A 51012-nucleotide genomic window follows, 5' to 3' on the forward strand; every position below is an offset into this window, starting at 1 on the left:
CAGAACGTTTATTGAAATCAGCGTAAAAACAGTATAACAATTCATTATTTTATTTTGAATAGGAGTGAAATCATGCTGGAAGCGGTTATTTTCGATATGGATGGTACACTATTTCAAACAAACAAAATCTTAGAGTTATCGTTAGAAGAAACATTTACTATCTTGAGGTCTCTAAATGAATGGTCGAGTGAGACTCCAACTCAAAAATATCGTGAAATAATGGGTGTTCCTCTACCAGTAGTTTGGGAAACGTTATTGCCGAACCATTCAAATGAAATCAGACGAATTGTGGACGAGATCTTCCTAGAGAAACTAATTGCAAATATTAATAATGGCAATGGCGCCCTATATCCGCATGTCAAAGAAATTTTTAATTACTTGAAACATGAAGGCTATTTCATTTTTATTGCAAGTAATGGACTAAACGAATACCTTAATGCCATCGTTAACTGCTACAAATTAGATAAGTGGGTGGCAGAAACTTATAGCATCCAACAAATAGGAACTCAAAATAAGGATGACTTAATCGGTCATATTCTTAAAAAACATCACATCAGCAATGCAACTGTAGTTGGGGACAGGATTTCTGATTTCAATGCCGCAAAAAACAATGGGTTGAAGGCTATTGGTTGTCGATTTGATTTTGCCCAAGAAGGGGAGCTTGCACAAGCGGATTTTATTATTGACGGCTTACTTGAATTAAAAAATATATTTAAACATCAGGGAAACTAGAATGCTTTTGTAATTATATCGAAGAAGACGCTGAAATCCTATAACACCATATTTAAGCTGCGGTTACCCCTTGGTCACAATGATGTTTTTGGCAGGGGAGTTGATTCATGTGACAACTTGCTGCGCAAGTTCGTGAATACAGAACGTTATACGCAACCCTTAATAATGTTAAATCATGCAACCAATTAATAACAGATAATAAATATAGGTGAAAGAATACATTTACAAGGTAGCAGTTGAAAACCAGGATGAACGGAATATTAGAAGGTGTACCATATAACAATAAATTTCCACATCGTTAGTTATGCTCCTCGGTCATCAAGAGGAATACCAGAGAAGCGGATTCATAATAAAGTGCAAACTAAAGAATATTGCTATTATGCGAAAGAGAGGATCAAATGAATTATCATTTTGGTTTTTCATGGAAGGGTCTGATAATCTTTTTATTGCCAATGATACCAAATATATTTTATTTTTTAATTCCTGCGTCAGATATATCAGGAAACCATGCAAATAGCCATTTGATTTTAGATGTTTTGGAGCACGGAAGTCAGGCGATATTTTTCTTTCTTCTGATATTTGTTGTAAGAAAACAAGCATCTGAAGTGCGATGTCCGTATATAATTGGTATGGCAATTATGTTGATTTTTTATTATGGGCTATGGATATTGTATTTTACAGGCAACGCAAACTTTATTATTTTTTTGGGGATGGCCGTTCTCCCGGTAGTATATTTTATATTAGCTGAGATTTGGCTTCAAAATTATCTGGCTATTATACCAACAGTACTTTTTGGTATTGTGCATGTCATTAATACATATTTGTCTATTGCGAATTAAAGGGAGGACAACAATCCTCTTAAATTTTGATTGTGCGTTCAGCATGTATTCTATATCAAGGATTAAATCCCGAATGGTGAGGGTAGAAGTAAGCCATAGCTTAAGGCAGGGGTGTCCAACGTGAGCAGGAATCTGAATGAAGCCATTGGCAAATCTCCGGTCCGAGGAACACGAGCCTCTTATATGGCTAGCGTTCACTGGATGAAGTTACTACACAGACCAAAGTTGATACTGCTGAAGGCGTACGAGAGTAAATGAGGGGATCTTTCCTATGCGAAACGGATTTGATAGGAGCAAAAGATAGAACCAAAAGATAAAACACGTAAAGACATATTAAATATATAAAACACACAAGACATATAAGGATGTGGAATCGAAGAAGAAGGGGCAGCGTATAACAATGCATTTTTGCTTCGTCGCTGACGCACCTCGGTCTTCAAGAGGGATTTCGGACACATCCAACCAGCTAAGTGGCAAAGCCACCCGGACCTCCGGTCCTTAAGCCGTTTGGACGTCAGAAATGCGCAACGTTATACGCAATACCCTAAAATTAAGAAGAAACTAAAGAACAATAAAAGAAGAAACATAATAAAACTTAATTGAAGGTGATAATTATGAAAGAATGGGACTACAGTAAGCCTTGGTTTCATGGCTCGCCATTATTTCTAAATGAATTACTAGTCGGAAGCACAATAACCCAAGATCGAGAGTTAGCAAGAATCTTTTCGCAGAAACCATCTATTGTTTCTTTTGATGAGAATGGCGCAAGATTTCATAATGGTAAGTTATGTGGATACATTTACATAATTGATGAGGAAATTATAAGTGAGGATGTATATCCACATCCAGCAACTACCATGAAACCTGGTGAAGAATGGCTCATAAAAAGAGGATTAAAAGTACTAAAGATAGATGAAACAAAAACAAGAGCGGAAGAACAACTTTCAGAGGAAGAGGAGGTAGAATTATTGGAAAAGCTAAATAACAGATAGCCCATAGCTTAGTCACAGAAGAGGGCACTGCGTATAACAATATATTCACGCCTCGGGCCATTCGGCCCTAGGTCAGGCAGGGGAATTGGGAGCAGCCGGACAACCCTGCACTAGCTAAGTCCGTCAGACCCGGCTGTAGCCCTTAAGCCAGTGAGGGTTCGTGAATACAAGAACGTTATCTGTAAGATTGAAAAATGATTAAAACTGTAAAAAGTAAAAGTATATATTATCTAATTATAGAGTTAATTCAATTGCAACGTTCTGTTGCTAGAGGGGTAAGTGATCAAGGTGCTAATTTTGATCCTGCTTATAATTATTGTTATGGGAGTAGCAATTATAGATGGGAGATTAAAAAAGAAACTTGAAAATGATAAAAGAATTATTGAAAGATTAGATGTGTTAATTAATGAAGTGAGAGATATCCGTAAAAAATAGAGAAATAATAATCACAAAAGAAAATAAAGGTTTATTGTTAATTGTAAATCGCTGAAACCTATCAAATTCAAATCAGATGGAAAATAGGATTAAGTGGACTTGTTTACAAAATGTTAATAAGAAATATTATGATTATCAATAAATAAGTTATAATTCAACGTGTTATTTCTGCTCGAAGAAAGTCAATCCATCAGATAACATAATATTCAAGCTGTGGCTCCGATGGAGTCTTGGTCTGCGGGAAGGAATTCAGAGAGGCAATTCAGCAGACAACCGTTGGGGTTCATGAATACAGGAACGTTAGATGAAATCCCCAATCAATAAAGACTAATACTTTTGAGTGCATTTCATTTTTAAGGGGGAAACATAAATGATAGAACTTAGGAAAATAACATTTGATAATTTTTCAGAATGTCTGGACTTAAGAGTTGAGGAAGAGCAAGGCAGATTTGTAGCATCTATTATATATACTCTTGCGGAATTGTATGTTGTTATAACAAATAAAAGCAGTTTTATTCCAATGCCATATGCGATTTATTGTAATGATAAGATGGTTGGATTTATCGCAATGTCATATGTTATTTCTGAGAGTGAAGATTCTGAAAATTATTATGACATATATAGATTTATGATAGATAAACGATATCAGCGCAAAGGATATGGCAAAAAAGCAATAGAAAAGTCAATTGAGTTACTTCGAACTTTGCCGCATGGAAAGGCCTCAGAAGTCGTGATTCTTTATTCGCCCGAGAATAAGGTAGCAAGGAAACTTTATTCTTCTCTTGGTTTTGTAGAAACAGGGGAGTTAGATGAAGACGGCGATATTTTCGCAAAACTGATCATATAAAGCAAGCAGGATTTCTATGTAGTAATTCGAAAAAATAAGGTGAATCATCTAATATCATATTAACGCATCTGGTATTCGCCCTAGGTCGCTAGGAGGGATATCGAGGGAGATGTGTCAGGCGACAATCCTGCACTGACTAAGTCCGTCGGACCCGTGCTGTCGCGCTTAAGCCAGTGAGTGTTCGTGAATACAAGAACGTTATAGGAAATCAAGAGAAAGCTTAATTAAATTATAAAGATTAGATAAATCATTAGTTAAGGACGGTGATTTCAATGAGTAGCTTGTTACTAACCTCTTGTGGTTTTTATACTGAAGATATTAAAAATCAATTTCTGGATTTTATTGATGGAGATATTTCTCAATTAAAAGTCTCAATTATTACAACAGCATCCCCTAGAAAAGAAACTAATAGATATGCACAAAGAGCAATGCAAGAGTTTAAGGACATGGGATTTCAGCATATCAATTTTGTAGATATTGAATTTGATGACCCGCAAATACTCTTACATAGAGATGTTATATATATTAATGGTGGGAATCCATTTACACTATTGTATTACGCTAAGAAAAGTGGTGCTGATGAAATTATCAAAACACTGGCCGCACAGAATGTAATTATAGTTGGAGTAAGTGCAGGAACGTTATTACTGGGGCCGAATATTAACATTGTCGATTTCTTTACTCCACAGATGAACACAATGAATTTAACGGATTTTAAGGCATTAGGTGTAACAGACAAGCTTATTTTTCCTCACTATGATCGAGAGGACATATTTAAAGATAGTACTAATAAAACAATTGAAGAGAGAATAGTAGAATTTGAATGCAATGAGAAATGTAAGGTGACAAGGCTTAAAGATGAAGAATATATCTCAATATTAATGAACCAAGCACATTGAAAGTGATAAATTCATTGAATGTAGCTCGAAGAAGCCCCTAAAATCTTGCCAACACCGTATTATCGCTGCGGGGCTACGCCCCTTGGTCTGCCAGAGGGTTCCGAGGAAGTAGCGTGGCAGCAGACACAACTCCTGCGAGGCTAAGTCTTCGACCCAATCTCTCGGGTTCGTGAATACAACAACGGTAGATAAAATAACGAAGAAGTTTATATTGGGAGTTGATTCATTGAAGTATTCAACTGTAGTTCTTGACTTGGACGGAACATTATTAAATTCAAAAAAAGAAGTATCTAAGAGAAATGTAGATGCGGTCTTATCTTGTTATCAGAAAGGAATCAGAATAATATTTGCAACAGCTCGACCGCCCAGGGCGGTTAATTGGTTGCTTCCACAAGGATTAGTAGATATCGGGGCTTTTGTATATTACAACGGAGCTCAAGTGATATGTAAGGAAACCAAGATAGAAATTAATGAATCAATCCCTGCTAATGTAACTACAGAAATTCTTGATTACTGTTTGAAGTGTGACCCTCAAATTGAACTGACTATGGAAGTGAAGGATGAGTGGTTTAGTTTAAGAGAGCTTGATTATATTAGCTCAATGAACACACAATCAAACCCCATAGTAAAACCCTTAAAAGAATTAAAGCAATATGATGCCACGAAGATACTTCTGACTGGCAATAATCACAATTCTGGATTGTTTGAAAAATTCGAGGGTAGAGTGAATATACTAATTACGGATAATAATAAATTAGTACAAATCATGCCTCTTCTGGCATCTAAGGAAATGGCAATTACTAAACTCTGTGAATTATATAATGTAGAATTGGATTCCGTTATTGTATTTGGTGATGATCATAATGATGTAGGCCTCTTTAAGATGGCGGGATATTCTATTGCTATGGGGAATGCGATTAGGGAATTGAAGGAAATTGCTGATGAAATAACCGTTAATAATGATGAAAACGGTGTTGCTGTAAGTTTAGAAAGATTTTGTGGGTAACTCAAGGTTACTTTATCTAACAGTACATTCATACACCGTCTCACTTGGTCCTCGGTCGCCAAGAAGGATATCGGAGAAGTTAATTAAGGCGACCCATTCAATCAGCTAAGTCTATTAACCCGTTCCCTACGGTAAGCTGCTTGAACGTCAGGAATACAACAACGTTTAGCCGAAAGAAGTTCTTATTTTAGGAGGGGTCTATATGATATTAGAAAAAGTTATAAATAGAATTGCAATACAAAGTGAATATAAAGATTTGGTTGATAAGTATGTGGATCATATTCTTAACGAATTCAAAGATAAGATTCATAGCATTTATATGTGTGGCTCGATTCCCAAAGGAACGGCTCAACCTTTTAAGTCAGATGCAGACTTTACTATTGTATGTGCAAATCCCCAAGATATTGATTACGAAAGATTGTCAAATATCAAAGACAGGCTGTTGGAAGAATATCCATTCGTCACTAAGATGGATACGATCATTTGCTCGATTGATGATGTATTAAGTAGACCGAATGATTGGGGTTTTTGGATTAAGATTATTTGTGTTTGCATACATGGGGAGGACATTGGTGAAAAAGTACCCCCGATCATAATTTCTCCAGAATTCATTTTAGACTTAAATACAGATACTAAGGAGGAAGTAGATCGTGTACATCGATCACTTTCTAATGTTAGTGATCACTCAATGAAAACTAGATATATTAAAGGTTACTCTAAGAGATTAATTCGTGCATTATATTCTTTGGTTTTAGAAGATACAGGGGTATGGGAAGATGAAATCATTAAGATGAAGAATGCCATATTAAACTATTGTGAGATTGACTCCGCTTTAGTTGAGTATCTATATGCTTGTTACTTGGATAGTAGCAATGTACTTGTTGAAGAGTTTTTGAGAATTGCAGATGAATTATATCGCTATTTTGAGAATGCTTTAAATACAATGGCTGCTTCCAGAAATTGATCGTAATCACCTTGAGAAGCGAGTGACCACATTCAGCCCCTTAGCCCGTCGGGACATCGCCAATACAAAACGTTATCTGAAACTTGCAAGATTGAAAGGAGAAAATATGATACTTGGGTTGTATGAAGCACATTTACCAGTAAGTAACTTACATCAATCTATCGAATTTTATTCTAAATTAGGATTAGAGCTGGCCTGGAGAGATGATGATACAGCGTTCTTCTGGATTGAAAAAGAAAAGAGTTGGGTCGGTCTATGGCAAGGCAAAGAGCATAAAACTTCTTATCATCCATCATTAAGGCATATAGCATTTCGAGTTAGTTATGAAGATCTTAGAGACAGTGTGAAATGGCTTCAAACTATTGAAATAGAGCCTGTCCCATTTGGAAAAAGAGATTCAATAAATCCATTTGTAAGGCCTAATCAGGGAAATGCTTCAGTCTACTTCAATGATCCAGATGGAAATAGTTTAGAATTAATGTGTTTTGTAAGTGTCCCTGAAAACTTAAAGAATATATCCAATAAATTATCAATCGAAGAATGGGAAGACCTTTTGAAGAGATAAAAACTAAAGAATGTATTTGGGGATTTAAAAGAGGTATCAGCATCAGATAACATAATATTCAGGCTGCGGCTCCTTCGGAGCCTTGGTCTACCGAATGAAAGCGTTCCATAAAAAATATTAAACTAAGTTGAACGTATGAATACAGAAACGTTAGGCGAAATAATGCTAGTGGAAGGAGATTTAAATGCATATTAGAGGAGTAATTCTTGAGGGGTACTCAAATGCCGGGAAGACTTCAGTATTAAAAGCAATTAAACGATATCAATCACAAGAAGAATCCTCAGAACGGAGCGTAGTTATCCTTGGAGAACATTATACTCAAATTTTGAATAATAAACATGGAGAATATGTAAGTCTAACCCGAGAAGGACATATTGAGTTACTTAAAGAGCGGGTTGAAATGCTAAAGAAACTTAACGAATGGGCAATTCAACTTGGTCCTGCATCTAGAGGATCTAGGGGACTATTTTATGTTCTGGAGAGGTTTCACTTAAATCATAGAGCTGCATTTGTAGATTCGGATTTGGATGAGATAAATAAAATAGAAGAACAGCTTGAGTCTTTAGGTGCCAGGTGTATTTTGCTTACAATCTCGCCCGAAGTTGTAGAAGAAAGAATTAAAAGTAGACAACCAGAAGAATGGATCTATAAAACAGAAGAAGAAGTAAGATCGTCGGTAAGTGAATTATTAAGAATCCAAAATGTATTAAGACATCAAGCTCAAATCTCAAGAGTGCCAACAATAGAAATCAATACAGATGATAAGAATTGGGATGAGTATGTAAGGGTAATCATGGAGGGCAACGACATTGCCTAACCAGATGTTCAAGCATTGTCGCTAGTGCTCCTTGGTCGGGTAGAAACTATAAACAGAAGAATGTATCCAGCCAGTCGTCGTGAACACAAAATGTTAGATGAAATCAGTTAAAATCAAAATCAATATGAGGTGCGTAATGGATCGTAAGATTATTCAAACCGCAAAAGAGATAGCAATAAGAATTATTCGCGAAGCAGGTCTAATCTCTAAAGAGAAGTTTGATAACTTTGTTGAACTGAGATCTAAAGATGAATTTGGGGATGTGGTTACTGAAGTAGATCATATCTGTGAAGAAATCATCATCAAACAAATACAAGGCGTATTTCCAAATCATCAGATACACAGTGAAGAGGCAGGGCTTATCGGAACTAAGCACGATTGGTTATGGTTAATTGATCCTTTAGACGGAACTAATAATTTTGCGATTGGTTTACCTGTTTTTACGATATCAATTACCTTAATGTACAAAAGAGAGCCTGTGCTTGGAGTGGTCTATGAACCTCTAACAGAACGTTTATTTGTATCTGTTATTGGTGAAGGGACAAGCTGCAATAATCGACAAATACAAATTAAGAGTAACCCGAATATTTTCAAAGGAAATATAGGTTGGATTCAAGGTCACAGAGTACAAAACGACCCACAAGCAGTAAAACTAAGACAATACATTGATATTAGATTTAAACGAATGTTAAGATTGTGGGCTCCAACGCTTCAATGGTGTATGTTGGCCAAAGGAGATATTGATGGAATTGTTCTGTACAATTCTGAAGGTGATGACTTGTATTCAGGTATCTTAATGGTTAAGGAAGCAGGGGGGCTTGTTATAGATTTTGAAGGAAATAAGTTTAATGGAATGAAAGAAGAACCTTATTTAATTGCATGTCACCCAGACCACAAAGAAGAACTATTGAAAATTGTAAGAGAAGGATTGAGCTAACACCTAGAAGCAACTGACTTCGGCTAACATTATATCCACGTTTGGGAGCCTGACAGTTCCTCGATCGGCGAGAAGCAATCGGCAGGGAAGAGAATTCAGCGGACACATCCGTACGACTAACCGCATCGCGCCCGCTCCAATTGGTCGCTTAAGTTGGTGGGAGGGTCGTGGATACAGTAACGTTATGCGCCATTAAAGGAGATAATTTATGAAAGGTAAGATACTCTTATTAGTTTTTATTACAATAGTGTTTTCATCTTGCCAAAATAGTAGTCAATCGACTACCTTGAACAGCGAAACTAAATCAAAAATGAATTCTGAACTGCCTCCTGATGAAGAGAGTACAGGTAATGGAACAGAACCGAAAGAAATAACTGAAGGTCGATCAGATGCTTCTAACAATGAAGTGTTATCCATGAGCATTGGGAACTATGAATTGAAAGGAGAATTTTATGATGAAATGCTTCGAAATCCTATAGATCATGATTATGAAGTGGAATTTAATGAGGCTCAAAATTCAAAAGAGATTATTACAACAATGGGATGGGGGGCGTTGGAAAGTAAATATACAGAGATTTGGGATAAAGAGTTGAATCAAATATATAAAAAGCTTCGTTCTAAGTTGGATAGAGAACCAAGAGAAGCACTAATCGAATCGCAGAAAGAATGGTTACAGTATCACTTAAAGGAAACAAAATTTGTAGAGAAGGCATTTATTAATAATGGTTACCTTGGATCAAAAGGATCGGTAAGCCTAGGCACGGTTATACGGGAGAGAATTAGGGAAAGAACAATGCAATTATTTGAATATCGATATTTGTTAGATGGTGAAGTTGAGTTTTTATACCAAAGTAAAAAATAAAGTTGGAATGTTTATTATAGGTTCTAGGTGATGCTTCGAAGAGAGTAACGGCGCATAATAATGTATTCAAGCTGTAGGGATACCACCCTTTGGTTGTAAGATGTATAATCATGGAAGAACACTTAGAAAATACGACTCAGCTTAAGATAAGAGCTATCTAAGGCTGGGTATTTTCGTGAACGTGCAGGACGTTATACGACAGAATCAAAAACAATAGAAAAGAGGGTCATATAGCCCTCTAAATACTAGAATTCTGCAATACACTAAATAGTTGTAGGGCATCTTTGCAACCTTGTATGTAGATACTTCTTTCTAGGATGGATTGGAGTGAGATTTGTGCGTCTTCGTAAAGAAAAACTGTATGTTGAAGTTTATCGGGCAAAGCATCACGAAGTGTTTTAAAATATTCATCTGTCTCCACAGAAAGCTGAGTGTACTCCCTATGACACTCCAGAAGATAGAATTATGGAGGGAAAAAGATGAACATAATCAAATGTAATATACGAGAACTCATGGCAGAACATCGAATAGATGATATAACAGAATTGATGGCAAAATCGGGCTTAAGCCGGAATTCGATCAATAAACTCTATAGGGAAACAAATATAGAAACAACAAAGCTGGAAACCTTATTCAAGCTATGCGATACATTTAATTGTAAATTATCTGATTTGATTGAATACGTACCAGGAGCAAAATAAATAGTGAAGGTCGATTTGAGAAACGATTCCGTCCTATAACATAATATTCATGCATTGCTCCTTCGGAGCCTGGGACTGCGGATGGATTTCGAGAAAATTTTCAACGGACACCCCCCTTTGGGGTTCATGATTACAGAAACGGTATCCAATACTCTCAATCAAAACAACAAGCATAGGAGCAATATTATGACAATCATTTTCAAAGAAATAAAAGACATTGATACACAGGCAATTCAAGAACTGTTTCATTCGGTGGACTGGAAATCAGGAGATTTCCCAGAAGATCTTAGACAAGCAATAAACAACTCGCATACGGTTATTACTGCATGGGATGATAACAAATTAGTTGGTTTAATAAATGCATTGTCTGACGGCGTGATGACAGTATATTTTCATTACATGTTAGTACACAAAGAATATCAATCATTAGGAATTGGAAAGAGAATGATGGAACAAATGCTTAGTCGATATTCTAATATCAAGACAAAAGTGCTTATATCTTATGATAGTGCAGAAAAATTCTATGGATTATTTGGATTTAAGCCAGAAGAAGGAACTAAAGCCATGTTTATTTCAGATATGGTATAGCATTGAAGTAAAGATTCCGATCAGATGAGAATTGATTATAGATGAATTTGTTTTTGAGAAGGTCCTATATAAAGCTTCAATTCGGATATGAAGGGATACCAGATGATAAGTTATAAACCATTTCAAAATTTATTGATTGACAGGGAGATTAAGAAGCAGGATTTATTAAAAATCACGGGGATCTCATCGGCAACGATGGCAAAACTTAATACGAATGAGTATGTATCGTTAGAAGTAATCGATAAATTATGTACGGCATTGGGATGTCAGCCTGGAAATCTATTGGAGCATATAGCAGATCAATGATGGGATGATAACATCTGCTGTTAACCAAAATTGAGATTCCGTCGTATGACATAAAGCAACGGCTCCTAACGGAGCCTTGGTCTGCTAAATGGATTTCGAAGTTGATATTTTGGCAGACACCTCCGAGAGTTTGTTGAACTGCATAAAAAAAGGAAGGTGATTAGAAATCACTGCAATAAATTAAAGAGGAGAAGCTAATTATGTCTAGACCTTTAAGAATTCATATTATAGGTTCAACTGGTAGCGGAAAAACATACCTTGGTCAAGTTTTGTCAGAGAAGTTAAATATAAAAATTCACGAACTAGATACAGTCATGTGGAGCAGTAAAGTGAAGTTTTCAGGAAAGAATTCTCCAGACGTGAGAGATAAATTACTACATAAAATAATTGATAATGATAGTTGGATTGTAGAGGGAGTATATTATAAATGGCTTTCTGATAGCTTTTCAAGAGCAGATGTAATTTATTACCTAGACACTAATGTATTGATTCGACATTTTAGAATTATCATGAGATTTGTTAAACAAAGAATAGGCGCAGAAAGATCTATATACAAGCAAACATTAAGAGGACTAATTGAAATGCTTATTTGGAATCATAAATTTAATAGTACAAATCGGAAAGAAATCTGTAGTTTCTTGTCCCCTTATAAAGACAAAGTGATAATCATAAAAACCAACAGGCAAATGATAAGTTTACTCAATGAAGGCAGTGAAATCACATAACTCCGTATTTACACATCGGGATATACGTCCCTCTGTCAGCAGAAGTTTTGGTAGAGGACCAGGAGGTAATATAACAATTAAACGGTGGACATTGATCCTTGGGCCCAATAAGCAGTACACCCAGCCTACGCTGGGTCTTATATACAGAAAAGTATGTGAAATCGACGAAACTATTTAATGAGGGTGAACGATGAAGATAATAAGAGATAGGGAAGAACTTGAAGGAACTGGTTATATTGAAGTTTTACCCGGGAAGTACCTTGGGCAATGTTGGAATGAGGACTCAATTTACTTTGATGAGGAAGTATTCGGCTTTGTAGAGAAAACAATAGAAAATATATTTTCTGGATATGATCATTATGCATTTAACGAAATACATCGAAAAACGTGGGAGGTGATCCTTGAGGATTTGAAAACGCTTGCTAATCTCCTTGATGAAAAAGTAACAATGGAATTAATAAATGAACATGTATATTTCTTCTTTGGCAGTTCTAAAGATGAGTTTCAACAAGATTTTCTCAATAGTGTTCAGAGACTTCGTGAATTAATCATAGAGTTTGTTGTATGGATTAAAAAGCAATTAACCACTCATGATTATGTTTCAGTTCTAGGCATTTAGCTATTCCATTCGAGGGAGAGTGGTTATTTAAACCAACATAGGAGGAATTAGAATGAAATTTATTGTTTCTGCAAGTGTAATCGTTATCAATGAACATAATGAGATTTTACTCATGAAAGGTCGAAGAGGTTGGGAAATGCCTCAAGGTTGTGTTGAAGAAGGAGAGACTATTAGGCAGGCAGCAGTTCGAGAAGTGAAAGAGGAAACAGGGATTGACATTGAATTAATTAAATTTTGTGGTTTGTATCAGAACATAACGCGCGGTGTATGCAACAATATATTTACTGGAAAACCGATTGGTGGAGCTTTAACTACCAGTGATGAAAGTGAAGAAGTGGGCTACTTTACTTTAGAAGAAGCTGGGCAAATGATAACATGGGGGAATTTCTATGAAAGAATTCATAATGCATTAGATGAGAAAAGCCATCCTTTTTTGATTGAATTTTCAGAATAAGGTCACTCATTATGGTAGACTCCACCTTAAAGCCGCTCCTATCTTGGTTGGTGATGTTCTAGTCAAACACCATTCTACCTAAGATAGGGGCGATTTTTATATAATTGTACCTTTGTAACTCAGGTTTAATTGCGGTAGTTTCTAATCAAAATACAGATATGAGAGTAGTCTAATATAAGGAGCAGCCCGAGAATACAGGTTGCTTCTTTTTTTGCTTTTACACTTCGCAAATGGAACATTGTGGGTTATATTGGATATGATTTGGTTCTATAGTAGAGAAATGGAGAGGTGGTCAACCTTGGATGAAAATGTACGCTTTCCGATAGGACACTTTGAGCCAAGTCTTAAATTCTCTAATGAGGACCGAATCCACATCATTCGTCAAATTCCCGGAATTACGAAAACCTTAAGAGAGATTACACAACATCTCAATGATGATCAACTTTGTATTCCTTATCGTGATGGCGGTTGGACGATTACACAGATTGTGCACCACCTTGCGGACAATGACATGAACGCTTATATCAGATTTAAGAGAGCGTTAACTGAAGAGGAACCGATGGCAAGCTCATATCGAGAGGATTTATGGGCATCATTACTTGATTACAGGAATACGCCCATCGAAGATTCAATTTTGCTGATGGAGATACTGCACAAGCGATTTCTCACTCTGCTGCTTGGTTTACATCCCGATCAGTTTAGACGAACACTCCGAACAGAAGTGTTAGGTGCAATTACATTGGATATCGCGATTCAAAGATTTGTATGGCACGGGCAGCATCATATTGCTCAAATTAAATCTTGTATAACATCGCAAGGGTGGTAGGGTTTTATACATTTCAAGTGTGGAGGTAACATAATGGGGAAAGGAAGAATTCTAGGCATAGCATATAATGTAATTCCAGTGAAAGATTTGGAATTGTCAGCTGCCTGGTTTGTAAAGCATTTTGGATTTAACATTCGCCACCAACGCGAAGGATATTTGAGTTTATTTCGGGGTGATCGCCCAATTTTGGACTTGATTCAAAGCGACAATGAAACACGAGCGACATTTGAAGTGCATCAGAAAAAGAGATGGGTCATTACATTTTTCACTGATGACATTGGTTCTTTACATGACTACTTAACATCAGAGAATGTGAAAGTAGGGGCTGTTAGTGATGAGGGACAGTATGGGAAGTTTTTTGTGTTAGAAGATCTGGACGGTAACTTGTTTGATGTGTGGGAACACCGTGATTGTGAATTGAATTTCTGAGGAGCCTTGGTTTGCTGCTATCATTTACTGAGCATTTGTATGTAAACGGATTCAGAACTAGATGAGTGACTGCGTTTTAAATATAAAGTCAATTATAAGAAAACTAGATTAGGGAGATACAAATGTTGATTGAAGACGAAAAAGTATACCCTGATTGCGCAGTTGAAATTAGAATAGTTGACGTTGGCGGTTTAACAAAGCCAGAGCTTATTCAGAAACTGGACCAACACTCTATTTTATTAAATAAATATGGAGAACAGTTGTTAAATGATGAGAGATTTGTAGTTTCCGGTACAAAGCAAAGCTTGCAAACGGTTGAGTTGACCGTCAGACAACTTGGATTTTCAGATGGTGCTACGACTTTTCAGCTCTTTCGAAGAGCAAATGATCTTGGGTTAGAATGTTGTCCGGTTGAGTTAGGACCTTATCTAAGAATGCAATATTTGGATCAGCCCGAGATATGTTCTACCAATATTTCAGAGGGTAACAAAGCTCCGTCCGGCTCCATTACCATAGCATCTGCAGCCCTTACGGAGGATAATGAATTTCCAAAAGGTTTTTATCTCAGACGATTAAACGACAAGTTATGGTTACGAGGATATCTTGCCGACCATTTGCATATTTGGAGTCCTCATGATCGCTTTATCTTCTGTAGGGCTCGGCTTTCTATTGTATGAGGATCAGGAAGATGTTTTGAAAGCAAAGGAGTGAAGGACCAATGGATATCAAAAACAAAAGCGGAGATGTGCTTGGAAAAATTCAAATTGAATCCTTACGCAATGATAATGCGATTGACCGGATAGTCATTGACTTAAAGCCTGGTGAAGGGAAGGCGATATACACCGCAGATGTTACAGAGAACCAATTCACGCAACAGACCAATTATGCAGCTATTCCATGGGAAGACGGTTTGGAACAATTGCAGAAACATTATTCTCCATGGCAGCCGAAATTTCCGATTGATTCTGATATAGATGCCATTCATGTATTTTATGGATTTGATAATTTTACTCCGCAAGAAATCGATGAAATGATTGAAGAAAGTAACAGGTCAGGTAGAAATGTAGTGATACGAGACCTGAAGCCCAATAAGAAGGTTGTGGGCATCAGCATAACGTATAAAGAATACGGTGGTTATAAACTTAATATTTTCGGGACAACAAAGAGCCGGATCGCATTGTCTGATCATGATGGTACTAAGGTTAAACAGGTAGCCATACGTGGCGTCCAAGCATTTTATATTTTCAATAACGAAACTTCCCAATTGATATGGATCGAAGAGGATATGCATGGGAAGGCGTTGCAATACGAGATCAATGGTAGAAACATGTCAGAAGATCTTGTGATGAAGATTGCGAAGTCAATGAACGGATAAATGATGATGTTAATCTGAGTGAGGTGCAACGATGAGTTACAAAGCTATTCTCATAGACCAATTAAACGCCTGTTATCATGACAAGAGCTGGTTTATTCCACTTCATGATATTTTGACAGACCTCAATGCGGCGGAAGCCTCTTATGTAAAGAATGAGGGAGAGCATTCCATTTGGGCGATCGTCAATCATCTTATTTTCTGGAATGAGAAGTGGCTTGAGAGATATATTGCCGAACAGGTCAACGGGCAGAATTCAGTGAATAATGAGGATACATTCGAGATAGATACGTCTAACCTGAATGATGTGGAGTGGCGCAAGACATTACATAGACTGAAAACCGTGTTTAGTGATTGGAACAGGGCACTCGAAGATAGTGAAGAACATAAATTGACCCGTGAAATCCCTACCTATTTCAACGCGCCATGGTGGGGAATTGTATCAAATCTATGTATTCATAACGCCTATCATATTGGCCAGATCATGCTGCTCAAAAAATCAATGAAACACACGTAGTACACGCTGTATTACATTTATGAAATTATACTTAAGCAAAGGAAGATGACTATCATGGAAAAAGGCAAAATTATATTTTTGAACGGTGTAACCAGCTCTGGTAAAACTTCAATTGTAGAGGCGATGCAATCATACGATGATCCGTTTTTCTATGTTGTGGCTAATGATTTATTTGAAAATACGATTGGTGATAAACATCTTCAGACGGATTACTGGAAGTATCTGAGTGAAGCGATAGTAATGATGTATCATACGGCAAAAGTATTTTCAGACCATGGAAAGCATGTTCTGATTGATGGCATTCTTGTGGAAAGACCGGAGCTCGCGCCGCATTATGAACAAGTCAAACAGATTTTTGAAGGGTATCCACTGGATATCGTTGAACTGCACTGTCCTCTCGATATCTGTCGTCAGCGTAAAATTGAGCGTGGTGATCGCAGAGAAGAGCAATCGGATGAGCAACATCAAATTATGGCTAAACACATCAACTATAGCTATTCGATTGATACAAGTATGAACACACCGGAAGAATGTGCAGAGAAGATTATTGCAGCGCTGTTCAAGAACCATCATGAACCATTGAAAAATATGTAAAAATTATATTACGAAGCTGTAGCGGAATCGATATCTAGTAATAACTTTGTCTGCTTTAGTCTGGAGGATTAAATGAGGATTTCAATGGAGTTACAAACAAGAAAAAGTATAGTTCATGATTTAAAGTCAATGGGGATAAGGGAGGGCATGACGATAATCGTTCATTCCTCCTTCAAAGCAATAGGTAAGGTTATAGGCGGCCCGGTAAGTGTTATTTTAGCTCTGGAAGAAGCCGTTGGAACCAATGGAACCATTGTCATGCCCACTCAAACAGAACATCTTTGTGAACCTTCAGAGCATGACGCGAACCTGTCCTCAGCGGAAATTGAGTTCATCAAAGACAATATGCCTATTTATTATCCTGATTTAACCCCAACCTCGTATATGGGTATCATTTCTGAGGTGTTTCGGAGGCAAGATGGTGTGTTTCGAAGCTCACATCCGCATATGTCTTTTGCTGCCTGGGGGAAAGAGGCCAAACGGATAATGGAAGATCACAACTTGCATTATGCATTAAATGAGAAATCTCCGCTAGGAAAAATCTATGATTTGAGTGGATACATTCTGTTACTTGGTGCGCCTGAAAATAGTAACACCTCCTTGCACCTGGCCGAATATAAACAGCAGAATTCATTTGTTAAGCCAAAAGTCTGGGGAGTAAAAATGCTGGTGGATGGAATTGAGCAATGGACTACATACGATGATATTAACAATGAATCAGATGATTTTGAATTGATTTTTAATGAGTTTAAGATCCAGACTAACGCTGTTACCGAAGGAATGGTAGGGGAATCTGTGAGTTATCTGATACCCCAAAGAGAGATGGTTGATTATGCTTTGGGATGGATGAATCGTAACCGAAGATAACATATCGAGCAGTGAATCATTTCAAAAAAGATAGAAGGGGGAAATGTAATCATGACTAAAGAGATTGAACATTTGCTTCAAAATTTTGAAGAATGGGCGTTGTTTGTCAAGACGATGAATCATCTTGAAGAGAAGACCTGGAATTCCAGTATGGAAGAAGGGAAATGGACGATAAAATCCATCGTCAGTCATATCATGTTATGGGACCGATATTTTTACAAGGAAGCGATTGAGAAGATTGCTCTGAAGCAGCCAGTTACGTTGAAACATATGAATTTTGAAGAGTTTAATCGCAAAGCTATTGAATTTAGTAACCGCACAGAGACGTCCGAAATCGTAAACAAGGCTATCACGTACCGCCATAAAATTATGAATGACATTCGAGGGTTATCGGAGGAACAGCTTCATCAGACGTATTTGGACGCAGAGGGGAACGTATTTTATATTCCCCAATACCTTAAAGATTTTATATGGCATGACCAGCATCATATGGAACCGTTGAAGAAATATCTTGCCAACCTTGAAGCATAAAGGATTTAGCAGGCAGGGGGTGACACGGAACACAGCATGTTGCTTGCTTTGAATATAATATGTATCCCAAACCAGGGAGGGATTGTAGTGAGTACTCATACAATTGAATTAACTCAGGAAAATCTGATTGGTTCATTTACCAATGAGGTAACTCCCATTTTGAGCGTGAAATCTGGTGACTCTATTCGTTTTCAGACGCTGGATGCGGGCTGGGGAACAGGGGTGAGTTATGCGGAACGCATGAAACCTTTTGATCGTCAAGGTGAAAAAGATGGAGGTCATGCCTTAATCGGTCCGATCTATATCGATGAGGCGAAGCAAGGACAGACGTTGGAGATTGTTTTTAATGAGATCGTACCCGGGAGTTACGGGTTTACTTCCGCTGGCGAATATCCGAACTGGCAGAACCAGAAGTTACATCTAACAGAGATTGAAGAACTGTCGCTGAACTGGACACTTGATCGCCAAACGATGAATGGAACCTGTGAAATAAAAGGAAAGTCCTTCACTGTATCTCTCTCGCCGTTTATGGGTGTAGTGGGCATGCCGCCAGATTCAGGTGGGATTCATACGACTTGGCCACCTCGCTATTGTGGAGGAAACATCGACTGCAAGGAACTGGTGCAGGGAAGTAAATTATATTTACCTATCCCCGTAGACGGGGGTTATCTCGCGATTGGTGATGGTCATGCACTGCAGGGAGACGGTGAAGTCAGCTGTCAGGCCATTGAATGTCCGATGAAAGTGGTGGATGTCACGCTTAATGTGATTGATGATATGATTTTGACCAATCCTCGTGCACATACGCCATCCGGCTGGATTACCTTCGGTTTTCATGAAGATCTGAATGAGGCTACGGTTGAAGCATTAGACGGGATGCTCAATCTGATGGGTGAGTTGTATGGACTAGATCGAGTGGAAGCGATTGCACTTGGAAGCGCGGTAATTGACCTGCGTATCACCCAAATTGTGAATGGCGTTAAGGGTGTGCATGCTGTCCTTCCGCATGACGCTTTTAAGTGACTTAAGGCCTGTTATACGTCGTATTAGTTGAACTCGGGGGTCGATAAAATGAAAGGCAGACCACAGATCGTTTTAGATATCGCAGGGGTTTTGTTAAGTAATATGTCGTTGACGTGCTGGAAAGATATGAGTGAGGAAACCAACCTATCGGCAGAATCTTTGAAAGTACATTTTGCAGGAATCAAACGAAAGCTCTGGACAGGAATGATGAGGGAAGAAGAGTTCTGGCAATCGTTGAAGGAGATGTATCCCGAATTATCAATAAGCCGAGCGAAGGACATCTTATACAATTCAATTGTTCCCTTACCAGCCGCTCAATACCTTGAGTGATGGAGTGAGTTCGCAGATATCCATCTACTCAGCAATCATTGTAAGGAATGGATTGAGCCGAATCTGAGCTGTTTAAGCTCATTTACCAAAAGTGTAACCATCTCTAATCAAGTGGGTTTATGCAAACCTGAGATTGAGATATACCAACGGGTCAAAACCCTCCTGGCAGCTGGAGAAGAGGTTCTATTTATAGATGATCAAGAGAAAAATTTACATTCTGCTAAGCTACTTGGTTGGAAGACTTTACTGGCTGACGAAGAAGGAGATTGGGTTAATGAAGTTGAGTCATTGCTAATTTAGAATGTAATCCAGAAACAGTAATAGAACAGCATGCATAACTGGCACACCGTGCATAACCGCTAAACTCCAAATTGCTTTAGATGATGATCTAAATGCTTGTATATGCCCTTACCCCATTGCTCGGCTGTTAATTTTCCGAAGAAGGGATGGGGGTGGCGGGAGAAATTTTCTGAAGCACCTTGTTGAAAGATATTAATCTGCTGCTCAAGCTTTTCTTTTTCTGCCATAAACTGTCGTTGGTCATCAATAATGATTGTCGGGATCGTAGACATATTATGGGGCAAGGGCTTGTCATTATAAAACATTGGTTTTGCGAACCGTCCTATAAGTCTTCCAAGTAATCCTCTAGGTGGAAAAGCATTTCCTAAGGGGATATCATGAAATGCTGAACAGTGAGCCAGCATTTGAGAGACCTGCATCGTGCCCCATTCAGGGATGGATTTTTCACTAAGTTGATCCATGCGCTCTGTAATTTCAGCAGCATTCATCGTATCAAATATACTTTTCACAAGAACACCTCATTCCTCCAGGATATAAAATTTGAACTTAAACTATCATCATTCTCTTATTGAAAGGTTTATCCTCTTACTATCAAGAATAATAAGATATGGTAAGTTTAGTCAATGTGTTATAGGAAAATCACAATTGAAATCGGAGGATGCGAACTTGGAAAATAAGGAAACGTTTAATCTCGTAACACATGAATATGAACGATATAGACCCCTTTATCCGAGTGAAATGTTTGATGAGATTTTTACATACCTGAATCTTAGTAAAGAGGGTTCCATTCTTGAGATTGGCTGCGGAACGGGGCAGGCCAAGGAAAGTGATTTCAATTGATTGTGTCAGGAACGGCCTTTCACTTCATTGATCCGGAGGTCGGTTACCACCGGGCTTGGGAATTGCTAGAGAATACAGGCGGCATTGGACTTTTCTGGACGATTCATGTACCGGTCTATGACCAGCTGCACAATGAAATTCGCATTAGCCCCTCATCTGGATGATTCTCACTATCCTTCGCCAGATGAAGTTATCCAGGAGCATAAAGAAATAACAGAAAAATCTGGCTTGTTCACGGATATTGAGGTTAAGGAGTATAACTGGATACAGTCCTGTTCCAGCGAAGAGTATGTCACGCTGTTAAATACCAATTCCAAACATCAGCAGCTTTCTATTGATGTTCGGCGTTCACTTCTAGAGCGAATCAAACATTCCATTGATGCTGCAGGTGGAACGATAGAGAAACAACATAAGGTTGCCCTTTTTCTAGGGAAGAAAAAGGTCTAAGGATATATGTTTTTATTTTTCCACAGAAGAACAGGAGGGAATATATGAGTAATCCGCGTTCAACATACAGTATCCAAACGGCAGTGTTAAGTTTACAAGAGGAATTAGAGAGGTTAAAGATGCAGGCGATAATGGGGTGGTCCAAAGAATTTCGAAATCTAGAGTGGTATGGTTTGAAAAATGGAATGCGTGTATTGGAGGTCGGAAGCGGACCAGGTTACATTACAGAGCAACTATTGAACAATCTGCCGGACAGCGAGCTTACTTCACTTGAGATTGATCGTTCACTGCAAGCACAAGCCAAAGAACGGCTGAAAGATATTCCTTCCAAGCGATTACAATTTGTAGAGTCTTCCATCTACCAGATGGATCTGCCTGATGATTCTTTTGATTTTGTCGTGGCAAGACTTATCTTTCTTCATTTGAACAATCCTGACGAAGCTGCACAAGAGATATATCGTGTACTGAAGCCTGGCGGCCGTCTTGCCATTATTGATGTGGATGACGGCGTTTTTGGAGCAGTGAATCCTGATGTTCCTGCTTTGCATACGGTATTAATGAAAATTTCGGACTATGTAGCACAACACGGCGGTAATCGTTTAATTGGCAGAAGTCTGCCGCGTCTCCTTTCTGAGAGCGGATACATCGATGTTGACATTGATTCTGTCCTTCAACATAGTGATCTGTTAGGCATAGAAGGGTTTAAGCAGCAGTTTAATCTTAATCGTTTTGTACATTTTGCTGAAAAAGGTGTGATCAGTTCGGAGGAATTTGCTCAGCTGCAACAAGCTTCTGAAGCGATAAATCATTCGCCGGAAGCCTATGCCATGATGAATTTCATTACAGCTTGCGGCACGAAGCCATTGACATAGCTGGGTTGAAACTAATTAGGGACGGAGAATGGGGATGAATATCGTTCATTCTTTTCAGGAATTAGTAGTTCGAGGCGATCATCAGGGTATGATTGAGTTACTGAAAAACTACGAACAATCCAGGAAATTGTCTGTCCATGAACGAGGCTGGGTCTACTGGAATGTTTCAGATGGTTATGCCTTGTTAAGAGAGCCGGAACCGCTTTATGCCAATCACCGGGAATTCTTCGAATGGGGGAAAGAAAACCTCGCTCCGGAGCAGTTACACTGGATTGTTTCGGATTCGACACAAGCGTTGTCGTTATCTCTGGGGAACTACTTTGATCATTGGATGGACTGGTACCAATATGCTTGCGATAATGCTCCGAAGTTGGATACCAACCGAGGTGTTCGATTCGAGAGCCATCGGGCTTTGGGTGGTTCGCTTTGGGTTTTGGAGAGATACAGTGAAATGGACAGTGTGCTTGAAAATATGAACCAGCTTATACAAGAAGATGAGACATGGTCCAATATTCTTTTTGCCCGGATTACATATAACAAACAGCGTCTGGCCTATCTGTATCATGTTGGGGAGGTTAGAGAAGTAAATCTGCTTCTGGATGAAACGCTGAATTTGATAAACAAGATCGACTGGTCAGCATTAGATCAAATAAAAAATCAGGAAGTTGTAGGTAGCTGGAGACAATTGAATTCATCCAGTAACTCACAGAGAGATGTTCACATCGCGATGAACAATCTGGCATGTATTTTGACAGATATTGAAAAGGTAGAGGAAAGTGTGGGGTTATTCAGACGGCTACAGGACAATGGATATGCTTTGAATGGGTATGCTTTTTCTAAATATGTCTGTTCGGTCTGGAAGTCAGAGGGGGTTGAAGCTGTTAGGGAAGTGTTAGGTGCCAATAAATCTTTTGAAATCGCTGAACTGATTAAACATAGCCCTATGCTTTCAGAGATCGAAGATTAGGTTTGAGGTTGTCTAAAAGAGGACTGAACTTCAAGGACTAAGAAAGAAGGAATGCATGAAGTGAACCATGACATCTTGTTAAACAGATTTCCGAATGTGAACATTGTTAAACTAACAGGTGGTTATACCAATACGACCCTTTTACTTGAGGGAACTGATCCGCAGATGATTGCTAAAATCTATCATGTAGAAAATACAGATGCAAGGACAGAAATAAGCGCGCTAAGGTTGTTAAATCATTCTGGCGTGACTCCGCGAGTGCATGATTGCTTTGAAAAAGAAAACTGGCTGTTTGTTATGATGGATTATGCTCCAGGAATAAATGCACAGAGGCTGCTGGATCAAGATGGACGTGACCAAGGCAGGAAAATTTATGAGCAACTTGGTATATATCTCGCCAGAGACGTGCACACAATCAAACGAGGTGACTGCGAAGCAGAGCTGCCAGTCATAACGAAGTCCGCTAATGATGTGGAGGAACTTAAGTTTGTACCCTCCGGAATCAAAAGCATGGTAAAAGAAGTGTTGGACATTTCCGATCATGGGGAGCAAACTCTGATTCACGGAGATTACGGACCACATAATGTCATGTTATCCAACGATTCAATGTTCATTTTGGACTGGGAGTGGGCAGGATGGGGCAATCCGTTGTTTGATATCGCATGGGTGGTCTGGTTTGTGCATCTTCATTACCCTCACATGGCAAAGGATCTGTCAGAAGTCTTCTTAAATGCATATACAGAACGTACAAATATTGATGTAACAAATGATCTAATTCGGGCATATTCCACATCCAAAGTAATACAGATCATGCACCGAATCAAGAATGCTCATCCAGATGTACATAGGGAATGGCTCCGCAGATTAGAATGGACACTGCAAGCGAGCTTTAACAAGTCTTAATCGTGAAATTTCGTTGAAACGCTGAGATATACGTGAGAGGAGTGATGTGATATGAGAAACAATACGAATCCGAGTAGAAGAAATGAAGTTGCAAGAGGTGTTTTTGTCTAGCGCAGGGACCCAAGGAAGAGTTCCGGGGGATTCCTCTGTGTAATTTTCACAAGGAGGAATTTCAAATAATGATTCATTTAAAACGTGTATCGGTGGATAATTGGTATGCATGTACTCAACTGAATGTAACGGAAGAACAGAAAAAAAGTTTTCCCGCGCCGGTTGTATATTGGATTGCTGAATCCAAGGTTGTGACCGATTTTCGACCCATGGCCATCTATTTTGATTCGGATCTGGTTGGTTTTGCCGTGTACTCAGATAAGGCGGATCATGAGGATAACTACTGGCTTCTTGCTCTAATGATAGATACAAAATATCAGGGCAGAGATTATGGAAGAGAAGCATTGAGGAAGTTAATTGATCTAATGAAAGAATCGCAGAATTGCAAACGCATCATGATTGGACACAGGCCGGAAAATGGTATCGCCGAAAATCTGTATGAATCACTTGGTTTTCACAGCGTAAGTGAAGGGCTGATTGATGGCGAAGTCGTTCGGCTTCTAAGATGCAAGTAGTGCCAAATCACAAGCGATTTGGATTGTAAAGGAGGTAATTTGTCTTTGAAGCGTGTACACATTATTTTCTCATTACTCTTTATCATGTTAGGAATTGTGATTATTACAATCTCGAAAATGATTGAAGAGGTAATTCCCAAGCTAGGGTATACAGCATTCCAGTCAGCAGCAGCTGGCAGTTATGATTCGAGTGCTTATCAAGTGAATTTTGCACTGAATTATTGGATAGGCGCGATATGTATTTTGGGTGGAGTTATCTGTTTAATTAGTACAATGAATGTTGTCAGAAACTACATTCGTGAAATGAATATAAGAAACAGAGCGTTTGATGAAACTCATAATCATGACGACACAAGAGAACTGAAATAGGATATGATATGACATAAAAAAGAAGGGGCGGATACACATGATTACATTCCAATACTTTGAACCGGAAGATTTTGATCAACTGATCGAATGGAGTGGGGATGAAGCATTTTTGCTCCAGTGGGCAGGCCCTCAGTTCCAATATCCACTTTCCAGAGAGCAGCTATTGGATTATTTGCATGGTGCCAATGATAAGAACACTTCAAATAAGTTCATTTATAAAGTGATGGATGAATCGACTCAGGAGATTGTAGGTCATATTGCTCTTGGCGGTATCGATCGATATAATCGTTCAGGGCGTATTGGTAAGGTGCTACTTGGCAAGCCGTATCAGGGTAAAGGTTATGGGAAGCAAATGATCGATGAGGCACTTCGAATTGGATTTGAAGAGGAGAAGTTACACCGGATCAGTCTGGGCGTATTTGATTTTAATGTCTCAGCCATCCGATGTTATGAAAAAGCGGGCTTTGTACAAGAAGGACTTATTCGTGATGCGAGAAGATATGAAGATACATTCTGGAATCTTATCGAGATGAGCATATTAGAAAACGAATGGAAAAAATGACTTCTCAAAAGGAACATCATACTTGAGAGTCATCTTTCTTGAGAAACACTTCGATGAACGGATGTAATAACTACGTGTATTAAAATTTAAATGGGGATGTCCTCCTGTCATCAGAATGACAGGAGGACATCCCCTTAATTACTTTCTTTCTGGTTTATTTCAATGATCCCCGTATCAATAAATTCCTTCACAGGCACACCATCGCTAGCGAGTAACAGGGTCTCCATCATTTTGGTACCCCAGACTCCTTCATTCTGCGAAATAACGGCAGACAATTGACCGTTAAGTAACCCGTTTTCACTGGTCGGGCTATCACCGAACGCGATTAAATGCCGGTTAAGGCCTTTTGCTTTCCAGATCAGGGTAGAGGCAGAGACAGAAACAAAATCGAGCCCGATAATTGCATTGAAGTGAGGGTGAGCTTGAATCATGTTCTCCATATCGGACATGGCTTGATCTTCATTCCCTTGATGATAACGAACTTCCAAGATCTCGATGTCTGTTTCACTGCGGATATAATCAATGAATCCATTAAGCCGCTGTTGCAAACCCTGCATCTCCTCCAAGCCATTCTCGACAAGAATCATGCCTTGATTATGCAGAAGTCGTGTAGTCGTCATCGCGAACTGCTGGCCAGTGCGATAGTTATCGGCGCCCACATAAGCGATTCGATGACTGGATGGGACATCTGACTCAAATGTAATGACAGGAATACCTGCAGCTTGGGCTGCATCAATAACGGGTGTAAGTGCAGCAGCATCCACAGGAGATATAGCTATCCCGTCCACATGCTGTTTGATCATATTCTCCATGATACGGATCTGTTGTTCGGTATTGGCTTCATCAGGTGCGTTTACAATTAATGTAATATTATGTTTCCCTGCATACTCCGTTGCATCCTTCGTGATCATCTCATAGGTTGGATACGTCATTGGATAGATAATACCGAAAGTTTTGCTCACTGCAGATTTCTCTACAGGTGAAGTCGCAGGAAGTGTTGCAGCCATTTGCTGTGGGCGAATGTGTGCCGAACCGGATGAAATGATCATCGGGAACACAAGTATTAGCGTAAACAAAAGTGCAAATCTGGCTTTATTCATACATTGGCTCTTTTCTCATATCTGATGGTCTGGCCTGCGATTCCTCGGTTCCTTGAGTTCGGTATTCTCTTGGCGTAAAACCTGTTGTTTTCTTGAATATATTAGAAAAATAGTGAGAGTCATTGTAACCAACTTTGTAAGCAATCTCAAAGGTTTTGTTGTTGGTTGTTTTCAGCAGCTCCTTGGCTTTGCCGATTCGAATCTGAGTTAGATACTCCGTTATCGTTTGACCAGTTTCCTGACTGAAAATCTTGCTTAGATGACTTGGACTGATTCTGACGTGTGCAGAAATCATCTTCAACGAGACCTGTTCGTTATTGTATTCACGGGATACATAGGCTTTCACCTGATCAATGACATCACTGTATTTTCCAGAGCACGCTGCTCTTCTCTGCCATAACAGGTTAAGCAGGGAACACAGATATTGGGTACAATCCTCCCAGCACGTAATCTTCCGAATCGTCTGTTGCAGGGAAGTAATGTTCTCATCCGAATGGTCACTCATGCGGAACAACTGATTGGCGAGCCGAAATGACTCCAGCGTAAGATCATTCAACAGATAGAAGCCATACGAGGAGGACTTCCAGTCGAAGGACTGTAATGGAGCGGCAAACTCTTGCACAAAATGGTCACGCAGATTGGGGCTGCCGATTTTGAGAAATTCAAGAAACGAATTCCTGTCGAGAAAAAGAGTCGTTTGCTCATCCAGGTTAATTTCACTTAGAGAAGCTCTGTTTTGAAGGGTGAGTCGATTAATATATTTATCCTCCTCCGCTTCCAGATAAGAGACATGAATTCCTTGCAGACGTTCCTGTTGACTGCCAATGCCCAGAATAATATTACATTTGAACGTATGCTCAAGTTCCATACGAACCCGCCCGCGAAGCTGCTCCAGATATACGGATATGTTGTCATCGGAGTGATACTTGAGCAGAAGCACCAACTCGGTCCGGCTTCGAATATAAGGAAGAAGTTCGACGTGGGGATCACGAGTTTCCTCCAGTATGGGAAGCAACTTCTTCATCAGGGATTCCGGGTCCCGGGAGTCATCTGTTAATCGAACGTCGATAATGACAATTGTATAATACCGGGCCGAGAGTGGAAGTGAGAGTTGTTTGGCTGATTCAATCGCATCGGTTGTACCGATGAGTCCTCCGCACAGATCGGCCAGCAGTTTTTCTTTGGTGATCGTCCGGTTTGTCATGCGTTGATGTTCTTCATCCATTTGTTTGCTGACCTTATGAAGCATTTGGATTAGCTCTGCTGCGCTAATGGGCTTTAGACAGTACTCGGTCACACCAAGTCGGATAGCCTCCTGGGCATAGCTGAATTCATCATGACCGCTCATGATAATGATTTTGATATCAGGTTGTTGAGTGCGAACGATGGAGGTCAGTTCCAATCCGTTCATAAATGGCATTTTGATATCCGTAATCAGAATATCCGGAGCCCATTCATGAATTAAAGGTAACGCAAGCTCGCCGTCGGGTGCATCCCCGCAATAGTGAAAACCTTCCTTTTCCCAATCGATGCAGCTCCGTATATTCTCCCGAATTCCAATTTCGTCATCCACAATCATCACCTTTTTCAACGGTTAACCTCCTTGCTTTTGGGGATACGAATCATAAATGTGCTGCCTTCCATATAGGTACTTTCCATTTCAACGCCATAAGCTGGTCCAAAATAGAGTCGAATCCGGTGATGTACATTGAGCAGACCAAATCCGCCTTCCTGCTCGTCATCTTGGGGTGAACGGGAACCGGCCGGCTTCTCCAGCTCTTCACGTAATTGTGCCAATCGATCCGCAGACATGCCAATTCCGTTATCCTGTACGGTCAGAATGATGCTATTTTCCTCTACATATCCGTGTATGGATATCAGCCCTTGACCGCGTTTGTTCTTGATCCCATGATAGAGCGCGTTTTCAATCAGGGGCTGCAGCGTCATTTTCAAAATGGGATAATCCTGAAGCTCACGATCAACGCTGATCTCGTAGGTGAGAATATCGTGGTACCTCATCTGTTGAATAACCAAGTAACTCCGCGCATGTTCAAGCTCGGTTTGAATGGATACCCAGTCGAATCCTTTGTTCAGACTCAAACGAAAGAACTTCGAGAGGGCCTGCACAAGTTTGATTACATTTTCTTTTTTCTCTGCTTCAGCCATCCATAGAATAGATTCCAACGTGTTATACAGGAAATGAGGGTTGATTTGAGCTTGCAGCGTACGTAGTTCAGCTATTTTCACTTGTTCATTCTCTCGAATGCTCTTTTCGATTAACATTTTGAGCTTATCTAGCATCACGTTGAAACTTTTGCCCAGATCAGCAATTTCGTCCGAGCCGTGTGGTGTGACTTTGGCTTCCAAGTAACCGTTTGCAGCTTTACGCATCTTGTTCATCAGAATCCGGATGGGAAGAATCAGTCGGTTATTCAGGAAAAAATATAACGATATCGCAAAGAAAGCACTTAACAAAACCGTAATGATGATCAATTGGCGAATGCTATTGGCCTCTGCAATGATTTCCTGATAAGGAGCTACCCCGATCATTTTCCATCCGGTCTGTTTTGAGGTGCTGTATACAACAAACTGGGGTTTGGATCCTGCAGACAGGATAAAGCTGTCGTGCTGTAGATGTAAAGGGACCGATCGGATCTGATCCATCATGGTTATGGATGCCGGGGTGACATCCGGCCTGAAGAGTGTATTTCCGTATTGATCACTAATATAGAAAAAACCGGAATCCTTAATGGGGGTATTCGTCAAAAAATCATCAATGAATGAATCATTCAAATCAATCACTATGAACCCGATGACCTCATGTGTAATTCGCTCTTTGACCGTGGTTATAATTGAAAGCGCATTCTGTTTAGGGTAAGCAAACCCATCCAGCCTGTTATATTCCGCATAGGCTGCAGAATGAGGGATGCGCAGAATGGCATCCGGATACTGTATCAGATACTTGAAGTACGGGTTACGCAGCGGATTTCGTTCCAGCTTGAACACGCCTTTTCGTTCACTTATGCCTTTTCCATAAAAATTCACGAATGAGATATTAAGTACCTTGTCATACTTGTAGGTTTCCCGATAAAGATTGTATGTCTGAAGGATGGCTTTGGCTTCCGGGTAGGACTCAGATTGAGAATACAAGTATTGAAGCACTTGCGGGTTCTTGCCCAGTTCGAGCAGCCGTTCCGTATCCTCAAACAAGATGTCAATGTTCCTGGCAAGTTGGTCGGCAACCAGCTGTGTCGAGGCCTTGTTATGATTGGATACGACCGTATAGGATTTGTGGTAAGAAATCAATCCAACCACGATCAGTGGCACTGAACTGAGGATGATAAACATGCTGAGTAATTTAAGCCTGAGGCTTGAAGCAATCCATTGAATGAGTTTCAACGTATTCCACTCCATCTGAAGGGATCAAAAATGTATCATTAGTATAACATGATTTTCTAATATGTAAGAGAATCGCTAAATACTACACAATTAAACAAAGAAATTACACTTTTTAAACTCCATTTTTTGAAATTACTAAATTATTACATAAATAAAGTATGAGACTCCATATAAGCTCGGAATGAAAGCGTTCTATAATGTGGTCACACCACAAGGTGAAACGAAAAAAGGGAGGATCACAACATGCGAACCAAAAAAAAGTGGGGACTTGCCATAACATTGGCTATGGTGATGCTGGTCAGCACGGCATGTAGCAGTACCAATGGAGGAGCAGGCTCCGATAATGAAACTTCAACGAGTGGGAATGGCAGTACACCTGCCAGCGCCAAAACAATTACGCTTGGTTTTTCGCAGGTTGGTGCGGAGAGTGGCTGGCGTTCGGCGAATACCAAGTCGATTCAGGATTCAGCCAAAGAGGCGGGTTATGATTTGAAATTCTCCGATGCGCAACAGAAGCAGGAAAATCAAATCAAAGCTTTGCGCTCCTTCATACAACAGAAGGTGACGGTGATTGCTTTTTCCCCTGTTGTAGAATCCGGTTGGGATACCGTATTGAAGGAAGCGAAGGATGCAGGAATTCCCGTGATTTTGACGGACCGTGCTGTGGATTCCCCGGATAAAACCCTCTACAAAACCTTTATTGGTTCCGACTTTGTAGAAGAAGGACGCAAAGCAGGTCAGTGGCTTAGTGACCAATACAAGGACACACAAGACGAAATCAACATTGTTGAGCTGCAGGGTACAACAGGCTCCGCACCAGCGAATGACCGTCAAGAGGGCTTTATGGAATTGATTGCTTCCAATTCGAAGCTTAAAGTGATTGCTTCACAATCGGGTGACTTTACACGTGCCAAAGGCAAAGAAGTCATGCAAGCTTTCCTCAAAGCACATAAAAAAATAGATGTTCTCTATGCACATAATGACGATATGGCACTTGGGGCAATTCAGGCCATTGAAGCGGCAGGATTGAAACCAGGCGTAGATATTACCATTATCTCTGTGGATGCCGTGAAGGATGGGATGCAGGCTGCTGCTGATGGCAAAATCAACTTTATCGTTGAATGTAATCCGTTGTTAGGACCTCAATTAATGGAAGCGGTTCAATCGGTAGTGGACGGGAAAGACATCGAACCCCGAATCGTTACGGATGAGACGACCTTCACATCGGAGCAAGCCAAAGAAGCATTGCCAACACGTGAATATTAAAAGCAGATTCGTATAACACCGAAAAGTCATTTTTCGACCAGGCTGTCGCTAAATGACTTTTTTCCATAACAAAGGAGAGGGTTATATGGCCGAGCAAGCACCCATTTTGCAAATGACAGGCATCACCAAACAATTTCCCGGGGTTAAAGCGCTATCCAGCGTCAGCTTTCGCTTGTTTCCGGGCGAGATTCATGCCTTGATGGGTGAGAATGGAGCGGGGAAGTCGACGCTTATTAAAGTTCTGACTGGCGTTTATTCCATTGATGAAGGAACGGTAACCATGGATAACCGGCATCTTTCGATCTCCGGTCCGCTTGAAGCGCAAAAGGCGGGAATCAGTACCGTTTATCAAGAGGTCAATCTCTGTCCAAACTTAACGGTCGCTGAGAATATTTTCATCGGGCGGGAGCCGATGCGATTTGGCAAAATCAATTGGAAGCAAATGAACAAAGATGCGGAGAACATTCTGCGAGACAGATTACATCTGTCCATCGACGTTAAGGCTCCTTTACAGACCTACTCGGTCGCGATGCAACAACTGATTGCAATTGCAAGAGCACTCAGCATCTCGGCAAAAGTGCTCATATTGGATGAACCCACATCCAGTCTGGACAAAAACGAGGTTCAGCAACTGTTTCGTATTATGCACAAATTAAAGAGTGAAGGTCTCGCAATTCTTTTTGTTACTCATTTTCTTGATCAGGTATACGAAATGTCGGATCGTCTAACGGTGCTCCGTAACGGGGAATTGGAAGGAGAGTACATAGCCGCAGAACTTCCACGCATGGAACTGGTTCTCAAGATGATCGGCAAGGAACTCGAGGTGCTTGAGGAGCTTCCGAAGGAAGCGGATGCTGCCCAGGCGGAGTCGGGAGAAATGTTAATTACCGCTAAGGCACTTGGACGCAAAGGAGCAATTGAGCCATTTGATCTGGACATTCGCAAAGGAGAAGTCGTTGGCTTGGCTGGATTATTGGGGTCTGGTCGTACTGAGATTGCTCGCCTTTTCTTTGGTGCAGATCGTTCAGATGAAGGCAAGCTGCTCGTTGTAGATACAGGAAGTACGGTCAAGTCGCCGCGTCATGCAATTGATCAGAATATTGCTTTTTGCTCCGAGAACCGTAAAACCGAAGGCATAATCGATGATTTGACCATTCGGGAGAACATTATTTTGGCTTTACAAGCGACACGAGGCTGGTCCAAACCCATCTCACGCAAGAAACAGGATGAGATCGCCGAAAAGTACATCAACCTGTTAAATATCCATCCGAAAAACCCGGAGCATTTAATTAAAAATCTGAGCGGCGGTAATCAGCAAAAGGTGTTGCTTGCACGGTGGTTGCTGATGAACCCCGATCTGTTGATTCTCGATGAACCTACGCGTGGAATTGATATCGGTGCCAAGACTGAAATACAGAAGCTGGTGCTCTCTCTGTCGAAGCAGGGCATGGCTGTGCTGTTCATTTCGTCCGAGCTGGAAGAAGTGATTCGTGTCAGCCACCGGATTGCCGTAATCCGGGACCGCAAAAAAGTGCAAGAACTTAGCGGGGATCAGATCCATCAACAGCAAATCATGAAAGCAATGGCAGGAGGTTAAAGAGATGGCGGGCAAGATGCGTAAACATCATTTGTTTTGGCCGTTATGTATGCTTGGTTTACTTTTAATCTTTAATTTGCTGTACTCTCCGGATTTCTTCTCCCTCGTCATGCGTGAAGGGAATCTGTATGGCAGCTTGATTGATATTCTCAATTTTGGAGCGCCCTTAATTCTGGTATCGATCGGCATGACACTGGTGATTGCAACCGGAGGTATCGACTTGTCCGTGGGCTCTATTGTAGCGATCTCCGGGGCCGTGGCTTGTATGAGCATCAGCAGAGGAGTGGATCAGAGTTCGCTCTGGCTTGTGTTGGGTGCACTTGGATTATCTATAGGTCTCTCACTGATCTTGGGCATATGGAACGGGGCGCTGGTTTCGGTCGCCCGAATCCAACCCATTATTGCAACGCTTATTCTGATGGTAGCCGGACGTGGGATTGCGCAATTGATTACGAGTGGACAGATTATTACTGTATCCAACGCAAACTACGCCTATATCGGGGCAGGTTCACTTGCAGCATTACCTTTTTCCATCTTCATCGTATTAACTGTGCTGCTTGTTGCCTCATTGCTGACGAGAAAAACGGCACTTGGACTGTTTATTGAATCGGTTGGAAGTAACGCAAACGCGAGCCAACTGGCAGGTATTCGTTCAAAAACAGTTATTCTCACGGTATATGTCTTCTGTGGTCTGTGTGCCGGCATTGCCGGGCTTATTCTCAGCTCGAATGTATCCAGTGCGGATGGCAATAACGCAGGTCTGTGGTATGAACTTGATGCCATTCTTGCTGTAGTCATCGGGGGTACTTCGCTCAATGGTGGTCGTTTCTATCTAATGGGTACTGTCGTTGGAGCACTCATTATCCAAACCTTAACAACGACGATCTATATGATTGGAGTCCCGCCAGAAGTTACGCTGGTTGTCAAAGCCTTTGTTGTACTGGCCGTATGTTTGATTCAATCCGATTCATTCCGCAATTCCATGGTGATCCGTTGGAAAAAACGGAAGTTTCCAGCCGAACAGGGGGTTAACCGCCATGTTTCTTAATCGTAAGTATCTCCCGGTCTTTGTCACCTTCGGTTTGCTGGCCGTGATGTTTGCCATAGGCTCTTTCCGGTATACGGGGTTCTTTTCCACACAGGTACTGCTTAATCTTCTCATTGATAACGCATTTCTGATTATCACGGCAATTGGCATGACTTTTGTGATTGTATCGGGAGGAATCGACCTGTCGGTAGGATCTGTCATTGCGCTGACGACCATCATTAGCGCAAGTCTGGTCGAGAAGCAAGGATGGTCGCCTGCGATCGTTATACCTATGGTGCTTGTCATGGGTGCGTTGTTTGGCACAGTCATGGGGGCGATCATCCACTATTTTAAAATTCAGCCTTTCATCGTGACACTGGCAGGCATGTTTTTGGCGCGGGGGCTGTGTTATGTCATCAGTCTCGACACCATTACCATTACGAATCCATTTTACACACAGGTTGCGCAGGCGAAGATTTCCCTGCCAGGGGGCAGCTTTGTCTCCATTAATGTGATTATTGCTCTGGTCATTGTACTACTCGCGATCTTCCTGGCACATTACACCCGGTTTGGGCGCAACGTTTACGCCATCGGCGGAAGCGAGCAATCTGCGCTGCTTATGGGACTGCCGGTTGCACGTACCAAAATCCTGGTGTACACGTTCAGCGGTTTGTGCTCCGCGCTTGCCGGTGTTGTCTTTACCTTCTATATGTTATCCGGTTATGGATTACACGCCATGGGTCTTGAACTCGATACCATCGCGGCTGTTGTGATTGGAGGCACCTTGTTAACAGGTGGTGTAGGGTATGTGGCGGGAACCTTTATTGGTGTATTGATCCAGGGGGCTATCCAAACTATAATTAGCTTCGAAGGTACGCTCAGCTCATGGTGGACCAAGATTGTAATTGGCCTGATGCTGTTTGTTTTTATTTTGTTCCAGCGACTTCTTAGCGGGCGGCGAGTATCCTCGAAATCACTGCATTAAGTTGATCGAATTAAATGATATGACAATGAGATGGGGGATGCGTGAGTGAGAAGACATGTGAACTGGTTGTGTTTGTTCATTCTACTGCTGCTTGTCGGCTGCACAACCCCTGAGTCTGAATCTGTTCCTCCTCCCATCTCGTCTAACAACTTAGAAACTCTTCCCTCCGTTGAGGAATGGATGGAATCAGCAGTAGCAAGGGATACCTCTACGAAACCGATTGTCTTAGGTTTTTCACAACTGGGCAGAGAGAGTGCCTGGCGTCTGGCAAACTCCACGTCTATTCGCAATGCTGCGGCTGAATCGGGAATCTCCCTTGTAATAAAAAATGCAGAACAGTCTCAGACGAAACAGTTCGAGGCTGTTCGGTCGTTCATCAGGCAAAAGGTGGATGTCATTGCCATTGCACCGGTCGTGGAATCGGGCTGGGATGGTATTCTTCAGGAGGCCAGGGATGCAGGCATACCTGTGATCATCGTAGACCGGTCAGTTGATGTCAAAGACACTTCACTTTTTGTGACAACGATTGGATCGGACTTTTATGAGGAAGGTGTGAAGGCTGGGAAGTACATTCAGGATCGGATGCGAAATCATCCGGGTTTGATACGGATTGCCGAACTGCAAGGCACGAGTGGTTCTACACCCTCTATCCAGCGTGGCGAGGGATTTAGAAGCATTTTCGAAACCAGAGCAGATATCATCTTCTCACAAAGTGCTCCTGCCGATTTTACGGAGGACAATGGGAAACAAGTGATGAAAGAATTCCTTCAGGTCCCGGAAGACGAACGGCCGCAGGTTCTTTTTGCCCATAATGATGAAATGGCTTTTGGCGCTATACAAGCGATAGAAGAAGTTGGGCTGAAGCCGGGAGAGGACATTATCATTGTCTCGGTGGACGGCTCCCGCAAAGCACTTGAAATTCTGGCGAGTGGGAAAATCAACGCTGTGGTGGAATGTAACCCGCTGCTTGGTCCTCAGCTTATGCAGGCTACAAAAGAAATTATTGCAGGGCGTACACTCCCAAAGCGCATGGTGCCCCCGGAGGATATTTTTACACAGGAGAGTGCTGGACGGGAGATGTACAACAGGAGATTCTAGAATATGTGGATAAATAGAACATTTTGGATAAAATTCAATTTACTTTAAATAAACTTATCGTTTATACTGAACTCACCTTGAACTAAAAGCTCTTCTCTATGAGAAAGGACGTAGCGGATTACATACTTTTGAAAGCGCTTTTTTCGAGGGGGTGAGAGTTCGATAAAGAGAGGGAGTGTAGAAGGTAGTATGCTGTGAATATATTATGAGGAGGTAATTTTATGTTCAAAGTTAAGCTGGCAAAGGCGGTAATATCTCTCGCACTTTTCGGTACCTTGTTTTCTATTCCGGGGGTGCCTGATGCTCGTGCTGCAGATGCAAGTTGTCCGAATGGTTATGTAGGTCTGACGTTTGATGACGGCCCATCTGGAAATACAACAAACATGCTTAACGCGTTGAAGCAGGCTGGCTTACGGGCAACGATGTTCAATGTTGGACAAAATGCACAAAATAATAAATCTCTGGTTTCTGCACAAGTAGCAGCTGGTATGTGGATTGGCAATCATTCCTATACACATCCAAACATGACTACATTGAACAGTTCTCAGATGTCGTCAGAGATTACTCGGACACAACAGACGATCCAGTCTATTACCGGAAGTTCCCCTAAACTGTTCAGACCTCCTTATGGTGCGACAAATGCGACCTTGAAATCCGTTGTGAGCCAAAACGGCCTGAAGGAAGTACTGTGGAACGTAGATTCCCAAGACTGGAATGGTGCCAGCGCAGCCCAGATTGTAGCAGCTGTGAATACGATGAAAAGTGGTGACGTCATACTAATGCATGATCAGTACCAGACGACACTTCAGGCCATTCCGCAGATTGCACAAAATCTGAAGAATCGTGGCCTTTGCTCAGGTATGATCTCATCAACTACCGGTCGGGCAGTCGCGCCAGATAATAGCACTACCAATCCCCCGAGTAACGGAACAAAAGTGGAAGCTGAGAACATGACCAAAGGTGGACAATACACCGGCAATATCAGTTCTCCTTTCAATGGTGTGGTCCTTTATGCCAACAATGATTTGGTTAAATACACTCAGAATTTTGCAACGAGCACTCATAATTTCTCGCTTCGTGGAGCTTCAAACAATGCCAACATGGCTAGAGTTGATTTGAAGATTGGCGGACAGACGAAGGGAACCTTTTACTTTGGCGGAAGCGCTCCAGCGGTTTATACCCTGAATAATATCAGCCATGGGACGGGAAATCAGGTCATTGAGTTGGTTGTAACAGCCGATGATGGGACATGGGATATATATATCGATTACTTGGAAATACATTAACAAGCTCAAGGTTGATTGAAAAATAATGCATTATAATGAAATCCCGTTGGGTTGACCCAATGGGTTTTCATCATGTTTTTTGCCATTTTGTAACACAAAAGTGGAAGGAAAACATTTATAATGGATGAAATTGTATGTGAAGAATCTGGTTTCTATTGAAAAATTTCATTGAATGGGAGTGAAAGGATCAAATGATTATCATGATTAACGGAGCGTTTGGTTCGGGAAAAACTTCTGCAGCTGAAGCACTTCAGCCCTTAATTGCAAACAGCATGATCTACGATCCTGAAGAAATAGGATATATGCTGAGAAAACTTCTTCCGGAGAATTGTAGAGAGGAAAGGGAACGTACGGATGATTTTCAAGATATCGATTTATGGAAAATTCTAACCGTAAAGACGGCTAAAGAAGTAAAGCAGAAATACAACAAACACTTAATTATCCCCATGACCATCTATAAAGAGGAAAACTTTCATTACATCTATAACGGGTTAAAAGAGATCGATCAGGACATTCATCATTTTTGCCTTACGGCTACAGAAGAGACGATTTATCATCGTTTGGCTAAACGTGGAGATGAGTATGGAGGCTGGCAGTATCAACAAGCACCAAAGTGTGTTGAAGCTTTCAAGGATGAAAAATTTCAAACTCGCATTATTACCGATCATCTGGAGACTAGTGAAATCATAGAACTCATATTGAGGAAGGTCCTATCCAAATAATTATCATTTTTTATTAAGGAGGATTTTAGGATGATGATTGTACATGTACTCTTAAGAAAAGAGTGGGAAGCCGCGTTGATTAATGGAATTCTAAAATAAAGTCAGAAGATATATGGGAAGATCTGTATAATGAAGGCAGGGAATATCCTCATATTTACGGTGAATTAAATCTAGACGCTGGTTTCGTTGAAGAAATTGAACAGAAGAGGATGGAACCTAATTGACGACTGTGACTTTTGAAGAGGTAACCGAACAGCACCTCCCTGAAATTAGAGAGATTTATAACTATTATGTAATGAATACAACAATTTCGTTTCATACGGAGGAATTAGATCTTGATCAGATTAAATCCTCTGTCATGAACAAGGATACACGGTATAAAACTTATGTAATTCTTGAAACCGATCAAATGATGGGCTATGTTCTGATCACCCAATATAAGAGTAAACAGGCATATGACATTTGTGGTGAAGTCACCATATATTTGAAGCCCGATATTTTGGGAAAAGGCTTGGGGAAACAAGCATTACGTTTTATTGAGAAGATTGCAAAAGAACAAAGATTCCATACCTTAATTGCGACGATTTGCATGGAGAATACAAGAAGTAAATCATTATTTGAGAGAAATGGTTATGAACAATGTGCTCTGTTTAAAGAGATTGGATATAAATTCGATAGAAAACTGGATATTGGAAGTTTCCAAAAGATATTGTAAGGAGAATACGAAATGAGTAGAAACCTATATATTATATCTGGACCCCCTGGAGTAGGGAAATCTACAACTTCCAAGCTGCTGGTTCAGACTTTAGATAAAAGTGCCTACATTTCTGGAGATGCGGTTAGTCACTTTCCGGTCAAAGGGAGAGGTAAACCCTGGCTTGATAAGGATACAAACGACTTAACTTGGAAAAATATATCTAGCCTAGTGAAAAACTTGTTGGATTATAAATACGATGTAGTGCTGGACTATGTGGCCTTTCCGGAAGACATTGATGGGTTAATGACAGAATTGGCAGACTATCATGTTCGCATAATCTATGTTGTATTAATGGTTGATCGTCAAACCATTATTCGTAGAGACCGTCTAAGAGCAGAAGAATATCAAATGAAAGAAAGAAGTATAATTCTGCTGGATGAGTTTGAAAATCATCCTGATCTGAGAGTAGATAACAAGCTGTATACTAATCATTTTACAGAAGCACAATTACCTGGAATAGTAAGTGAGATTATAAATAATGAGAAATATCGAGTGAAATAACTGCACTGTTATTATGCTTCGAATTGAAAATGATAAGAGGGTGAGCAGATGAACAGAGGAATACGTTTTGAAATACCAAATGCCTATGGTCATTTTCTTGGGGAGATTTTAAAACCAATGGAAGTATCTAATTTCGATTGGTTTATTGGTGAGGAGGAGTCCTACTTCGTTGTTGATGATACGTTAGGGGATGATCTTTTTCCGGATGTGATTATGGGTATGAATGGAGAAGAATTACAGAAGATTATTGATGACAACGAGTATTATTTAATATTTGCGAATTTAAAAGCATTTCCAAAAGGCTCACAAATAACAGATGTAATCACCTATGAAGATTATGTAGAGAGTGAGTGTCAGATGGTTCTTCTTGTGATCGATAGTATCTACGTCACGGTTTATTGTAAAGATCTAGAGAAAGTCGAGGAATTATATAATCATATAAATAGACAGGGACTTGAATCTCTCGCATATTTAACAGATGAGAATGATGCTAGGACAAAACTATCGGTCTGGTGATAAAGGAGCATGGGATTAACTGCTAAGGTTTGATAGAACTTCCCATGCTTTCGTTGTTATGCATTAGCATAGCGTTGAGTTTAGTGTTAGGGGTTAAATGCTAACGAACCTGACACGTCTTATTCGGGAATTTGAAACGCCCTCCGAAATCTAAGAAATCTGAGACACGCTATACCAGAAAAAATAGCCTTTTGTAGCGTTTTTGTAAGATGATTTTGAGAAATAAGATGTCCTGTGTTCCTTAGAAAATCGCCTGGCGATTCGCCAGCATCAGCCACCCTGAATTTTAGGGATTTTCGGACGGTAAGCTGGCACCCATCATCGTTTAACTTGCCTGAGTATGAAAACAGACTCTAGTCCGTTTCCCCATGATATTTGAATGTTTATGAATACGATTACATCTTATGAATGAAAAAGGAGTTGAGAGAAAGATGGAGACAGAACGACTTATATTTCGGAAATACACCAAATATGATTTCGATTTACTTTTTGAGATGACACGTGAGCCAAATATGATGAAATTTATAAGACATGGAGGACCCTGGACGAAGGAAGAAACCATGCAAAGCCTGGAAAAGTTCATCAACTGGAATAAAGACGATAAAGGGCTGTTCCTCGCATTTAATAAAGAGGATAACAAGTTAATTGGAACCTCTGGACTGATTCCTCAAATCATTGAAGGCAATGATGAGCTTGAAGTTGGTTACTGGGTTGTAGAGCAATACTGGGGAATGGGTTATGGTTATGAACAAGCAAAAGCGTGGAAAGAATATGGCATGGATCACTTGAAGCAGAAAAGATTAATATCGTTAATTCAACATGGCAATGTGGGTTCTATGAAAGTCGCGCAAAAGAATGGTATGAAACACGAGAAGGACGTAGATATAATTGGGAAAAATGTAGCAGTATACTCGATTGAGGTGAAGTGAATATGACTCCATTTCCTGAACTAGAAACCAAAAGATTGCTGTTAAGAGAGATTAAACAGAGTGATTCCCAAGACATATTTCATATTTTTTCTTTAGATGAAGTTACAAGATTCTACGATGTAGAAAGTTTCACAACTATAAAACAAGCAGAAGAACTTATACAAAGGTGGAAAGAACGATTCGAAAATGGTCAGGTGATTCGCTGGGGAATTGCTTTGAAATCGGATAACAGAATTATTGGAACATGCGGATTTCATGGTTGGATGAAACAACATCATAAAGCTGTGTTGGGATATGAGTTAGCACCAGAGTTCTGGCGGCAGGGTTACATGACCGAGGTAACTCAGAAAATCGTTGAATATGGATTCAAGAACCTTGAATTAAACAGAATTGAAGCATTTGTCGAACCAGAGAACGCGGGATCAAGGAAGTTGCTTGAGAAAATTGGGTTCAGTGAAGAAGGTATATTGAAAGAACATTATTATTGGAAAAATCAATTTGTTGATAATGTCATCTATGCATTTTTGAAGAAAGAATATGTATGAGAATACGAATTATTGGATCTTGCGGTAGTGGGAAATCAACATTAGCCAAAGAATTGTCGGATAAATACGGTATTCCTTCCTATGAATTAGACAATCTCATCTGGGACAGAAGTGCCGAAAATCTGAGATATCCTGAACATGTTAGGGATGAATCAGTCCAGTCTATTGTCAGTTCAGAAGCTTGGATCATAGAAGGAGTACATTGCAAAGATTGGACAATAGCGTCCATCCAGGAAGCGGATTTGATTTTTGTATTAGCTCCAAATGTTCTCATTAGAGATTATCGAATTATAAAGAGGTTTGTATTGTCCAGAATGGGCTTGCAACCGTGGAATTACAAGCAGTCATTTAAGAACTTATGCAAGATGATTGTGAAATGGAACCATCAATATAATATAGAAGAAGTTATATGTACAATTAACAAAACCCATAAGACTGCAACAATCACGAAGAATAAAAAACAAGTGATACAGTTGATTGAACATCATTTGGAAGTGGTTGTAAGTGAGAGTGAAAAGAACCTTAGAGGTAATCAAAGATTATCGAAAGAGGAGATACAGTGGTGAATATAAAGATACAACCAGTCACACGGGAGAATTGGGAAGAGGCGCTGAAGATCTCTTTGTATGAACACCAAGTCTCATTAGTTCCATCTGTTATTGAGGGGATCGCTTACGCCTATATAAAACCGTGGGATGAAGCATTTGATCCTTACGTACTTGAGATTGATGGGAAGGTATTTGGTTTCTTTTATCTAAGTTATACGCCAGATAGTACAGATAATTACTGGATTGGTGGTTTTCAAATCGATCAATCCTATCAAGGCAAAGGAATGGGAAAGCGCGCTATAAGAGCCATTCTAGATTACATTACAAAACAGCATCCGGAATGCAAGGTTATTTCATTAACGGTTGAACGGGATAACGAAATAGCACAGAATTTGTATAAGAGCATGTCCTTCATTAGTGAGAACAGAACCAATTCAGATGATGAAGTGATCTACAGGTTGGAAATAAAATAAGAAATTTGAATAGTGTAAAGATTACATGTGATGACTTTCTAAATGAGGGGACTTAAACAATGAATCGTATGAATCATGAAGAAGAATTACAAATCGCATTTGATGATCATGAAGAAGACTACAAAAACGTTTGTAATAACTTATATAACTATAACGTCTCTGAAACAAATGGGTTATTAAAGAAGCCTGGAAAGACAATAAATCTTTTTTTACGGGACAAGACAGGTAAGGCAGTTGGTGGGATCTTCTGTGCTACATATTGTGAAACATTATATATTGATAATTTTTGGATAGATGAGGAACACAGAAAGAAAGGATATGGGAAGTCTTTAATCATGCAAGCAGAAAGCATGGCTTCTGAATTAGGATGTAAGCTTGCACACACAAGCACATTTTCATATCAATCACCGAAATTCTATCAAAAAATGGGCTATGAAGTGTTTGGATTAATTGATGAGTATCCTGATGGAATCATTCAATATTTTATGAAGAAAAGATTATAAGACGAGTACCTAACATAGTATTGGATTTAACGAATGATGAATTTTTATGGAGAAACAAAAGGATGGCGGAAAGTATGCGAGCCACAAGGGAGGGTTACATATCACTGAATTTAATGATCTCGAAAGAGAGATAAAACGAAATAAAGCGGAGAGCTGCATGATATACCGAGAAAACGCAATTCAATATGAATTTTATCGGAATCGAAAAACGAAAGAAAAACAACATAAAGTGAATTCAATTACAAAAAGTGTGCTCTCCGCATTGGTGGGAATAGCTATACAACAGGGTTACATTGAGAATGAGGATACCCCAATTGTGAATTATTTTAACGATGTGGATGACAGCAAAAAGGGGATTACGATTAAGCATCTATTAACGATGTCCTCGGGCTTGCACTATCCGGGGAATGAAGCGATGATCCCATCTAGGAATTGGACGAAATTTGTTCTTGAGCAACCCATTGAATTCGAACCTGGAATCCAAATGAAATATAGTTGCGGGAGTTCGCATATACTTAGCGCCATATTGCAGAAGGCGACTGGTATGAACACTTCGGAATTTGCAAGAAAGAACTTATTTGCACCTCTAGGTATTAACGATTTTCATTGGTATCAGGATACACAAGGGATTGCCATAGGTGGTTTTGGTTTACGAATGAAAATTGAAGATATGCTGAAGTTTGGAATGTTATACGCTGAGAATGGGAAGTGGAATTCTAAACAACTCATCTCTGCTGACTGGATTGCTAGAAGTGTAAGTCCTTCTCTTACTTCCGAACCCTTATATAGCTACCACTGGCGCATAATGAAAAGCATCAAGGAAGAAGACGCTGAAAATAAAACGTTTTATGCTATGGGTATGGGCGGAGGAAGAGGGCAATATATCTTTGTTAACCAAAAGCAAGGATTGGTTGCGGTATTCACAACGATTATATCCGAAGATAGCTTGTTACCACTTCAATGGTTTAACAATTATATATTGAAAGAATAGTTGTTTATGGGAGAGATAACATGAGCCACTGGTTTGATCTAGATGAACTTGATCCGGAGTTAATCAAATTTGCAGTTATGATCGCTAAATACAATAATAAATTCATCATTGTAAAAAATAGGAAAAGAGGAGGTTGGGAGATCCCAGGAGGCAACAAAGAAATAGGGGAAACCATTTTACACACGGCAAGTCGAGAACTCTATGAAGAGACAGGGGCAGTACACTTCGAATTAATACCTTATGGTGTATATGAATGGAATGGGAGCTTTGGTATAGTTTCTTATGCTGAGGTTAAATTGCTGGAGAGCTTACCGGAGTCTGAAATCGATGAAATAAAGCTTGTGGATGTATTACCTGAAGGCATGAACTTCGGAGATATGTTTTATCGTTTCTCAGACAGATGGGATGGACTTGAGAACCATAAGCTTAAGAAATACACTATCGAAATAAATCATTTGAATGAGTTACCTGAAATTAAAATAAGCTAGTTTTAGTTGGAGAAACTCTGTTTTGAAACTAAAGGAGATGAAAAGAACTAGTGAATAAGAATAAGGGACTCATCAGGTCACTATTACTTTTATTGATTTTAATTTTGTTATGGAATTCCTTTCGAACTTCAATTTTTGAAGCAGTTACTGTTCAAAAGATTAATGAAAATGAAATGACTGTAATTAATTTTAATAATCTTGAAAGAACAATAGCCGTTCCAATGGATATGTCAAAACTAATTGAAGAGAACAAGGAATACACTATTTTGTACGATAAAAGGGTCTTTGATAAATACAGACTTCGATCAATAAAGCCATAGGATCTTAGAAATAACATGGGGAAGGAGAGATGCAACAATCATGATAACGTATAGAACGTTGACCCTTGATGATGTGAATCAGCTGCAGGAAATAGATCGCTCGGAACATATTGATCTCATTTATGAAATGAGAGAGAACCGATTGGTTGAACTTGAACAAAATCATGAATGCTCAAACTGGGATGAGATGCTTTTGAAAGAGATTCAAAATCGATATGTGTACGAATTAGAACAAGGTGGCATGGCATATGGTGCGTTTGCTCACGATCAATTAATCGGATTTGGTGTGCTGGCACATCAATATAGAGGAAAAGAACGAAATCAATTACAAGTTGACTTGATGTATGTCTCACGCGGGTACAGAAGACAAGGTATTGGTAAACGTATTCTAAACGAGTTAGGTGAAGAGGCTAAGAAACGTGGTGCACAGTATCTGTATATCTCCTCCACAGAGACGAAATCAGCGGTATCCTTTTATAGAAGTCAGGGCAGTCAGATTGCAAGCGAGATTGATCAAGAACTTTATGACAAAGAGCCGAACGATATACATATGATAAAGGAGCTGGGCACATGACAACGGTTGGGATACTCGGAACCATTCATAATCCTGAACTCAGAGAGCGATATCATTGTTCTCTTTCCCTTTACAAGAATGTGATTACTGAGTTTAAACCAGATCTCATTTGTGGTGAAGTTCATCCGCAGAGTTGGTTGAGGTATCTAAAGGGCAAACATGATAGAGGATACTGGGGAGAACCAGCCAGTGAGTATTGGGAATTGGTCTTCCCTTTATGCGAGGAGCATAACATCCCATTTGTCCCTATTGACTGGTTTGAATTGGATGTCTGGAATGCTTTTGATCCATTCAACGGTTATTCGGACGTGGAACGCAAAGAACTTGAACAACGGGATGATCATTGGTTTGCAGAGCAAATGGAGACGTATCAGTTTGGCGAGATTCCTTTTAATTCAAAGGAGTTCGATCGTGTAACCAGACAAAAATATGAATGGTTGCATCAGGTAAACGCGAAGGCACAGAACTTTCGCTGGGTGGTCCGTAATCAGATTATGATTCAAAGAGTCAAAAATACAATTGAAGCTCATCCAGGAAAACGAATCCTCTGTATCGTTGGAGCCGATCACAATTACATCTTCCAAGAAGAGCTGATGATAGAACCCGTTGAATTGTTGTATCCGTTACGATAAAGGAACCGTTGGTAGAATTACAAATGAAACTTATTATTTAAGGAGCATTACATGCGCAAAAAAATACGTAAAACACTCAAGTACAGCATATTCAGTATTATTTTAATAGTTATAGTAGCTCTGATATTTCCCACATGGACACCCAAAATTAAAGGTGAAAACAGCATCAGCATGTTAGAACAGGTCGAAATTAACGGTACAGGACATGAAGTCATGATCAGGGGTGTTGATCGGACTAACCCTATCCTGATTTTTGTGCATGGTGGGCCAGGATGCTCGGAGATTCCATACGTAAGGAAGTATCAGAAAGAGCTTGAGCAACACTTCACGGTGGTGCATTACGATCAACGTGGGAGTGGAAAGTCCTATCACTTTTTTGAAGATTACTCGAATCTCACAACAGATGTATTAGTAGATGATTTGTTAGCGTTAAGGGATTATGTATCTAAGGAGTTAGGTCAAGAGAAGGTTATATTAATCGGTCATTCATTTGGTACATACATCGGGATGAAAGCTGCGGCTAAAGCACCTACTCAGTTTCACGCTTATATAGGCATTGGACAGATGGCGAATACACTTCAGAGCGAACTGGAAAGTTTGGAGTACACGTACGAGCAAGCGAAACAAGCCGGTAATGAAGATGATGTTAAAAAACTGGAGCTAATCCGCAGCTCGATCGAGCAAGGAAAGGAACTTACGCCTAGAATTTTGTTGCAAAAGTACGGTGGTGCAGCCAGACTCATCAACGAGAATAGAGATTATATTTCAGGATTCCTTTTAAATCCCGAATATAATGGGCTGGATATGATTCGCTTTTATTCAGGGATGTTCAGTTCACAAGACATCTTACTGAGGGAAGCATTTGATCAAAATTTACCCGAAATTGTTGATCATCTGGAGATTCCCACCTATTTTGTAACGGGTAAATATGATTATATGACCACTGCGAATGCAGCACGTGATTATTTTGACGTATTGGATGCACCGATCAAAGACTTCATTGTACTCAACGAGTCGGCGCATTACCCACAGTTTGAAGAGAAAGAAAAATTCGTAAAGTGGTTAAATGAGCTATTTTAATATGCATGGAGAGGAGCAAGATCATATTGTTAAATGAATTCATTGAGCTTGAAGAAGAGAGTGATGAGAGTTACCGGTGTTACACTCTGCAAAATACTGTGCAAATATTTAAACATTGCATACAGGATGAGGATTTAAATGACGTTCGAATATATGTGTCCACTAATACACCGTTAGATTCAATTGTTCATAAAATAGAAGATTACATTAAGTGGTTTTCAACTTGTGAGACTGTCTTTCGAGATTATTATGAGAATGAACTTCATGAAAAGGTACATCAGAATTGGTTTAATGAGATTGAAGTCTATCGTGTGGATATCACATTTAACAGTGTAACCGACTACGGCGCAACAATATCTTGCGGAGATCATATTTTGCGCGATCACATTATGATTATTGATTTTGATAGAGAACAAATCCAAGCAATCCACTTAAACGGATAGATGGATTATTTTGTAGTAAATAGTCACAAAAAACAATAAAGATATCGCTTTATTTTCCATAAATGTGTTATTATGTTGTTGTTGGACGAAGAATTCATTTGTTTGATCGATTAGAGAGAGGAGGCACGTATTCTCGAATCATTCAATCTGTATGCATAGATTAACTGCACTGCTTGTTAAAAATAATAGAATAAGCGGAGGTATGGTTATGTTCAAAAAATGGAAGAAATTTGGCATCAGCAGCTTGGCACTGGTATTAGTGGCTGCGGTAGCCTTTACGGGATGGAGCGCTAAAGCATCAGCAGCGGACGCTTCGCAAATAGTGTCTGAGATGGGTGCAGGATGGAATCTTGGCAATCAGCTGGAAGCAGCGGTGAACGGTACACCGAATGAGACAGCTTGGGGCAATCCTACGGTAACTCCAGAGTTAATCAAAAAGGTAAAAGCGGCAGGCTTCAAATCCATTCGTATTCCCGTTTCCTATTTGAGTAACATTGGAAGCGCTCCCAATTATACAATCAATGCGGCATGGCTGAATCGAATTCAGCAAGTCGTGGATTATGCGTACAATGAAGGTCTGTATGTGATCATCAATATTCATGGTGATGGGTTTAATTCCGTACAGGGTGGATGGCTACTCGTGAATGGTGGCAATCAGACTGCCATTAAGGAAAAATATAAGAAGGTGTGGCAGCAGGTTGCCACCAAGTTTAGCAACTACAATGATCGTCTTATTTTTGAATCCATGAACGAAGTATTCGATGGTAACTATGGCAATCCAAACTCGGCCTATTACGCCAATCTGAACGCATACAATCAAATCTTCGTGGATACGGTTCGTCAGACTGGAGGTAACAACAATGCCAGATGGTTGCTGATTCCAGGCTGGAATACCAATATTGACTACACTGTTGGTAATTATGGCTTTGCTCTTCCAACAGATAATTACAGATCCTCAGCTATTCCTAGTTCGCAGAAGAGAATCATGATCTCAGCACACTATTACTCTCCGTGGGATTTTGCAGGTGAGGAAAACGGCAATATCACACAGTGGGGTGCAACTTCTACGAACCCTGCCAAAAAGTCTACTTGGGGCCAAGAGGATTATCTTGAATCGCAGTTTAAGTCCATGTACGACAAATTTGTGACTCAGGGCTATCCCGTAGTGATTGGTGAGTTCGGTTCCATTGATAAAACGTCCTATGATTCCAGCAACAATGTCTATCGTGCTGCTTACGCCAAAGCAGTTACAGCAAAAGCCAAGAAATACAAAATGGTTCCTGTTTATTGGGATAACGGGCATAACGGTCAACATGGATTCGCCTTGTTTAACCGTTCAAACAAAACCGTGACGCAGCAAAATATCATTAATGCCATCATGCAAGGTATGCAATAAATTACTGTCTGGCTGTATCCGTGTAAACGGCGTGTTCCTGTAAAAGGGACATGCCGTTTTTTTGTGCTACTGGAGATGAAGATGAACAACATTTACCAATGCATTTTACATAAGCCACATACAGAATTCATTAAATCCCACACTAGCTTTTATATACTTAATTTGCTTGATATAGCGAACTAAAAGGACTAGGTGGTAGACAGAATGTTAAAAAAACGTGATTTGCAGGAATGCCTTTCACTGTACAGCTTAATGATGGACCCCGCAGTTTCTCCTTACGTTCGTTATCAATGCCAATCGTATGAAGAATATCTATTCCTGACCAAACAATTGATGGTCGAAGAAGAGCAAAAGACAGTGATTTCCCGAACGATTTTGAATGAAACAGGGCAGCCTATTGGAACCATTGATCTATATCATATTGAGCATCAAAGCGGTTTTTTAGCCACTTGGATTGGTTCACCGTTTTTTGGAAATGGGTATAGCCAAAGAGCCAAATCAGCCTTTTTTGTTGAATTGTTTCTGGAACATGGGATTGAAATGGTATTTATGAAGATACGCAAGCAGAATATAAGATCCAGAAAAGCAGTACAAAAACTGCCTTATGTGAAGTTAGCCAATGATGTGTATCCAGATGTATATCAACGGATTAATTTGAATGAACAGATGTATGATCTGTATTATGTTGAACGGTCAGCCTTTTTCGAAAATAGTATGGATCTGCACCAAGTGGTAGCTACGTAACTTATTCAGAGAGCGTCAACAGCGGCGTCAGTGATGACGCCGCTATTTGATATGATGATATAGGAACGGACCGTTAATATAACATGCAGGAATATGGACTAGAGAATCGAAAGACATTAAGTAGATAACCTCATAAAAAGTGGACGGTTAATCAAGGAGGCATGAAATGAATAATATTAACAAGATTTTGGGTGTAGTCCTCATGCTTGGCAGTGTGTTTATTTCAACGATGGACAGAATTTCAATACGAGTCTCTGTCGCTATAGTAGAAGCAGGATATGCGTCAGGAGGGACGAACGTACCCCAGTTTGCTCAGATGAACGAGCATCCAACAGGTTTACTCGTATACTTCATATTTTTTGTTGGATTCATACTATTGGTGGCGGGATTCCCGGGGAGTTATAAGAAAAATCGTAATCATGGGTATAACAAGGAAGTTTAGCTTGAGGAGGGATGAAAGTGGCCCAACAGGAGGAAGTGTTATCGGGAGGTAATGTGAATCAGGTCGTCAGAATAGGTGAGACGGTTCGCCGGCATGTGAAGCCAAATCCATATGTGGTTGAACTGCTTTTACATCTCGAAAAAGTTGGTTATGATCATGCCCCTCGATTTCTGGGAATAGATGAACAGGGGAGAGAAACGCTCTCTTACCTCAAAGGCATCGTTCCAGGCAATGACTACCCTGATCTAGAAGAGTATATGTGGTCAGACGAATCTTTGATTGAAGTCGCAAAACTGTTGAGAAGTTACCATGATGCGACCGTTGGATTTACAACAACATCAGTTTCAACGAACAGATATCCAGGCATAACAGAAGATGAAGTTGTATGTCATAACGATTTTGCGCCGTATAATGTGGTGTACAAGGATGGCCGTCCTCAAGGCATTATTGATTTTGATATGGCGGGTCCGGGTCCGCGAATGTGGGATATCGCCTATGTCTTGTATACATCCGTTCCACTCGCAAATTTCTCACCAGAGATGGACGGAAAGGGTGTAATGCCATACGTCAGCCAGGCACACGGAACTGTTCGAAAAGAACGGATTGCCTTATTCATGGCTACGTACGGGCTGAGTGTTCCAGCAGATTTGAAGGATTGGGTCATATCACGTATCCGTTTCATGTGTAAAACACTGACTGATCGTGCGGCTGATGGAGATGTCGCTTTTATGAAGATGGTCGAAGAGGGGCATCTGGCCCACTATGAGAAAGAAGTCATTTTTCTTGAAAACCATTGGGATGAATGGGTTTGAAAGGTAATGCTAATGGACCGCGTGATAGCCTACGGGCTGGACAGCGGTTTTTTCGTATTGTCAGGTTAGCCAGTAATTACTGGTTGGCCTTTTTTTGTGGTCGTTTTACGATGGGGGAAGCCGGGAGAACGTGGCGGTTTTAGGGGCTAGGACCTCGTAACAAAAACAGTTCTCC

Annotated in this window: 68 protein-coding genes; 63 read left to right on the top strand and 5 right to left on the bottom strand. The window is 40.1% G+C overall.

Annotation, left to right across the window (positions count from 1 at the left end; all coding sequences use genetic code 11):
- Window positions 1–72 precede the first annotated feature (72 nt).
- The 11 genes from CXK86_RS03615 to CXK86_RS03665 all read left to right on the top strand — a co-directional run bounded on the left by CXK86_RS03615 (window position 73) and on the right by CXK86_RS03665 (window position 9895).
- The gene (locus CXK86_RS03615) at window positions 73–732 is read left to right on the top strand and encodes an HAD hydrolase-like protein (protein ID WP_076249762.1); all 660 of its coding nucleotides are present in this window, start codon (window positions 73–75) and stop codon (window positions 730–732) included.
- 398 nt (window positions 733–1130) lie between these two features.
- A complete protein-coding gene (locus CXK86_RS03620; protein WP_076249761.1) occupies window positions 1131–1571 on the top strand; it encodes a hypothetical protein in 441 nt (146 codons plus the stop codon).
- A gap of 614 nt (window positions 1572–2185) precedes the next feature.
- Window positions 2186–2563, top strand: coding sequence for a hypothetical protein (locus CXK86_RS03625; protein ID WP_076249760.1), 378 nt, complete (start codon window positions 2186–2188; stop codon window positions 2561–2563).
- Window positions 2564–3368: 805 nt separating this feature from the next.
- A complete protein-coding gene (locus CXK86_RS03630) occupies window positions 3369–3845 on the top strand; it encodes a GNAT family N-acetyltransferase (protein WP_076249759.1) in 477 nt (158 codons plus the stop codon).
- 272 nt (window positions 3846–4117) lie between these two features.
- A complete protein-coding gene (locus CXK86_RS03635) occupies window positions 4118–4744 on the top strand; it encodes a Type 1 glutamine amidotransferase-like domain-containing protein (RefSeq protein ID WP_076249758.1) in 627 nt (208 codons plus the stop codon).
- 169 nt (window positions 4745–4913) lie between these two features.
- Window positions 4914–5750: a Cof-type HAD-IIB family hydrolase gene (locus CXK86_RS03640; protein WP_083684237.1), complete on the top strand. Its 837-nt coding sequence runs from the start codon at window positions 4914–4916 to the stop codon at window positions 5748–5750.
- Window positions 5751–5952: 202 nt separating this feature from the next.
- Complete coding sequence (locus CXK86_RS03645; RefSeq protein WP_076249756.1) at window positions 5953–6714, top strand: nucleotidyltransferase domain-containing protein; 762 nt, start codon at window positions 5953–5955, stop codon at window positions 6712–6714.
- 106 nt (window positions 6715–6820) lie between these two features.
- Window positions 6821–7279, top strand: coding sequence for a VOC family protein (locus CXK86_RS03650; protein ID WP_076249755.1), 459 nt, complete (start codon window positions 6821–6823; stop codon window positions 7277–7279).
- Between the two features lie 184 nt (window positions 7280–7463).
- Window positions 7464–8096, top strand: coding sequence for a hypothetical protein (locus tag CXK86_RS03655; RefSeq protein ID WP_076249754.1), 633 nt, complete (start codon window positions 7464–7466; stop codon window positions 8094–8096).
- Window positions 8097–8232: 136 nt separating this feature from the next.
- Window positions 8233–9033, top strand: a complete 801-nt coding sequence (locus tag CXK86_RS03660; protein WP_076249753.1) for an inositol monophosphatase family protein — start codon at window positions 8233–8235, stop codon at window positions 9031–9033.
- A 208-nt stretch (window positions 9034–9241) separates the two neighbouring features.
- Window positions 9242–9895 (top strand): lysozyme inhibitor LprI family protein, encoded by a 654-nt coding sequence (locus CXK86_RS03665; protein WP_036670467.1) that lies wholly within the window; start codon window positions 9242–9244, stop codon window positions 9893–9895.
- Window positions 9896–10133: 238 nt separating this feature from the next.
- On the opposite strand, the gene CXK86_RS32945 is transcribed toward CXK86_RS03665, so the two are convergent.
- Window positions 10134–10349: a hypothetical protein gene (locus tag CXK86_RS32945; RefSeq protein WP_339191610.1), complete on the bottom strand. Its 216-nt coding sequence runs from the start codon at window positions 10347–10349 to the stop codon at window positions 10134–10136.
- A 25-nt stretch (window positions 10350–10374) separates the two neighbouring features.
- On the opposite strand from CXK86_RS32945, the gene CXK86_RS03675 reads away from it, so the two are divergent.
- The 17 genes from CXK86_RS03675 to CXK86_RS32950 all read left to right on the top strand — a co-directional run bounded on the left by CXK86_RS03675 (window position 10375) and on the right by CXK86_RS32950 (window position 20077).
- On the top strand, window positions 10375–10596 hold the full coding sequence (locus CXK86_RS03675; protein WP_174806439.1) for a helix-turn-helix domain-containing protein: 222 nt from the start codon (window positions 10375–10377) through the stop codon (window positions 10594–10596).
- Between the two features lie 186 nt (window positions 10597–10782).
- On the top strand, window positions 10783–11184 hold the full coding sequence (locus CXK86_RS03680; RefSeq protein WP_076249971.1) for a GNAT family N-acetyltransferase: 402 nt from the start codon (window positions 10783–10785) through the stop codon (window positions 11182–11184).
- A gap of 102 nt (window positions 11185–11286) precedes the next feature.
- The gene (locus tag CXK86_RS03685; protein ID WP_076249752.1) at window positions 11287–11490 is read left to right on the top strand and encodes a helix-turn-helix domain-containing protein; all 204 of its coding nucleotides are present in this window, start codon (window positions 11287–11289) and stop codon (window positions 11488–11490) included.
- Window positions 11491–11690: 200 nt separating this feature from the next.
- Entirely contained in the window at window positions 11691–12215 is a 525-nt protein-coding gene (locus CXK86_RS03690; protein ID WP_076249751.1) for a P-loop NTPase family protein, read from the top strand.
- Window positions 12216–12405: 190 nt separating this feature from the next.
- Entirely contained in the window at window positions 12406–12834 is a 429-nt protein-coding gene (locus CXK86_RS03695) for a hypothetical protein (protein ID WP_076249750.1), read from the top strand.
- Between the two features lie 52 nt (window positions 12835–12886).
- A complete protein-coding gene (locus tag CXK86_RS03700; protein WP_076249749.1) occupies window positions 12887–13288 on the top strand; it encodes an NUDIX hydrolase in 402 nt (133 codons plus the stop codon).
- Between the two features lie 298 nt (window positions 13289–13586).
- Window positions 13587–14114 carry a YfiT family bacillithiol transferase gene (locus CXK86_RS03705; RefSeq protein WP_256719969.1) on the top strand — a complete coding sequence of 176 codons (528 nt, stop codon included), beginning with the start codon at window positions 13587–13589 and terminating at the stop codon, window positions 14112–14114.
- 33 nt (window positions 14115–14147) lie between these two features.
- A complete protein-coding gene (locus CXK86_RS03710) occupies window positions 14148–14543 on the top strand; it encodes a VOC family protein (RefSeq protein WP_076249748.1) in 396 nt (131 codons plus the stop codon).
- Between the two features lie 122 nt (window positions 14544–14665).
- The gene (locus CXK86_RS03715; RefSeq protein ID WP_076249747.1) at window positions 14666–15220 is read left to right on the top strand and encodes a helicase; all 555 of its coding nucleotides are present in this window, start codon (window positions 14666–14668) and stop codon (window positions 15218–15220) included.
- 41 nt (window positions 15221–15261) lie between these two features.
- Window positions 15262–15918 (top strand): DUF4367 domain-containing protein, encoded by a 657-nt coding sequence (locus CXK86_RS03720; protein ID WP_076249746.1) that lies wholly within the window; start codon window positions 15262–15264, stop codon window positions 15916–15918.
- Between the two features lie 31 nt (window positions 15919–15949).
- Window positions 15950–16432 carry a DinB family protein gene (locus CXK86_RS03725; RefSeq protein WP_076249745.1) on the top strand — a complete coding sequence of 161 codons (483 nt, stop codon included), beginning with the start codon at window positions 15950–15952 and terminating at the stop codon, window positions 16430–16432.
- A 54-nt stretch (window positions 16433–16486) separates the two neighbouring features.
- Complete coding sequence (locus CXK86_RS03730; protein ID WP_076249744.1) at window positions 16487–17026, top strand: phosphotransferase-like protein; 540 nt, start codon at window positions 16487–16489, stop codon at window positions 17024–17026.
- A gap of 84 nt (window positions 17027–17110) precedes the next feature.
- Window positions 17111–17893 (top strand): AAC(3) family N-acetyltransferase, encoded by a 783-nt coding sequence (locus CXK86_RS03735; RefSeq protein ID WP_180361716.1) that lies wholly within the window; start codon window positions 17111–17113, stop codon window positions 17891–17893.
- Window positions 17894–17944: 51 nt separating this feature from the next.
- Entirely contained in the window at window positions 17945–18424 is a 480-nt protein-coding gene (locus tag CXK86_RS03740; RefSeq protein WP_076249742.1) for a DinB family protein, read from the top strand.
- A gap of 87 nt (window positions 18425–18511) precedes the next feature.
- Complete coding sequence (locus tag CXK86_RS03745; protein ID WP_101313452.1) at window positions 18512–19447, top strand: acetamidase/formamidase family protein; 936 nt, start codon at window positions 18512–18514, stop codon at window positions 19445–19447.
- A 48-nt stretch (window positions 19448–19495) separates the two neighbouring features.
- A complete protein-coding gene (locus tag CXK86_RS03750) occupies window positions 19496–19777 on the top strand; it encodes an HAD family hydrolase (protein WP_083684236.1) in 282 nt (93 codons plus the stop codon).
- 99 nt (window positions 19778–19876) lie between these two features.
- Entirely contained in the window at window positions 19877–20077 is a 201-nt protein-coding gene (locus CXK86_RS32950) for an HAD-IA family hydrolase (protein ID WP_373888053.1), read from the top strand.
- 59 nt (window positions 20078–20136) lie between these two features.
- On the opposite strand, the gene CXK86_RS03760 is transcribed toward CXK86_RS32950, so the two are convergent.
- The gene (locus CXK86_RS03760) at window positions 20137–20586 is read right to left on the bottom strand and encodes a DUF1569 domain-containing protein (RefSeq protein WP_076249741.1); all 450 of its coding nucleotides are present in this window, start codon (window positions 20584–20586) and stop codon (window positions 20137–20139) included.
- A gap of 157 nt (window positions 20587–20743) precedes the next feature.
- Between CXK86_RS03760 and CXK86_RS31960 the strand changes: the two genes are divergently transcribed.
- The 9 genes from CXK86_RS31960 (at window position 20744) to CXK86_RS03800 (ending at window position 25663) form a co-directional block, all read left to right on the top strand.
- Window positions 20744–20917, top strand: coding sequence for a class I SAM-dependent methyltransferase (locus CXK86_RS31960; RefSeq protein ID WP_179087825.1), 174 nt, complete (start codon window positions 20744–20746; stop codon window positions 20915–20917).
- On the top strand, window positions 20914–21081 hold the full coding sequence (locus CXK86_RS31965) for a hypothetical protein (RefSeq protein WP_180361717.1): 168 nt from the start codon (window positions 20914–20916) through the stop codon (window positions 21079–21081). Before CXK86_RS31960 ends, CXK86_RS31965 begins: the two co-directional genes overlap by 4 nt.
- Window positions 21050–21364, top strand: a complete 315-nt coding sequence (locus CXK86_RS03770) for a hypothetical protein (protein WP_143781220.1) — start codon at window positions 21050–21052, stop codon at window positions 21362–21364. The genes CXK86_RS31965 and CXK86_RS03770 overlap by 32 nt, the downstream gene beginning before the upstream one ends.
- 44 nt (window positions 21365–21408) lie before the next feature.
- Window positions 21409–22236, top strand: a complete 828-nt coding sequence (locus CXK86_RS03775; RefSeq protein WP_076249738.1) for a methyltransferase domain-containing protein — start codon at window positions 21409–21411, stop codon at window positions 22234–22236.
- Between the two features lie 34 nt (window positions 22237–22270).
- The gene (locus tag CXK86_RS03780; RefSeq protein ID WP_076249737.1) at window positions 22271–23203 is read left to right on the top strand and encodes a hypothetical protein; all 933 of its coding nucleotides are present in this window, start codon (window positions 22271–22273) and stop codon (window positions 23201–23203) included.
- 96 nt (window positions 23204–23299) lie between these two features.
- Window positions 23300–24106, top strand: a complete 807-nt coding sequence (locus tag CXK86_RS03785; protein WP_180361718.1) for a phosphotransferase family protein — start codon at window positions 23300–23302, stop codon at window positions 24104–24106.
- A gap of 179 nt (window positions 24107–24285) precedes the next feature.
- Window positions 24286–24732, top strand: coding sequence for a GNAT family N-acetyltransferase (locus CXK86_RS03790; RefSeq protein ID WP_083684234.1), 447 nt, complete (start codon window positions 24286–24288; stop codon window positions 24730–24732).
- A gap of 45 nt (window positions 24733–24777) precedes the next feature.
- On the top strand, window positions 24778–25101 hold the full coding sequence (locus CXK86_RS03795; RefSeq protein ID WP_076249734.1) for a hypothetical protein: 324 nt from the start codon (window positions 24778–24780) through the stop codon (window positions 25099–25101).
- A 37-nt stretch (window positions 25102–25138) separates the two neighbouring features.
- Window positions 25139–25663 carry a GNAT family N-acetyltransferase gene (locus tag CXK86_RS03800; protein ID WP_076249733.1) on the top strand — a complete coding sequence of 175 codons (525 nt, stop codon included), beginning with the start codon at window positions 25139–25141 and terminating at the stop codon, window positions 25661–25663.
- Window positions 25664–25797: 134 nt separating this feature from the next.
- Here CXK86_RS03800 and CXK86_RS03805 read toward each other — a convergent pair whose 3' ends face one another.
- From CXK86_RS03805 to CXK86_RS03815, 3 genes are read right to left on the bottom strand one after another with little or no spacing between them, the layout of a single operon-like run.
- A complete protein-coding gene (locus CXK86_RS03805; RefSeq protein WP_076249732.1) occupies window positions 25798–26763 on the bottom strand; it encodes a sugar ABC transporter substrate-binding protein in 966 nt (321 codons plus the stop codon).
- Window positions 26756–28345 (bottom strand): response regulator, encoded by a 1590-nt coding sequence (locus CXK86_RS03810; protein ID WP_256719976.1) that lies wholly within the window; start codon window positions 28343–28345, stop codon window positions 26756–26758. Before CXK86_RS03810 ends, CXK86_RS03805 begins: the two co-directional genes overlap by 8 nt.
- A gap of 5 nt (window positions 28346–28350) precedes the next feature.
- The gene (locus tag CXK86_RS03815) at window positions 28351–30162 is read right to left on the bottom strand and encodes a cache domain-containing sensor histidine kinase (protein WP_101313453.1); all 1812 of its coding nucleotides are present in this window, start codon (window positions 30160–30162) and stop codon (window positions 28351–28353) included.
- 243 nt (window positions 30163–30405) lie between these two features.
- On the opposite strand from CXK86_RS03815, the gene CXK86_RS03820 reads away from it, so the two are divergent.
- From CXK86_RS03820 to CXK86_RS03945, 26 genes are all read left to right on the top strand, one after another.
- The gene (locus CXK86_RS03820) at window positions 30406–31428 is read left to right on the top strand and encodes an ABC transporter substrate-binding protein (RefSeq protein WP_017689009.1); all 1023 of its coding nucleotides are present in this window, start codon (window positions 30406–30408) and stop codon (window positions 31426–31428) included.
- Window positions 31429–31513: 85 nt separating this feature from the next.
- Window positions 31514–33025 carry a sugar ABC transporter ATP-binding protein gene (locus tag CXK86_RS03825; protein ID WP_101313454.1) on the top strand — a complete coding sequence of 504 codons (1512 nt, stop codon included), beginning with the start codon at window positions 31514–31516 and terminating at the stop codon, window positions 33023–33025.
- Between the two features lie 4 nt (window positions 33026–33029).
- Window positions 33030–34073, top strand: coding sequence for an ABC transporter permease (locus CXK86_RS03830; RefSeq protein WP_083657362.1), 1044 nt, complete (start codon window positions 33030–33032; stop codon window positions 34071–34073).
- The gene (yjfF, locus tag CXK86_RS03835) at window positions 34063–35037 is read left to right on the top strand and encodes a galactofuranose ABC transporter, permease protein YjfF (RefSeq protein ID WP_074094671.1); all 975 of its coding nucleotides are present in this window, start codon (window positions 34063–34065) and stop codon (window positions 35035–35037) included. The genes CXK86_RS03830 and yjfF overlap by 11 nt, the downstream gene beginning before the upstream one ends.
- Before the next feature lie 45 nt (window positions 35038–35082).
- Complete coding sequence (locus CXK86_RS03840) at window positions 35083–36135, top strand: ABC transporter substrate-binding protein (protein WP_101313455.1); 1053 nt, start codon at window positions 35083–35085, stop codon at window positions 36133–36135.
- Between the two features lie 221 nt (window positions 36136–36356).
- The gene (locus tag CXK86_RS03845) at window positions 36357–37421 is read left to right on the top strand and encodes a polysaccharide deacetylase family protein (RefSeq protein ID WP_036670498.1); all 1065 of its coding nucleotides are present in this window, start codon (window positions 36357–36359) and stop codon (window positions 37419–37421) included.
- A gap of 191 nt (window positions 37422–37612) precedes the next feature.
- Window positions 37613–38143 (top strand): AAA family ATPase, encoded by a 531-nt coding sequence (locus CXK86_RS03850; protein ID WP_036609089.1) that lies wholly within the window; start codon window positions 37613–37615, stop codon window positions 38141–38143.
- A gap of 229 nt (window positions 38144–38372) precedes the next feature.
- Window positions 38373–38858 (top strand): GNAT family N-acetyltransferase, encoded by a 486-nt coding sequence (locus CXK86_RS03855; RefSeq protein ID WP_253507710.1) that lies wholly within the window; start codon window positions 38373–38375, stop codon window positions 38856–38858.
- 12 nt (window positions 38859–38870) lie between these two features.
- Complete coding sequence (locus CXK86_RS03860) at window positions 38871–39401, top strand: P-loop nucleotide/nucleoside kinase family protein (protein ID WP_036609085.1); 531 nt, start codon at window positions 38871–38873, stop codon at window positions 39399–39401.
- Window positions 39402–39449: 48 nt separating this feature from the next.
- Window positions 39450–39917, top strand: coding sequence for a DUF2691 family protein (locus tag CXK86_RS03865; protein WP_101313457.1), 468 nt, complete (start codon window positions 39450–39452; stop codon window positions 39915–39917).
- Window positions 39918–40348: 431 nt separating this feature from the next.
- Window positions 40349–40846: a GNAT family N-acetyltransferase gene (locus CXK86_RS03870; RefSeq protein ID WP_101313458.1), complete on the top strand. Its 498-nt coding sequence runs from the start codon at window positions 40349–40351 to the stop codon at window positions 40844–40846.
- A gap of 2 nt (window positions 40847–40848) precedes the next feature.
- On the top strand, window positions 40849–41391 hold the full coding sequence (locus CXK86_RS03875) for a GNAT family N-acetyltransferase (RefSeq protein WP_101313459.1): 543 nt from the start codon (window positions 40849–40851) through the stop codon (window positions 41389–41391).
- Window positions 41388–41957 (top strand): P-loop NTPase family protein, encoded by a 570-nt coding sequence (locus CXK86_RS03880; RefSeq protein ID WP_101313460.1) that lies wholly within the window; start codon window positions 41388–41390, stop codon window positions 41955–41957. Before CXK86_RS03875 ends, CXK86_RS03880 begins: the two co-directional genes overlap by 4 nt.
- The gene (locus tag CXK86_RS03885) at window positions 41954–42412 is read left to right on the top strand and encodes a GNAT family N-acetyltransferase (protein WP_101313461.1); all 459 of its coding nucleotides are present in this window, start codon (window positions 41954–41956) and stop codon (window positions 42410–42412) included. The genes CXK86_RS03880 and CXK86_RS03885 overlap by 4 nt, the downstream gene beginning before the upstream one ends.
- Before the next feature lie 59 nt (window positions 42413–42471).
- Window positions 42472–42915 (top strand): GNAT family N-acetyltransferase, encoded by a 444-nt coding sequence (locus CXK86_RS03890; RefSeq protein ID WP_101313462.1) that lies wholly within the window; start codon window positions 42472–42474, stop codon window positions 42913–42915.
- Between the two features lie 46 nt (window positions 42916–42961).
- Window positions 42962–43906, top strand: a complete 945-nt coding sequence (locus CXK86_RS03895) for a serine hydrolase domain-containing protein (protein WP_257467760.1) — start codon at window positions 42962–42964, stop codon at window positions 43904–43906.
- A 20-nt stretch (window positions 43907–43926) separates the two neighbouring features.
- The gene (locus tag CXK86_RS03900) at window positions 43927–44394 is read left to right on the top strand and encodes an NUDIX domain-containing protein (protein ID WP_101313463.1); all 468 of its coding nucleotides are present in this window, start codon (window positions 43927–43929) and stop codon (window positions 44392–44394) included.
- Between the two features lie 50 nt (window positions 44395–44444).
- A complete protein-coding gene (locus CXK86_RS32410; RefSeq protein ID WP_101313464.1) occupies window positions 44445–44714 on the top strand; it encodes a hypothetical protein in 270 nt (89 codons plus the stop codon).
- A gap of 40 nt (window positions 44715–44754) precedes the next feature.
- Window positions 44755–45288 carry a GNAT family N-acetyltransferase gene (locus tag CXK86_RS03910; protein ID WP_101313465.1) on the top strand — a complete coding sequence of 178 codons (534 nt, stop codon included), beginning with the start codon at window positions 44755–44757 and terminating at the stop codon, window positions 45286–45288.
- Window positions 45285–45920, top strand: coding sequence for a hypothetical protein (locus CXK86_RS03915; protein ID WP_101313466.1), 636 nt, complete (start codon window positions 45285–45287; stop codon window positions 45918–45920). Before CXK86_RS03910 ends, CXK86_RS03915 begins: the two co-directional genes overlap by 4 nt.
- A 51-nt stretch (window positions 45921–45971) precedes the next feature.
- Window positions 45972–47000 carry an alpha/beta fold hydrolase gene (locus CXK86_RS03920; RefSeq protein ID WP_101313467.1) on the top strand — a complete coding sequence of 343 codons (1029 nt, stop codon included), beginning with the start codon at window positions 45972–45974 and terminating at the stop codon, window positions 46998–47000.
- Between the two features lie 26 nt (window positions 47001–47026).
- Window positions 47027–47443 carry a hypothetical protein gene (locus CXK86_RS03925; protein ID WP_101313468.1) on the top strand — a complete coding sequence of 139 codons (417 nt, stop codon included), beginning with the start codon at window positions 47027–47029 and terminating at the stop codon, window positions 47441–47443.
- 208 nt (window positions 47444–47651) lie between these two features.
- Window positions 47652–48839, top strand: a complete 1188-nt coding sequence (locus CXK86_RS03930; RefSeq protein WP_101313469.1) for a glycoside hydrolase family 5 protein — start codon at window positions 47652–47654, stop codon at window positions 48837–48839.
- Window positions 48840–49043: 204 nt separating this feature from the next.
- Window positions 49044–49583, top strand: coding sequence for a GNAT family N-acetyltransferase (locus CXK86_RS03935; RefSeq protein WP_101313470.1), 540 nt, complete (start codon window positions 49044–49046; stop codon window positions 49581–49583).
- A gap of 166 nt (window positions 49584–49749) precedes the next feature.
- Window positions 49750–50025, top strand: a complete 276-nt coding sequence (locus CXK86_RS03940) for a hypothetical protein (RefSeq protein WP_101313471.1) — start codon at window positions 49750–49752, stop codon at window positions 50023–50025.
- 11 nt (window positions 50026–50036) lie between these two features.
- Window positions 50037–50837 (top strand): phosphotransferase, encoded by an 801-nt coding sequence (locus CXK86_RS03945; RefSeq protein ID WP_306821934.1) that lies wholly within the window; start codon window positions 50037–50039, stop codon window positions 50835–50837.
- Window positions 50838–51012: the final 175 nt, after the last annotated feature.

Origin of the sequence: Paenibacillus sp. BGI2013 (genome assembly GCF_002843485.1) — a bacterium.
Taxonomy (GTDB): domain Bacteria; phylum Bacillota; class Bacilli; order Paenibacillales; family Paenibacillaceae; genus Paenibacillus; species Paenibacillus amylolyticus.

Bases quoted from the DNA above. Each gene is read 5' to 3' on its own strand.
- CXK86_RS03615 (WP_076249762.1), top strand. From the start codon at position 73: ATGCTGGAAGCGGTTATTTTCGATATGGATGGTACACTATTTCAAACA.
- CXK86_RS03620 (WP_076249761.1), top strand. From the start codon at position 1,131: ATGAATTATCATTTTGGTTTTTCATGGAAGGGTCTGATAATCTTTTTA.
- CXK86_RS03625 (WP_076249760.1), top strand. From the start codon at position 2,186: ATGAAAGAATGGGACTACAGTAAGCCTTGGTTTCATGGCTCGCCATTA.
- CXK86_RS03630 (WP_076249759.1), top strand. From the start codon at position 3,369: ATGATAGAACTTAGGAAAATAACATTTGATAATTTTTCAGAATGTCTG.
- CXK86_RS03635 (WP_076249758.1), top strand. From the start codon at position 4,118: ATGAGTAGCTTGTTACTAACCTCTTGTGGTTTTTATACTGAAGATATT.
- CXK86_RS03645 (WP_076249756.1), top strand. From the start codon at position 5,953: ATGATATTAGAAAAAGTTATAAATAGAATTGCAATACAAAGTGAATAT.
- CXK86_RS03650 (WP_076249755.1), top strand. From the start codon at position 6,821: ATGATACTTGGGTTGTATGAAGCACATTTACCAGTAAGTAACTTACAT.
- CXK86_RS03655 (WP_076249754.1), top strand. From the start codon at position 7,464: ATGCATATTAGAGGAGTAATTCTTGAGGGGTACTCAAATGCCGGGAAG.
- CXK86_RS03660 (WP_076249753.1), top strand. From the start codon at position 8,233: ATGGATCGTAAGATTATTCAAACCGCAAAAGAGATAGCAATAAGAATT.
- CXK86_RS03665 (WP_036670467.1), top strand. From the start codon at position 9,242: ATGAAAGGTAAGATACTCTTATTAGTTTTTATTACAATAGTGTTTTCA.
- CXK86_RS03675 (WP_174806439.1), top strand. From the start codon at position 10,375: ATGAACATAATCAAATGTAATATACGAGAACTCATGGCAGAACATCGA.
- CXK86_RS03680 (WP_076249971.1), top strand. From the start codon at position 10,783: ATGACAATCATTTTCAAAGAAATAAAAGACATTGATACACAGGCAATT.
- CXK86_RS03685 (WP_076249752.1), top strand. From the start codon at position 11,287: ATGATAAGTTATAAACCATTTCAAAATTTATTGATTGACAGGGAGATT.
- CXK86_RS03690 (WP_076249751.1), top strand. From the start codon at position 11,691: ATGTCTAGACCTTTAAGAATTCATATTATAGGTTCAACTGGTAGCGGA.
- CXK86_RS03695 (WP_076249750.1), top strand. From the start codon at position 12,406: ATGAAGATAATAAGAGATAGGGAAGAACTTGAAGGAACTGGTTATATT.
- CXK86_RS03700 (WP_076249749.1), top strand. From the start codon at position 12,887: ATGAAATTTATTGTTTCTGCAAGTGTAATCGTTATCAATGAACATAAT.
- CXK86_RS03710 (WP_076249748.1), top strand. From the start codon at position 14,148: ATGGGGAAAGGAAGAATTCTAGGCATAGCATATAATGTAATTCCAGTG.
- CXK86_RS03715 (WP_076249747.1), top strand. From the start codon at position 14,666: ATGTTGATTGAAGACGAAAAAGTATACCCTGATTGCGCAGTTGAAATT.
- CXK86_RS03720 (WP_076249746.1), top strand. From the start codon at position 15,262: ATGGATATCAAAAACAAAAGCGGAGATGTGCTTGGAAAAATTCAAATT.
- CXK86_RS03725 (WP_076249745.1), top strand. From the start codon at position 15,950: ATGAGTTACAAAGCTATTCTCATAGACCAATTAAACGCCTGTTATCAT.
- CXK86_RS03730 (WP_076249744.1), top strand. From the start codon at position 16,487: ATGGAAAAAGGCAAAATTATATTTTTGAACGGTGTAACCAGCTCTGGT.
- CXK86_RS03735 (WP_180361716.1), top strand. From the start codon at position 17,111: ATGGAGTTACAAACAAGAAAAAGTATAGTTCATGATTTAAAGTCAATG.
- CXK86_RS03740 (WP_076249742.1), top strand. From the start codon at position 17,945: ATGACTAAAGAGATTGAACATTTGCTTCAAAATTTTGAAGAATGGGCG.
- CXK86_RS03750 (WP_083684236.1), top strand. From the start codon at position 19,496: ATGAAAGGCAGACCACAGATCGTTTTAGATATCGCAGGGGTTTTGTTA.
- CXK86_RS03770 (WP_143781220.1), top strand. From the start codon at position 21,050: ATGAAATTCGCATTAGCCCCTCATCTGGATGATTCTCACTATCCTTCG.
- CXK86_RS03775 (WP_076249738.1), top strand. From the start codon at position 21,409: ATGAGTAATCCGCGTTCAACATACAGTATCCAAACGGCAGTGTTAAGT.
- CXK86_RS03780 (WP_076249737.1), top strand. From the start codon at position 22,271: ATGAATATCGTTCATTCTTTTCAGGAATTAGTAGTTCGAGGCGATCAT.
- CXK86_RS03790 (WP_083684234.1), top strand. From the start codon at position 24,286: ATGATTCATTTAAAACGTGTATCGGTGGATAATTGGTATGCATGTACT.
- CXK86_RS03800 (WP_076249733.1), top strand. From the start codon at position 25,139: ATGATTACATTCCAATACTTTGAACCGGAAGATTTTGATCAACTGATC.
- CXK86_RS03805 (WP_076249732.1), bottom strand. From the start codon at position 26,763: ATGAATAAAGCCAGATTTGCACTTTTGTTTACGCTAATACTTGTGTTC.
- CXK86_RS03820 (WP_017689009.1), top strand. From the start codon at position 30,406: ATGCGAACCAAAAAAAAGTGGGGACTTGCCATAACATTGGCTATGGTG.
- CXK86_RS03825 (WP_101313454.1), top strand. From the start codon at position 31,514: ATGGCCGAGCAAGCACCCATTTTGCAAATGACAGGCATCACCAAACAA.
- CXK86_RS03830 (WP_083657362.1), top strand. From the start codon at position 33,030: ATGGCGGGCAAGATGCGTAAACATCATTTGTTTTGGCCGTTATGTATG.
- yjfF (WP_074094671.1), top strand. From the start codon at position 34,063: ATGTTTCTTAATCGTAAGTATCTCCCGGTCTTTGTCACCTTCGGTTTG.
- CXK86_RS03845 (WP_036670498.1), top strand. From the start codon at position 36,357: ATGTTCAAAGTTAAGCTGGCAAAGGCGGTAATATCTCTCGCACTTTTC.
- CXK86_RS03850 (WP_036609089.1), top strand. From the start codon at position 37,613: ATGATTATCATGATTAACGGAGCGTTTGGTTCGGGAAAAACTTCTGCA.
- CXK86_RS03860 (WP_036609085.1), top strand. From the start codon at position 38,871: ATGAGTAGAAACCTATATATTATATCTGGACCCCCTGGAGTAGGGAAA.
- CXK86_RS03865 (WP_101313457.1), top strand. From the start codon at position 39,450: ATGAACAGAGGAATACGTTTTGAAATACCAAATGCCTATGGTCATTTT.
- CXK86_RS03870 (WP_101313458.1), top strand. From the start codon at position 40,349: ATGGAGACAGAACGACTTATATTTCGGAAATACACCAAATATGATTTC.
- CXK86_RS03875 (WP_101313459.1), top strand. From the start codon at position 40,849: ATGACTCCATTTCCTGAACTAGAAACCAAAAGATTGCTGTTAAGAGAG.
- CXK86_RS03880 (WP_101313460.1), top strand. From the start codon at position 41,388: ATGAGAATACGAATTATTGGATCTTGCGGTAGTGGGAAATCAACATTA.
- CXK86_RS03890 (WP_101313462.1), top strand. From the start codon at position 42,472: ATGAATCGTATGAATCATGAAGAAGAATTACAAATCGCATTTGATGAT.
- CXK86_RS03895 (WP_257467760.1), top strand. From the start codon at position 42,962: ATGGAGAAACAAAAGGATGGCGGAAAGTATGCGAGCCACAAGGGAGGG.
- CXK86_RS03900 (WP_101313463.1), top strand. From the start codon at position 43,927: ATGAGCCACTGGTTTGATCTAGATGAACTTGATCCGGAGTTAATCAAA.
- CXK86_RS03910 (WP_101313465.1), top strand. From the start codon at position 44,755: ATGATAACGTATAGAACGTTGACCCTTGATGATGTGAATCAGCTGCAG.
- CXK86_RS03915 (WP_101313466.1), top strand. From the start codon at position 45,285: ATGACAACGGTTGGGATACTCGGAACCATTCATAATCCTGAACTCAGA.
- CXK86_RS03920 (WP_101313467.1), top strand. From the start codon at position 45,972: ATGCGCAAAAAAATACGTAAAACACTCAAGTACAGCATATTCAGTATT.
- CXK86_RS03930 (WP_101313469.1), top strand. From the start codon at position 47,652: ATGTTCAAAAAATGGAAGAAATTTGGCATCAGCAGCTTGGCACTGGTA.
- CXK86_RS03935 (WP_101313470.1), top strand. From the start codon at position 49,044: ATGTTAAAAAAACGTGATTTGCAGGAATGCCTTTCACTGTACAGCTTA.
- CXK86_RS03940 (WP_101313471.1), top strand. From the start codon at position 49,750: ATGAATAATATTAACAAGATTTTGGGTGTAGTCCTCATGCTTGGCAGT.
- CXK86_RS03945 (WP_306821934.1), top strand. From the start codon at position 50,037: ATGAAAGTGGCCCAACAGGAGGAAGTGTTATCGGGAGGTAATGTGAAT.